This window comes from Streptomyces lusitanus, from assembly GCF_042647945.1.
GTDB classification, from domain to species: domain Bacteria; phylum Actinomycetota; class Actinomycetes; order Streptomycetales; family Streptomycetaceae; genus Streptomyces; species Streptomyces pseudogriseolus.
The window spans coordinates 428,150-483,439 of sequence record NZ_JBHRWL010000002.1 but is presented as its reverse complement, the minus strand read 5'-3'; the positions used below and the strand labels follow the sequence as shown (position 1 = coordinate 483,439).

53 protein-coding genes (1 of these 53 running past the window's edge) are annotated in these 55,290 nt (G+C 73.4%); 23 read left to right on the top strand and 30 right to left on the bottom strand.

The features are described from left to right. The 3 genes from ACFOSY_RS03640 to ACFOSY_RS03630 form a co-directional block, all read left to right on the top strand. Positions 1–2,141: the 3' portion of a lysylphosphatidylglycerol synthase transmembrane domain-containing protein gene (locus tag ACFOSY_RS03640; protein WP_394305241.1), read on the top strand. The gene continues 640 nt to the left of window position 1, outside the view; the window shows 2,141 of its 2,781 coding nt (coding positions 641–2,781); its start codon lies beyond the left edge, outside the window; its stop codon occupies positions 2,139–2,141. A 115-nt stretch (positions 2,142–2,256) separates the two neighbouring features. After that, the gene (locus ACFOSY_RS03635; RefSeq protein WP_394305240.1) at positions 2,257–3,807 is read left to right on the top strand and encodes an alpha/beta hydrolase; all 1,551 of its coding nucleotides are present in this window, start codon (positions 2,257–2,259) and stop codon (positions 3,805–3,807) included. Between the two features lie 164 nt (positions 3,808–3,971). Further along, the gene (locus tag ACFOSY_RS03630) at positions 3,972–5,483 is read left to right on the top strand and encodes an alpha/beta hydrolase (RefSeq protein ID WP_394305239.1); all 1,512 of its coding nucleotides are present in this window, start codon (positions 3,972–3,974) and stop codon (positions 5,481–5,483) included. A gap of 104 nt (positions 5,484–5,587) precedes the next feature. Here the strand turns inward: ACFOSY_RS03630 and moeZ are convergent, their stop codons facing one another. The 7 genes from moeZ to ACFOSY_RS03595 all read right to left on the bottom strand — a co-directional run bounded on the left by moeZ (position 5,588) and on the right by ACFOSY_RS03595 (position 14,691). Next, positions 5,588–6,766: an adenylyltransferase/sulfurtransferase MoeZ gene (gene moeZ / locus ACFOSY_RS03625; RefSeq protein ID WP_006134955.1), complete on the bottom strand. Its 1,179-nt coding sequence runs from the start codon at positions 6,764–6,766 to the stop codon at positions 5,588–5,590. 63 nt (positions 6,767–6,829) lie between these two features. Beyond that, complete coding sequence (locus ACFOSY_RS03620) at positions 6,830–7,591, bottom strand: spherulation-specific family 4 protein (protein ID WP_394305238.1); 762 nt, start codon at positions 7,589–7,591, stop codon at positions 6,830–6,832. After that, positions 7,579–8,583: an NAD-dependent epimerase/dehydratase gene (locus ACFOSY_RS03615; RefSeq protein ID WP_394305237.1), complete on the bottom strand. Its 1,005-nt coding sequence runs from the start codon at positions 8,581–8,583 to the stop codon at positions 7,579–7,581. The genes ACFOSY_RS03620 and ACFOSY_RS03615 overlap by 13 nt, the downstream gene beginning before the upstream one ends. Positions 8,584–8,697: 114 nt before the next feature. After that, a complete protein-coding gene (locus ACFOSY_RS03610; protein WP_394305236.1) occupies positions 8,698–9,843 on the bottom strand; it encodes a hypothetical protein in 1,146 nt (381 codons plus the stop codon). Further along, the gene (locus ACFOSY_RS03605) at positions 9,840–11,558 is read right to left on the bottom strand and encodes a DUF3492 domain-containing protein (protein ID WP_394305235.1); all 1,719 of its coding nucleotides are present in this window, start codon (positions 11,556–11,558) and stop codon (positions 9,840–9,842) included. Before ACFOSY_RS03605 ends, ACFOSY_RS03610 begins: the two co-directional genes overlap by 4 nt. 233 nt (positions 11,559–11,791) lie before the next feature. Further along, complete coding sequence (locus ACFOSY_RS03600; RefSeq protein ID WP_394305234.1) at positions 11,792–13,624, bottom strand: DUF3152 domain-containing protein; 1,833 nt, start codon at positions 13,622–13,624, stop codon at positions 11,792–11,794. Between the two features lie 8 nt (positions 13,625–13,632). Further along, entirely contained in the window at positions 13,633–14,691 is a 1,059-nt protein-coding gene (locus ACFOSY_RS03595) for an alpha/beta fold hydrolase (RefSeq protein WP_394305233.1), read from the bottom strand. A gap of 154 nt (positions 14,692–14,845) precedes the next feature. Here ACFOSY_RS03595 and ACFOSY_RS03590 point away from each other — a divergent pair, with 154 nt between their 5' ends. The 4 genes from ACFOSY_RS03590 to ACFOSY_RS03575 all read left to right on the top strand — a co-directional run bounded on the left by ACFOSY_RS03590 (position 14,846) and on the right by ACFOSY_RS03575 (position 16,785). Then, positions 14,846–15,076 (top strand): hypothetical protein, encoded by a 231-nt coding sequence (locus ACFOSY_RS03590; RefSeq protein ID WP_394305232.1) that lies wholly within the window; start codon positions 14,846–14,848, stop codon positions 15,074–15,076. 197 nt (positions 15,077–15,273) lie between these two features. Then, the gene (locus ACFOSY_RS03585) at positions 15,274–15,918 is read left to right on the top strand and encodes a TetR/AcrR family transcriptional regulator (RefSeq protein ID WP_006134947.1); all 645 of its coding nucleotides are present in this window, start codon (positions 15,274–15,276) and stop codon (positions 15,916–15,918) included. A gap of 146 nt (positions 15,919–16,064) precedes the next feature. Beyond that, entirely contained in the window at positions 16,065–16,292 is a 228-nt protein-coding gene (locus ACFOSY_RS03580) for a DUF3107 domain-containing protein (protein WP_006134946.1), read from the top strand. Between the two features lie 226 nt (positions 16,293–16,518). Next, positions 16,519–16,785, top strand: a complete 267-nt coding sequence (locus ACFOSY_RS03575; RefSeq protein WP_394305231.1) for a hypothetical protein — start codon at positions 16,519–16,521, stop codon at positions 16,783–16,785. A gap of 262 nt (positions 16,786–17,047) precedes the next feature. Here the strand turns inward: ACFOSY_RS03575 and ACFOSY_RS03570 are convergent, their stop codons facing one another. After that, the gene (locus tag ACFOSY_RS03570; RefSeq protein WP_394305230.1) at positions 17,048–17,803 is read right to left on the bottom strand and encodes a ferritin-like fold-containing protein; all 756 of its coding nucleotides are present in this window, start codon (positions 17,801–17,803) and stop codon (positions 17,048–17,050) included. Between the two features lie 489 nt (positions 17,804–18,292). Between ACFOSY_RS03570 and ACFOSY_RS03565 the strand changes: the two genes are divergently transcribed. Both ACFOSY_RS03565 and ACFOSY_RS03560 read left to right on the top strand, forming a co-directional pair. Further along, positions 18,293–20,695 (top strand): DEAD/DEAH box helicase, encoded by a 2,403-nt coding sequence (locus tag ACFOSY_RS03565; protein WP_394305229.1) that lies wholly within the window; start codon positions 18,293–18,295, stop codon positions 20,693–20,695. Positions 20,696–20,748: 53 nt separating this feature from the next. Then, entirely contained in the window at positions 20,749–21,645 is an 897-nt protein-coding gene (locus ACFOSY_RS03560; protein WP_394305228.1) for an alpha/beta fold hydrolase, read from the top strand. Positions 21,646–21,679: 34 nt separating this feature from the next. Here the strand turns inward: ACFOSY_RS03560 and ACFOSY_RS03555 are convergent, their stop codons facing one another. Continuing rightward, positions 21,680–22,573: an NYN domain-containing protein gene (locus ACFOSY_RS03555; protein ID WP_369158285.1), complete on the bottom strand. Its 894-nt coding sequence runs from the start codon at positions 22,571–22,573 to the stop codon at positions 21,680–21,682. Between the two features lie 228 nt (positions 22,574–22,801). On the opposite strand from ACFOSY_RS03555, the gene ACFOSY_RS03550 reads away from it, so the two are divergent. Next, positions 22,802–22,954, top strand: coding sequence for a hypothetical protein (locus ACFOSY_RS03550; protein WP_106982064.1), 153 nt, complete (start codon positions 22,802–22,804; stop codon positions 22,952–22,954). 116 nt (positions 22,955–23,070) lie between these two features. Here the strand turns inward: ACFOSY_RS03550 and ACFOSY_RS03545 are convergent, their stop codons facing one another. From ACFOSY_RS03545 to ACFOSY_RS03535, 3 genes are all read right to left on the bottom strand, one after another. Beyond that, positions 23,071–23,676, bottom strand: coding sequence for a MarC family protein (locus ACFOSY_RS03545; protein ID WP_394305227.1), 606 nt, complete (start codon positions 23,674–23,676; stop codon positions 23,071–23,073). Positions 23,677–23,760: 84 nt separating this feature from the next. Then, positions 23,761–24,621 (bottom strand): PHP domain-containing protein, encoded by an 861-nt coding sequence (locus ACFOSY_RS03540; protein ID WP_394305226.1) that lies wholly within the window; start codon positions 24,619–24,621, stop codon positions 23,761–23,763. Between the two features lie 126 nt (positions 24,622–24,747). After that, a complete protein-coding gene (locus ACFOSY_RS03535; RefSeq protein ID WP_394305225.1) occupies positions 24,748–25,389 on the bottom strand; it encodes a DUF6758 family protein in 642 nt (213 codons plus the stop codon). Between the two features lie 208 nt (positions 25,390–25,597). On the opposite strand from ACFOSY_RS03535, the gene ACFOSY_RS03530 reads away from it, so the two are divergent. Beyond that, the gene (locus ACFOSY_RS03530; protein WP_394305224.1) at positions 25,598–26,821 is read left to right on the top strand and encodes an MFS transporter; all 1,224 of its coding nucleotides are present in this window, start codon (positions 25,598–25,600) and stop codon (positions 26,819–26,821) included. Positions 26,822–26,875: 54 nt separating this feature from the next. On the opposite strand, the gene ACFOSY_RS03525 is transcribed toward ACFOSY_RS03530, so the two are convergent. After that, complete coding sequence (locus ACFOSY_RS03525; protein ID WP_394305223.1) at positions 26,876–27,460, bottom strand: suppressor of fused domain protein; 585 nt, start codon at positions 27,458–27,460, stop codon at positions 26,876–26,878. A 498-nt stretch (positions 27,461–27,958) separates the two neighbouring features. On the opposite strand from ACFOSY_RS03525, the gene ACFOSY_RS03520 reads away from it, so the two are divergent. After that, positions 27,959–29,077: a magnesium and cobalt transport protein CorA gene (locus ACFOSY_RS03520; protein ID WP_394305222.1), complete on the top strand. Its 1,119-nt coding sequence runs from the start codon at positions 27,959–27,961 to the stop codon at positions 29,075–29,077. A gap of 31 nt (positions 29,078–29,108) precedes the next feature. After that, a complete protein-coding gene (locus ACFOSY_RS03515) occupies positions 29,109–29,621 on the top strand; it encodes a hypothetical protein (RefSeq protein ID WP_394305221.1) in 513 nt (170 codons plus the stop codon). 18 nt (positions 29,622–29,639) lie between these two features. Here the strand turns inward: ACFOSY_RS03515 and ACFOSY_RS03510 are convergent, their stop codons facing one another. Then, on the bottom strand, positions 29,640–30,383 hold the full coding sequence (locus ACFOSY_RS03510; protein WP_394305220.1) for a hypothetical protein: 744 nt from the start codon (positions 30,381–30,383) through the stop codon (positions 29,640–29,642). A 220-nt stretch (positions 30,384–30,603) separates the two neighbouring features. Between ACFOSY_RS03510 and ACFOSY_RS03505 the strand changes: the two genes are divergently transcribed. From ACFOSY_RS03505 to ACFOSY_RS03495, 3 genes are read left to right on the top strand one after another with little or no spacing between them, the layout of a single operon-like run. Continuing rightward, on the top strand, positions 30,604–31,887 hold the full coding sequence (locus tag ACFOSY_RS03505) for a magnesium transporter MgtE N-terminal domain-containing protein (protein ID WP_394305219.1): 1,284 nt from the start codon (positions 30,604–30,606) through the stop codon (positions 31,885–31,887). Further along, positions 31,877–32,485 carry a DUF1003 domain-containing protein gene (locus ACFOSY_RS03500; protein WP_394305218.1) on the top strand — a complete coding sequence of 203 codons (609 nt, stop codon included), beginning with the start codon at positions 31,877–31,879 and terminating at the stop codon, positions 32,483–32,485. Before ACFOSY_RS03505 ends, ACFOSY_RS03500 begins: the two co-directional genes overlap by 11 nt. A 43-nt stretch (positions 32,486–32,528) precedes the next feature. After that, positions 32,529–33,662, top strand: coding sequence for an Mrp/NBP35 family ATP-binding protein (locus ACFOSY_RS03495; RefSeq protein ID WP_006134540.1), 1,134 nt, complete (start codon positions 32,529–32,531; stop codon positions 33,660–33,662). Between the two features lie 99 nt (positions 33,663–33,761). Here the strand turns inward: ACFOSY_RS03495 and ACFOSY_RS03490 are convergent, their stop codons facing one another. The 5 genes from ACFOSY_RS03490 to sigE form a co-directional block, all read right to left on the bottom strand. Continuing rightward, positions 33,762–34,436, bottom strand: a complete 675-nt coding sequence (locus ACFOSY_RS03490; RefSeq protein ID WP_006134539.1) for a hypothetical protein — start codon at positions 34,434–34,436, stop codon at positions 33,762–33,764. A gap of 224 nt (positions 34,437–34,660) precedes the next feature. Continuing rightward, positions 34,661–35,095, bottom strand: a complete 435-nt coding sequence (locus ACFOSY_RS03485; RefSeq protein ID WP_394305217.1) for a sec-independent translocase — start codon at positions 35,093–35,095, stop codon at positions 34,661–34,663. Between the two features lie 174 nt (positions 35,096–35,269). Continuing rightward, on the bottom strand, positions 35,270–36,937 hold the full coding sequence (locus ACFOSY_RS03480; RefSeq protein ID WP_394305439.1) for a trypsin-like peptidase domain-containing protein: 1,668 nt from the start codon (positions 36,935–36,937) through the stop codon (positions 35,270–35,272). Between the two features lie 1,056 nt (positions 36,938–37,993). Continuing rightward, positions 37,994–38,884, bottom strand: coding sequence for a zf-HC2 domain-containing protein (locus tag ACFOSY_RS03475; protein WP_394305216.1), 891 nt, complete (start codon positions 38,882–38,884; stop codon positions 37,994–37,996). Beyond that, complete coding sequence (gene sigE, locus ACFOSY_RS03470; RefSeq protein ID WP_394305215.1) at positions 38,881–39,540, bottom strand: RNA polymerase sigma factor SigE; 660 nt, start codon at positions 39,538–39,540, stop codon at positions 38,881–38,883. Before sigE ends, ACFOSY_RS03475 begins: the two co-directional genes overlap by 4 nt. Before the next feature lie 287 nt (positions 39,541–39,827). Here sigE and ACFOSY_RS03465 point away from each other — a divergent pair, with 287 nt between their 5' ends. Further along, complete coding sequence (locus ACFOSY_RS03465; RefSeq protein ID WP_394305438.1) at positions 39,828–40,526, top strand: O-methyltransferase; 699 nt, start codon at positions 39,828–39,830, stop codon at positions 40,524–40,526. Between the two features lie 144 nt (positions 40,527–40,670). Here the strand turns inward: ACFOSY_RS03465 and ACFOSY_RS03460 are convergent, their stop codons facing one another. Further along, on the bottom strand, positions 40,671–40,838 hold the full coding sequence (locus ACFOSY_RS03460) for a DUF3117 domain-containing protein (protein WP_003966491.1): 168 nt from the start codon (positions 40,836–40,838) through the stop codon (positions 40,671–40,673). A gap of 379 nt (positions 40,839–41,217) precedes the next feature. On the opposite strand from ACFOSY_RS03460, the gene chcB reads away from it, so the two are divergent. Continuing rightward, positions 41,218–42,021, top strand: a complete 804-nt coding sequence (gene chcB / locus ACFOSY_RS03455) for a 2-cyclohexenylcarbonyl CoA isomerase (RefSeq protein ID WP_394305214.1) — start codon at positions 41,218–41,220, stop codon at positions 42,019–42,021. Between the two features lie 224 nt (positions 42,022–42,245). Here chcB and ACFOSY_RS03450 read toward each other — a convergent pair whose 3' ends face one another. Both ACFOSY_RS03450 and ACFOSY_RS03445 read right to left on the bottom strand, forming a co-directional pair. Continuing rightward, the gene (locus ACFOSY_RS03450) at positions 42,246–42,839 is read right to left on the bottom strand and encodes a DNA-3-methyladenine glycosylase I (RefSeq protein WP_394305213.1); all 594 of its coding nucleotides are present in this window, start codon (positions 42,837–42,839) and stop codon (positions 42,246–42,248) included. Further along, positions 42,836–43,198, bottom strand: coding sequence for a DivIVA domain-containing protein (locus ACFOSY_RS03445; RefSeq protein ID WP_394305212.1), 363 nt, complete (start codon positions 43,196–43,198; stop codon positions 42,836–42,838). Before ACFOSY_RS03445 ends, ACFOSY_RS03450 begins: the two co-directional genes overlap by 4 nt. 132 nt (positions 43,199–43,330) lie before the next feature. On the opposite strand from ACFOSY_RS03445, the gene folP reads away from it, so the two are divergent. Then, complete coding sequence (gene folP / locus ACFOSY_RS03440) at positions 43,331–44,191, top strand: dihydropteroate synthase (protein WP_394305211.1); 861 nt, start codon at positions 43,331–43,333, stop codon at positions 44,189–44,191. A gap of 70 nt (positions 44,192–44,261) precedes the next feature. Here folP and ACFOSY_RS03435 read toward each other — a convergent pair whose 3' ends face one another. Together ACFOSY_RS03435 and dapE are read right to left on the bottom strand one after the other, a co-directional pair. Then, positions 44,262–45,020 carry an LOG family protein gene (locus tag ACFOSY_RS03435; protein ID WP_394305210.1) on the bottom strand — a complete coding sequence of 253 codons (759 nt, stop codon included), beginning with the start codon at positions 45,018–45,020 and terminating at the stop codon, positions 44,262–44,264. Positions 45,021–45,140: 120 nt separating this feature from the next. Further along, positions 45,141–46,220: a succinyl-diaminopimelate desuccinylase gene (gene dapE / locus ACFOSY_RS03430; RefSeq protein ID WP_394305209.1), complete on the bottom strand. Its 1,080-nt coding sequence runs from the start codon at positions 46,218–46,220 to the stop codon at positions 45,141–45,143. An 84-nt stretch (positions 46,221–46,304) separates the two neighbouring features. Here dapE and ACFOSY_RS03425 point away from each other — a divergent pair, with 84 nt between their 5' ends. Together ACFOSY_RS03425 and ACFOSY_RS03420 are read left to right on the top strand one after the other, a co-directional pair. After that, the gene (locus ACFOSY_RS03425) at positions 46,305–47,321 is read left to right on the top strand and encodes a heavy metal transporter (protein ID WP_394305208.1); all 1,017 of its coding nucleotides are present in this window, start codon (positions 46,305–46,307) and stop codon (positions 47,319–47,321) included. A 206-nt stretch (positions 47,322–47,527) separates the two neighbouring features. After that, positions 47,528–47,866 (top strand): ATP-binding protein, encoded by a 339-nt coding sequence (locus ACFOSY_RS03420; RefSeq protein WP_394305207.1) that lies wholly within the window; start codon positions 47,528–47,530, stop codon positions 47,864–47,866. 141 nt (positions 47,867–48,007) lie between these two features. On the opposite strand, the gene ACFOSY_RS03415 is transcribed toward ACFOSY_RS03420, so the two are convergent. Then, a complete protein-coding gene (locus ACFOSY_RS03415; RefSeq protein WP_394305206.1) occupies positions 48,008–49,105 on the bottom strand; it encodes a bifunctional succinyldiaminopimelate transaminase/glutamate-prephenate aminotransferase in 1,098 nt (365 codons plus the stop codon). 105 nt (positions 49,106–49,210) lie between these two features. Further along, positions 49,211–49,528 (bottom strand): ferredoxin, encoded by a 318-nt coding sequence (gene fdxA / locus ACFOSY_RS03410; protein ID WP_004926152.1) that lies wholly within the window; start codon positions 49,526–49,528, stop codon positions 49,211–49,213. 140 nt (positions 49,529–49,668) lie between these two features. Between fdxA and ACFOSY_RS03405 the strand changes: the two genes are divergently transcribed. Both ACFOSY_RS03405 and ACFOSY_RS03400 read left to right on the top strand, forming a co-directional pair. Continuing rightward, positions 49,669–50,769 (top strand): GNAT family N-acetyltransferase, encoded by a 1,101-nt coding sequence (locus tag ACFOSY_RS03405; protein ID WP_394305205.1) that lies wholly within the window; start codon positions 49,669–49,671, stop codon positions 50,767–50,769. A 17-nt stretch (positions 50,770–50,786) separates the two neighbouring features. Beyond that, a complete protein-coding gene (locus tag ACFOSY_RS03400; RefSeq protein ID WP_394305204.1) occupies positions 50,787–51,650 on the top strand; it encodes a transglutaminase-like domain-containing protein in 864 nt (287 codons plus the stop codon). Between the two features lie 49 nt (positions 51,651–51,699). On the opposite strand, the gene ACFOSY_RS03395 is transcribed toward ACFOSY_RS03400, so the two are convergent. The 4 genes from ACFOSY_RS03395 to ACFOSY_RS03380 are packed head-to-tail and all read right to left on the bottom strand — an operon-like array spanning position 51,700 to position 55,179. Then, positions 51,700–52,305: a response regulator transcription factor gene (locus ACFOSY_RS03395; protein WP_394305203.1), complete on the bottom strand. Its 606-nt coding sequence runs from the start codon at positions 52,303–52,305 to the stop codon at positions 51,700–51,702. Beyond that, positions 52,302–53,477 (bottom strand): sensor histidine kinase, encoded by a 1,176-nt coding sequence (locus ACFOSY_RS03390; protein ID WP_394305202.1) that lies wholly within the window; start codon positions 53,475–53,477, stop codon positions 52,302–52,304. Before ACFOSY_RS03390 ends, ACFOSY_RS03395 begins: the two co-directional genes overlap by 4 nt. Next, on the bottom strand, positions 53,474–54,214 hold the full coding sequence (locus tag ACFOSY_RS03385) for an ABC transporter permease (protein ID WP_394305201.1): 741 nt from the start codon (positions 54,212–54,214) through the stop codon (positions 53,474–53,476). The genes ACFOSY_RS03390 and ACFOSY_RS03385 overlap by 4 nt, the downstream gene beginning before the upstream one ends. After that, complete coding sequence (locus tag ACFOSY_RS03380; protein WP_394305200.1) at positions 54,211–55,179, bottom strand: ABC transporter ATP-binding protein; 969 nt, start codon at positions 55,177–55,179, stop codon at positions 54,211–54,213. Before ACFOSY_RS03380 ends, ACFOSY_RS03385 begins: the two co-directional genes overlap by 4 nt. Between the last annotated feature and the right edge of the window lie 111 nt (positions 55,180–55,290).

Sequence of the window (55,290 nt, the reverse complement as noted above, 5' to 3'; positions counted from 1 at the left end):
TGACCGCCGTCGGCATGTCCCGCAGACCACGGTGGCGGGCGGTGCTGTGGGTGGTGCTGCTGCTCGACGCCTTCTCGATGCTGGTCACCGGGTACACCACCCCGTTCTCGATCATCCTCACGGTGCTGATCGGCTGGACCGTCGCCTACGGCACGCTCTACGCGGTCGGCTCGCCCAACGTCCGGCCCACCGGCCGCACGCTGATGGCGGGGCTCCGGACGGTCGGCTTCCGCCCGGTGACCGCGTCCCGCGAGGAGGCCGCCGACACCGCCGAGGGCGGCGACCGGGGGCGGCGCTACTTCGTCACCCTGGAGGACGGCGCGCCGCTGGACGTCACCGTGGTCGACCGCGAGCAGCAGGCGCAGGGGTTCTTCTACCGCGCGTGGCGCAACCTGGCGCTGCGCGGCTTCGCCACCCGCAGAAGCCTCCAGTCGCTGCGCCAGGCGCTGGAGCAGGAGGCGCTGCTGGCCTACGCCGCCATCGCGGCCGGCGCCAACGCGCCCAAGCTGATCGCCACGTCGGAGCTGGGCCCCGACGCGGTGATGCTCGTCTACGAGCACACCGGCGGGCGCTCGCTGGACTCGCTGGCCGACGACGAGATCACCGACGAGCTGCTGCGGGACACCTGGCGTCAGGTGAAGGCGCTCCAGTCCCGCCGTATCGCGCACCGCAGGCTGGTGGGCGACGCCATCCTGGTGGATCGTTCCGGCACGGTGATCCTCACCGACCTGCGCGGCGGGGAGATCGCGGCCGGCGACCTGCTGCTGCGCATGGACGTCTCCCAGCTGCTGGTGACGCTGGGACTGCGGGTGGGCGCCGAACGCGCGGTGACCTCCGCGCTGAACGTCCTCGGCCCCGACGCCGTGGCGGACTGCCTGCCGATGCTCCAGCCGATCGCGCTGAGCCGCTCCACGCGCGCGACGCTGCGCCGGCTCGCCCGGGAACGGGCCGAGCGGGAACGCGAGGCGGTCCTGGAGGCCTCCCGCCAGTCCCGCCCGGCACGCGCGCACGACGCCGACGACACCGGCCCCGTCACACTCGAGAAGGCCGACAAGACCGACAAGAAGGCCGTGCGGGCGGAGCAACGGGCCGAGAAGCGGGCCATCGACGAGGCGCTCGACGAGGCCCGTGAGGAGGATCTGCTCAGCCAGATCCGGCAGGAGGTGCTGCGGATCAGGCCGCAGGCCCCGGTCGAGCCGGCCCGGCTGGAGCGGGTGCGTCCGCGCACGCTGATCAGTCTGATCGCCGGCGCGATCGGCGCGTACTTCCTGCTGACGCAGCTCACCCACATCGAGTTCGGCCCGCTGATCTCCAACGCGGAGTGGGGCTGGGTGGCCGCGGCGGTGCTGTTCTCGGCGCTGAGCTATGTCGCGGCGGCGATGGCGCTGCTCGGGTTCGTGCCGGAGCGGGTGCCGTTCCCGCGCACCGTGGCGGCCCAGGTCGCCGGGTCCTTCGTGAAGATCGTCGCCCCGGCCGCGGTCGGCGGCGTCGCGCTGAACACCCGCTTCCTCCAGCGCGCGGGAGTGCGTCCGGGGCTCGCGGTGGCGAGCGTCGGCGCGTCGCAGCTGTTCGGGCTCGGCTGCCACATCCTGATGCTGCTGGCGTTCGGCTATCTGACGGGTACCGAGAAGACGCCCTCGCTGTCGCCGTCCCGCACGGTCATCGGCGGTCTGCTGACGGTCGCGGTGCTGGTGCTCGTGGTGACCTCGGTGCCGTTCCTGCGGAAGTTCGTCGTCACGCGCGTGCGGTCGCTGTTCGCGGGCGTCGTGCCGCGCATGCTCGACGTGCTCCAGCGCCCGCAGAAGCTGATCACCGGCATCGGCGGCATGCTGCTGCTGACCGCCTGCTTCGTGATGTGCCTGGACGCCTCGATCCGGGCGTTCGGCGACGAGTCGACCTCCGTCAGCCTCGCGAGCGTCGCCGTCGTCTTCCTCGCGGGCAACGCCCTCGGGTCCGCCGCGCCCACGCCGGGCGGTGTCGGCGCCGTGGAGGCCACGCTGACCGTCGGTCTGATCGCGGTCGGCCTGCCCAAGGAGGTCGCCGCGCCCGCCGTGCTGCTCTTCCGGCTGCTGACGCTGTGGCTTCCGGTGCTGCCGGGCTGGCTCGCCTTCAACCACCTCACGCGCAAAGCGGCCCTGTGACCGGCTGAGACGCCGGCCGAGCGCCCCCCTCCACACGGCCCGTGCCCCGGCGCGGCCTTCCCCCGGACGGCCCGTGCCTCGCGCGCCGCGCCGCGGGCGACCGCAGGATGGGGACATGTCCCGCCCCTTCCGGCTGCGCGCCGCCGCTCTGTCCGCCTGTGCCCTCCTGCTGCCCGCACTGCTGGCGGGCTGTGCCGAGGAGGACGGCGCGGGCCAGGACCTGACGCGGCAGAAGCTGGACTGGACGGCCTGCCCCGCCCCGGACGAGGCCCAGGGCGGAGGTGCGTCGCCGTCGCCGCTGCCGGGCGCCCGGGGCCAGTGGGAGTGCGCCACGCTGAAGGCGCCGCTCGACTGGGACGACCCGGACGGCGACACCATCGGCCTGGCCCTGATCCGCGTCCGGTCGAGCGGCCCGCGGAGCGAGCGGATCGGCTCGCTGATCTTCAACTTCGGCGGCCCCGGCGGGTCCGGCGTCACCACGCTGCCCGCGTTCGGCCAGGACTACGCCACCCTGCGCACCCGGTACGACCTGGTGAGCTTCGACCCCCGCGGGGTGGGCCGCAGCGCGCCCGTGACCTGCGAGGACGACCAGCAGCTCGACGAGCACTTCCAGCAGGACGGCACCCCCGACGACAGCGCCGAGCGCACGGAGCTGCTGGAGGGCACCGAGGAGTTCAACGCGGCCTGCGAGAACAACTCCGGGCGGATCCTGCCGCACGTGCGCACCACGGACGCGGCCCGCGACCTGGACCTGATGCGCCAGGTCCTCGGCGACGACAAGCTGTACTACTTCGGCATCTCCTACGGCACCGAACTCGGCGGCGTCTACGCCCACCTCTTCCCCGACACGGTGGGCCGCGCGGTGTTCGACGCGGTCGTCGACCCGGCGCAGAACTACGAGCAGGCCTCGCTCGGGCAGGCGCGGGGCTTCCAGCGCGCCCTCGACAACTACGCCGAGGACTGCGTCTCCCAGGTCGAGGAGTGCCCCGTCGGCGACAGCGCCCAGGACGTGAAGGACCGGATCGCCCGGCTGCTGCGGGACCTGGACCGCCGGCCCGTCCCCGGGATCCTCCCCCGCCAGCTCACCGAGACGATGGCGACCAGCGGCATCGCGCAGGCGCTGTACTCCAAGGACTTCTGGCCGTTCCTCACCGATGGCCTCGAGCAGGCGTACGACGGTGACGGCACGACCCTGATGGTGCTGGCCGACTCGATGAACGGCCGCGGCGAGAACGGCGAGTACAGCAACCTCGTGCCCGCCAACGTCGCCATCAACTGCGCCGACGCCAGGCCCCGTTACACCCCTGCGGACGTGGAGCGCCTGCTGCCCGAGTTCAGGAAGGCGTCCCCGGTCTTCGGGGACTTCATGGCCTGGGGCCTGATCACCTGCACCGACTGGGCGGTGCCGGGCGCCGCCGACCATCCGGACGTCAGCGCTCCGGGCGCGGCCCCGATCCTGGTGATCGGCAACACCGGCGACCCGGCCACCCCGTACGAGGGGGCGCGCAGCATGGCGAAGGCGCTCGGTGAGGGGGTCGGGGTGGAGCTCACGTACAACGGGCAGGGACACGGCGCCTACAACAGCGAGGACCGCTGCGTGCGGAACGCGGTCCACGGCTATCTGCTGGACGGCGAGGTACCGGAGGCCGGAACGGTCTGTCCCTGACGGCCCCAGCCGCGCGACGACGGCGGGGCACGGCAGACCTCCGCTCGAAAGCCCAGCTCAGAGGGTTTTCCACAGGCCTCCCCGGCCGACGCCGGACCTGCCTACGATGTCGGGACAGCCGTTCGCCGCACGACGCGGACGGCCCGCGAGGGGGGATGTGGCAGATGACCCGGTTCACACGGTGGGCGGCCCTGACGGCCGCCGCCGCACTGCTGACGGCCGGCTGTGGCGGCGGGGGCGGGGGACCGTCGAAGGACGACTCCGCCGGCAAGGACGACAAGAGGGGCGGTGACAGCGCGCTCGACTGGGGGCGCTGCGAGGCGACCGCGGACGGGCCGGCACCTGGCGACGAGTGGCAGTGCGCCACGCTCAAGGTGCCGCTGGACTGGTCGAAGCCTGACGGCGAGACGATCGGCCTGGCCCTCATCCGCGCCGAGGCGACGGGCGACGACCGCATCGGCTCCCTGCTGTTCAACTTCGGCGGGCCGGGCGGCTCGGGCGTTGCCACCCTGCCCGCCTACGCCGAGACGGCCGCCGACCTGCGTGAGCGGTACGACCTGGTGAGCTGGGACCCGCGCGGGACGGGCGGGAGCGGCGGCGTGCGCTGCCGGGACGACAAGGCCATCGAGGCCGCCGAGTCCTCCGTGGACGGGACCCCGGACACCCCGGCGGAGGAGCGGGTCTACCTCGCGGACGCGGCCGACTTCGGCAAGGGCTGCCAGAAGGCCGCCGGGAAGCTGATGGCGCACGTCTCGACCACCGACACCGCCCGTGACATGGACCGCATCCGGCAGGCCCTCGGCGACGAGAAGATGCACTACCTCGGCATCTCCTACGGCACCGAGCTCGGCGGGGTCTACGCCCACCTCTTCCCGGACACGGTGGGCCGGATGACGCTGGACGCGGTGGTCGACCCGACGGCCGACGCGATCGGCCACGCCAAGAACCAGACCCGCGGCTTCCAGACCGCCCTCGACAACTACCTGCGGTCCACCGGACAGGACCCGGAGGAGGGCTCGCGGGAGATCGCGGACCTGCTGGACCGGATCGACGCCGAGCCGCTGCCGACGTCCTCCTCCGGCCGGGAGCTGACGCAGTCCCTGGCGATCATCGGCATCGTGCTGCCCCTGTACAGCGAGGCCAGCTGGCCGGCGCTGACCAGCGCGCTGGAGGCGGCCCAGGACGGGGACGGCACGGAGCTGCTGGCCCTCGCCGACGGGTACAACGAGCGGGACGCCTCGGGCGGCTACGGCACCACGACCCACGCCCAGCGGGTCATATCGTGCCTGGACGACAAGCAGCGGCCGACGCTCGAGGAGACGAAGAGGCTGCTGCCCGAGTTCGAGAAGCTCTCCCCCGTCTTCGGTCCGTTCCTGGGCTGGGACACGGCGGGCTGGTGCCACGACTGGCCGGTGCCGGGCCAGTTCGAGACGCCGGAGGTGAGCGCTCCGGGCGCGGAGCCGATCCTGGTCGTGGGCAACACGGGCGACCCGGCCACCCCGTACGAAGGAGCGCGGCGGATGGCGGACGAGCTGGGCGAGGGCGTCGGGGTGATGCTCACCTGGAAGGGGGAGGGCCACGGCGCCTACGGCAGCGGCAGCGACTGCGTCGACTCGACGGTGAACGCCTATCTGCTGGACGGCACGGTGCCGCAGGACGGCAAGGTCTGCTCGTAACGGCGTCGGGGGCTCCGGGCGCCCGATGTGGCGCCCGGAGCCCCCGGCGGGGACCCGGTGACGGCCGGCGCGGTCCCGTGGACCGGTCCGGCCAGTGGTGCGGCCTAGTAGACCGGCTTCTCCGGCTCGATCTGGTTGACCCAGCCGATGACGCCGCCGCCGAGGTGGACGGCGTCGGCGAAGCCCGCGGACTTCAGCACCGCGAGGACTTCCGCACTGCGGACACCCGTCTTGCAGTTCAAGACGATCTTCTTGTCCTGCGGCAGGCCCTCGAGGGCGTTGCCCATGAGGAACTCGTTCTTGGGGATCAGCCGGGCGCCCGGGATGGAGACGATCTCGAACTCGTTCGGCTCGCGGACGTCGATGAGCTCGATGTTCTCGCCGTCGTCGATCCACTCCTTGAGCTGCTTCGGAGTGATCGTGGAGTCGGCGGCCGCCGCCTGGGCCTCCTCGGACACGACGCCGCAGAAGGCCTCGTAGTCGATGAGCTCGGTGACGGTCGGGTTCTCCCCGCAGACCGCGCAGTCGGGGTCCTTGCGGACCTTGACCTGGCGGTACTGCATCTCCAGGGCGTCGTAGATCATCAGACGGCCGACCAGCGGCTCACCGATGCCGGCCAGCAGCTTGATCGCCTCGTTGACCTGGATGGAGCCGACGGACGCGCACAGCACGCCCAGGACGCCGCCCTCGGCGCAGGAGGGGACCATGCCGGGGGGCGGGGGCTCCGGGTAGAGGCAGCGGTAGCAGGGGCCGTGCTCCGACCAGAACACCGAGGCCTGGCCGTCGAAACGGTAGATGGAACCCCACACGTACGGCTTGCCCAGCAGCACGCAGGCGTCGTTGACCAAGTAGCGGGTCGCGAAGTTGTCCGTGCCGTCGACGATCAGGTCGTACTGGCTGAAGATGTCCATCACGTTGTCGGCCTCGAGCCGCTCTTCGTGCAGGACGACGTTCACATAGGGGTTGATGCCCTTGACCGAGTCACGGGCGGACTCGGCCTTGGGGCGGCCGATGTCGGCCTGGCTGTGGATGATCTGGCGCTGCAGGTTCGACTCGTCGACCTCGTCGAACTCCACGATGCCGAGCGTGCCCACGCCCGCGGCGGCCAGGTACATCAGCGCCGGCGAGCCCAGGCCGCCGGCGCCCACACACAGCACCTTGGCGTTCTTCAGCCGCTTCTGCCCGTCCATGCCCACGTCGGGGATGATCAGGTGGCGGGAGTACCTGCGGACCTCGTCTACGGTGAGCTCGGGGGCCGGCTCGACCAGGGGTGGCAGCGACACAAGGACTCCGTTGGTCGGTCGATCACTACGGTTGTTCTCGCCTCAACACTGCCATGCCCTTTTTCATTCCGAGACACCTGTTCCGACCCGCGAGACGATGTCGTCCCAGTAGCCGGGCAGCGGCCCCCATGGGTCCACCGGTTCCGCGCGTCCGGGGACGCGGTCGGAGTGGTCGGTGAAGTAGATGGTTTCGGCGCCCTGCCAGCGGGCGATCCGCAGCGCCTCCTCCAGATGGGGCCGGGGCACGCCGTGCACGAAGTGGCAGAACCGCTCGGGCGGATGGTCGGCGGTCCACTCGGCCGCCTGGGACCAGCGGTAGTCGCTCCACGGGCCGGAGTAGGTGACGAGCTGGTCGCCGTGCTCGGCGTAGCCGGGGTACGGATGGGTGCCGTGCCCGAGGACGACGTGGGCGTCCTCGTGGATCACCCGGAGGGTGGCGACGGTACGCCGCACCTCGGGCAGGTCCTCGCGGCCTGCGGGGCAGCGGTCCAGGAGGAAGCCGTCGACCCGGTACCAGTCGAGGAAGCGGTGGGCGTCCGAGATGATCTCCCCGAAGCCGCGCAGCCCGTAGGCGGTGTCGATGTGGCCGAGGACGCGTACGCCCGCGTTGCGCAGCCGGCCCGCCGCTTCCAGGCAGTGCGGGTCGGGCTGGACGCCAGGTCCGTCGGCCACGTCGAGCACGACCCAGTGCAGAGGCGTGCCGGGGCGGTTGAGCCGGTTCCACTCGTCGGGGGCGAGGAGCGGGTGGGCGACGCCGGGGACGCCGAGGCCGGTGCCGAGCCCGGTGGCCGTGGGGCCCTGTCTGGTCCGGGTCAGATACGGCATGCCGCCTCCATCCAGATGTCCGCCAGTGACTCCTCGAGGTTGATGCGGGGGCGCCAGCCGAGGCGGTCGCGGGCGGTGCGCACGTCGGCCTGCTGCCAGGGCCCGCACCCGTCGGGGTACGGAAACGCGGCGGGCGAGGCGGCCGCGGCGGGGTGGTGGTCCGCCTCGGCGCGCGGGTGTCCGATGGTCGCCCGCAGGTGGGTCGCGTGGGCAGCGTGGACGGGGCCGGGGTGCGGCAGGCCGTCGAGTTCGTTGAGGGCGCCGCCGTATCCGGCCACGCGGGCGAGGATGCCGGCGGCGTCGCGGAGGCGGACGGCGCGGCCGGAACCGATGTTGATGACGCCCTGCGCGGCGGAGAGCGAGGCGGCGTGCACGGCGCGGGCCACGTCGCGGACGTCGACGAAGTCGCGCTGGGCGCCGAGCCCGCCGAGCTTCAGTTCGCCGTCGCCGGACTGCATGGCGCGGCGCATCGCCTCGGCGAGCCGGCCGAGCGGGGACCCGGCGGGGGTGCCGGGGCCGACGGGCGAGAAGACCCGCAGCACCACGGCGTCCAGGCCGGATCCGAGGACCAGTTCGGTGGCGGCGAGCTTGCTGACACCGTACGGCCCGCCGGGGCGGGGGACGGCGTCCTCCGCCGTGGAGGAGCCCGGCTGGCTGGGCCCGTACTCGGAGCCGCAGCCGATCTGGACGAGCCGCGCCCCGCAGCCGCTGCGGCGCAGCGCCTCGCAGATGGTGGCGACGGCGACCGTGTTGTGCCGGGTGAGCTCGCGGGCGCCGCCGCGGGTGGCGCCCGCGCAGTTGACGACGACGCCCGGGTGGACGGCGTCGAGAAAGCGGGTGAGGGCGCCGGGGCTGCCGGTGGCGAGGTCGAAGCGGACGTCGGCGTCGTCACCGCGGCCGAGGGCGGTGAGCTGGACGGCGGGGTCGGCGAGCAGGCGGTCGGCCACGAAGCGGCCGATGTAGCCGTTGGCTCCGATCAGCAGGACCCTCATCGGTCGGCTCCTTCGCGGCGGTCGGTGACGGAACGGCAGGTCATGCGAGGTTCTCCTTCAGGGGGGTCGGGTGCTCCGCGACCGCCGTCCGGGTCGCACGGCGGTCGCGGCCGGTCACCGCGGCTGCTCCGGCCGCAGGTGCGCCGAGGCGCGGGTGAGGGTGCGGGAGGCGTGGACCAGCAGGGTCAAGGCGCCCGCCCCGCAGGTCAGGACGGGTACGGCGGCGGAGCCCCAGGCGGTGGTGAGTGCCTCCACCGGGGCCCCCAGGGCGGCGCAGCCGGGCAGCCGGGCCGCGAAGACGGTGGCGGGCGCCAGCAGCTGGGCGACCGCGGTGAGCATGAGGATCACGCGCGGGGCGTGGGTGAAGCCGTGCACGGTGAGCAGGCGGGCGACGAAGAGCAGCGCGCCCAGGGCGAGGACCGCCGGGGAGACGGGCTCCGCGTCGAGGAACGGCGCGCACAGGGCGACCAGCGCGGCCAGCGCCCCGAGGAACAGGGCGACGGCGCCCAGCAGGACGGGCCGGACCGAGGCGGCGAAGTCCTCCAGGCCGCGGCTGGTGGCGAGCTTGCGGCGGGCGTGAGTGAGGTGGAGGCCGGCCGTCCAGGTGGCGGGCGCGACGGCGAGGGTGAGGGCCAGGAGCGGCGCGAGGGTCAGCGGCCAGTCGCCGCCCGCGGTGCCGTCGGGCAGTCCGTCGGGGCCGCCGGCGATCCCCGTGCGCAGCAGGCCGTCGCCCAGCACGGCGTAGGCGAGGAGCCAGCAGGTCCAGGAGCCGGTGGCCGGCCGGGGGGCGGGCCCGTCGGGGACGGCGAGCGGTCCGCGGCGCAGCGCGGCGCGCAGGGCGAGGGCGACGGCGAGCACGCCGGCGGCCGCCGCGTACAGCCGCATCTGGCCGTGGGTGCGGGTCAGGGCGGCCAGCGAGGCGGCGCACAGCGCGCCGGGCAGCAGCGGGAGCAGCAGCGCGGTCACGGACCACCGGCGGTCTCCCCCGCCGGCCGGGGCGTCCGGTGCGGCGGGGCCGTCCGTGGCGGCGTCGGCGTCGCGCGGGACGCGGGCGTAGAGCTCCTCCGCGAGGGAGAAGACGTCGCGGTGGCGGAAGCGGGCGGCGGTCCGGTCGGTGATGCCGTGGGCCTCCAGCCCGGCCGCGATCTCCAGCGGGTCCACGGCGCGCTCGCAGAGCTCGCGGTGGCGGTGCAGCAGCACCTTGACGGGGTCGGCCGCGCCGGGTGCGGCGCCGCGGTCGAGTTCGCTCAGGTCGGTCATCGGACGGTCTCCGTGACGGGCTCCGTGACGGGCTCCATGAGAGGCTCGGGCGTCTCCGCGGCCCAGGTGGTGACGGCACGCGGGGTGGGTTCGGTCCAGTGGCCGGGGACGTGGGCCTCGGCGGGCGCGGCGAAGGGCAGCGGGTCCCCGGCCCCGCCGAGGACGGGCCGGCGTACCGGGGTGCGCGCGACGGTCTCCAGGTAGAGGCCGTGGAACGCGGCGACGTTCTGTTCGACGGTGAACAGTTCCAGCGCCCGGGCGCGCGCGGCCGCTCCGAGGCGTGCACGGCGCTCGGGGTCGCGCAGCAGCGAGACGCACGCCTCGGCGAGGGCCCGCGGATTGCGCGGCGGTACGACGAGACCGGTGCCGCCGATCACCTCGACGACCGCGCCGACGTCCGTGGAGACCGTCGCGCGTCCGCAGAACATCGCCTCGATCAGCCCGGCCGGGAACCCTTCGACCACGCTGGAGAGCACGGTGACGGTCCCGCCGGCGTGGACGTCGGCGACGGTCTCCGCGCCGGGGCCGCCGAGCTGTTCGAAGGAGACCGGGTTCTGCCCGACGGCGTGGGGGCCGTCGGCCTCGTCCGGGAAGAGCTGCGCGGCGAGCGCCCGGCAGTGGCCGAGGTAGGCCTCGCCCTCCGGGCCGGAAGGACGGCCGACGATGCGCAGCCGGGTCCCGCGCTCGGCCGCGCGGACCTCGGCGAAGGCGTGCAGCAGGGAGACCAGGTCCTTGGCGGGCTCCACCCGGCCGATCCAGACGAGGGTGTGCGGGTCGGGCTGCTCGGGCTTGTCCCGGTCCGCCGGCCGGTCCTCCCCGACTCGCGCGAAGGGCGCTGCGTCCATGCCGGGGTAGATGGTGCGCAGTTTGGCCCGGTCGGCGCCGCAGCGCTCCTGCCAGCGACGGGCGTGGGCGTTGCCGGGGACGAGGGAGGAGGCGGCGCGGTAGGTCTCGGCGGTCAGCAGGCCGTGGAAGGCGGCGAGCAGGGACCGTACGGCGGGTGAGGCGTCGGGGCGCGTGAGGTAGTGCGTGCGCAGACGCACGCCGTACTCGGTGACCAGGAGCGGGACGCCGAAGAAGTGGTGGGCGAGCAGGCCGGGGAGGGCGGCGACGCCGCCGGACGCGGCGTGGCAGAGGTCCACGGCGCCGAGGCCGTCCTCCTCGTACCAGTCGAGCGAGAGGGGGCGCAGGGCGCGCTCCAGGTGGTCGGCGACGGTCAGCAGATCGGGGACGCGCGCCTCGCGCGCGGTCCGGCGGGCTCCGGGCGCACGACAGGCGCGTTCCAGGGCGCGCACGGCCCGCTCGGAGCGCAGCGCGGCGACCAGTCCGCCCTCGTCGCGGGCGAGCTCGGCGAGCCCGTGGAGCGCGGTGGTGAAACGGTCCGCCTCGGCGGTGGCGGACTCCGCGGCGGTACCGGGCTCCGGGGCGGTGCAGAGGGCGGCGGCCAGGTCGCCGTAGTGCTCGGTGAAACGCCGGCGTGCGCGGCGGCCGTGGACCACCCCGTCCTCCTCGGCGACCCACAGCGGCGCCGTGCGCACCCGCGCGACCTGGGGCGGCAGCTCCACCCAGCCGGCGTCCTCCTGGGCCTGGCCGGTGCTGAACGCGTAGACGTCGAACTCGTGTATGTCGAGCCCGCGCACCAGGCGGTCGCACCACACCCCGCCTTCACCGCCCACATACGGATAGCCACCCTCCGTAAGCAGTCCGATGCGCACGTGTGCACCCCCGTTCTCCCGTCGGGAGCCGCCGTTGGCCCGGCGGCTCGCAGCGGGACGAACGTATGCGGACAGGACGGTGGCGTGATGGACGGTTGTCCATCACGCCACCAAAAGGGGTGAACGGGCGTAACTTTCCCGCGCGGATCGCGTTCGCCGTGCTGAGACCGGCGCACGACGGGCGCGCGCCGGTCCGGGAACACCACCCGGCGCGCGCCCTGGCGGTCTGGGCTTCAGCCCTTGGGGTAGGGCCAGGGGTTGGGCCGGCAGCTGATCCCGTCGTACTCGAGGAACTTGGTCTGCTGCTGCATCACCGGGGCGAGGTCGCCGTCCTTGTCACAGGTGACGTGGTTGTGGCCGAGGCGGTGGCCGATCTCGTGGTTGATCAGCATCTGGCGGTAGGCGAACATCTTGTCGCCGTACGTCTCGGCGCCCTGCGCCCACCGGTAGGCGTTGATCAGCACCCGCTCGGTGGCGGCGGAGTCACAGGAGACGTTGTCCTCGGTGGTGTCGAGGCCGGACTTGGCGCACCAGTCGGCCGTCGTCTCCGGGCCGGCCAGGGTGATCACGAAGTCCGCCTTGCCGGACTCGATCCGCTCGAAGGTCATGCCGTCGTGCGCCCAGCTCCGCCGGTCGTTGAGCGTCCGGTGCACGGCCTCGGCGAACAGCGCGCCGTCCAGGTCGAGCCCGCGCTCCACGTCCACCCGGTAGGTGACCTTCCGGCCCTTGCCGGGCGCCCTGTCGATGCCCGTGACGGCGTAGAACTTCCCCGTGCCCCCGCGGGTGGCGGCCAACGGGAACTTCCGGTCCATCTGCTGCTCGTAGGTGAGCGGCCTCGCCGACGGAGCCTTGGGGGTCGCCCGGTCGTCCCCGCGCGAGGCGGAGTCGCGTACGTCACGCGCCTGCTCGCCGGCGGACTGCGCCTGGACGCCGGGGCTGTCGTGCTCGTCGGTGACCTGCCCGGCGACGACGACGGCCAGCACGGTGGTGACGGCGGCGGCCGCTATCCCGGTGAACGCGCGCCCCTTGCCGCCCCGGGTCTGCGCGGGGACGCCCGTCGGCGGCTCGTCGTCCGCAGCGTCGGTGTCGGTGTCCGAGGGGACGCCGGTGGCCGGCGTGCTGTCCCAGTCGGTGACGGTGCCGTAGGGGTCCGCCTGGCCGCGGGTCGCGGGCCTGCGCGGGGTGAAGAGGTCGTCGGCCTCGTCGAACGCCTCCACGTAGTCGCGACGCGGCCCGTCCAGGGGTGCCTGACGCTGCCTCGGCAGGGGCACGCCCTGCCCGGCGGCCGGCGCGCCGTACCCGGCCCCGGCAGCGGTACGTCCGTGCAGGGTCCCCCAGCCGCCCCCGGCCTCCGGCTGCTCGGGGTGCCCGCCCCGGACGCGGGGAGTGCCGTGCGCGGGGGTGCCGTCCGCGTACCGCGGGACACCGTGTGCGGGAGTTCCGTCCGCGTATCTCGGGACACCGTGTGCGGGAGTTCCGTCGCCGTGGCGAGGTACGCCCTGCGCCGGATCGCCGTACCGGGGGACGCCACGCGCCGGGGTGCCGTCGCCGTACCGGGGGACGCCACGCGCCGGGGTGCCGTCGCCGTACCGAGGCGTGCCCTGCGCGGGGGTTCCGTCCCCGTGGCGCGGGATGCCGTGGGCGGGGGTCCCCTCGCCGTACTGCGGCACACCGCGCGGAGGGGTGCCGTCGCCGTACCGAGGCGCGCCCTGCGCCGGCCCGCCGTACCGGGGGACGCCACGCGCCGGCGTCCCGTCCTGCTGCCGGCCGCCCGGCACGGGCGGTACGCCCTGAGGCGCCGGCCCGCCACGCCCCGGCACCCCGTATCCGTGCACCGGAGTGCCGTGCGGCGGGGCGCCCTGCGGCGGAGTGCCGCGCACCGGAGCGCCGTACGGCGGCGTGCCCTGCGTCTGCTGCTGTGGCGGCACCGCGCCCCGGCCGGTGTCCCGGCGGTCGCCGTACCGCGTCCGCGTCTCGGGCGCGTCGCGTGTGCCGCGTGCGGCGGCGCCGGCGGTGTCCGCGGTGTCGCCCTTGGGGGCCGGCCCACGACGGCTGTGGCGTCCCACGTCGCGCCTCAGCCCCTCGTCGTCTCGGTCGTGGCGGTCGGGCCGCCGGTGTCGGCGGACGGACCCGGATCGCCCTGTGCGTCCGGCTGCACAGTACCGCCCTCGTCCGAGGGATCTGTCGCATCCCTCAGGAGTTCACGGAACGCCGACGCCACGGTCTCCGGATACTCCATCATCGCCACGTGCCCCGCGTCCGGGAGTGTCACGAGGCGGGCGCCCCGGAAGGCGCGGGCGGCGCGCTGCGCCATGCGGAAGCCGACGAGCTGGTCCCGGCCGCCGTAGACGAGCAGGGTCGGCGCGAGCACCCGCTCGGCCTGACGCCACAGTCCGTGCTGGCCACCGAGCATGTAGGCGCTGACGAGCCCCCGCGCGGAACGCGCCATCGCGTCCCAGAAGTACGGCAGCCGCTGCCGCCGCTCCATCTCCTGCACGGCGTGCCGGAAGCCCTCCGGCGACACCCGCGAGGGGTCGCCGTAGCAGAGGTGCAGGACGCCGCGGACCCGCTGCTCGGCGCTCCACTCACGGGTGAGGCGGGTGAACAGCGGTGCGACGCCGGGCACCGCGAGCAGTCCGGTGGGCACGGCGCTGCGCTGCACGCGCAGTTCCGGCAGGGCCGGGGAGACGAGCGTGAGGGTGCGGACGAGGTCGGGGCGCACGGCGGCGACCCGGGTGACGACCGCGCCGCCGAGGGAGTTGCCGAAGAGGTGCACCGGTCCGCGTCCTGACGCCTCCAGACAGCGGATCACCGCGCGGGCGTGCGCGGTGATCGAGTAGTCGCCGTCGTCCGGCGGCGGGGAGTCGCCGAACCCGGGGAGGTCCACGGCCTCGCTGTCGAGGGCGTCGTCCAGCAGGGCCATCAGGGGCGACCAGTTGAGTGACGAGCCGCCGAGTCCGTGGACGAAGAAGGCGGGCGGGAGTCCTTCGCGGGCCGGCGGCCGGGATCTGACCGTGAGCGTGGCGCCGGGCACCCGCACCGACCTCAGCCGCTCCCCCTCGGCCACCCTGACCGCCGCCGGCTCGGGCAGCACGCTGGTCGGCGGCACGGACGGCAGCTCGGTCGAAGACATGCGGCAATGTTACGAGGTGATCACGCCCTGGTTCATGTGTTCGGCGTCACAGGATGGCATGGCGTCGAAATCGGGTGTCTCCTAGGCTCGTACAGAGGGCACCCGTACGTGGCCCCTGCGTGCGTCAGGGGCGTGACCTGGAAGGGGGCCCGAGATGGCCGTGGATCCGACCGACCCCGGGACGTTCGAGGAGGACGAGGACGTGCAGGAGGAGGGCGTGGAGTACGACGTCGAGGCGCCGGAAGTCGACGCGGCCGAGCAGAAGACGGACGTACGGCCCGAGGAGGACGACCCGCTGGAGGAGGTCGATCCCGGCCGCGCGAACGAGGCGGACCTGGTGGAACAGGCGCGTGTCGTCTCGCTGGACGAGGACGACTACCGGTGAGAGGCGCTCCGGCCGGGGCGTCAGCCATCCGGAAGGGGACAGATTTTGCCCGCTCTGACAGCTTTTGAAACCGTCCGTCCTGCTTCTTCCGCTGTCCGGTCCGTGAAATTCTGCACGTGCGGCGCGCACATCAGGATTACCGAAAAGTACGATGGCCGCGCGGCTGATCCCGCATGTGGACGACAATGGGAGGCGGCGTGACAGCCATCGAGCAGACGGACGCGGTACGCCCGAGGGGTACACGCCTTCCGCGCCGTGCCCGGCGGAACCAGTTGCTGGGCGCCGCCCAGGAGGTCTTCGTCGCGCAGGGTTACCACGCGGCGGCGATGGACGACATCGCCGAGCGCGCGGGTGTCAGCAAGCCGGTGCTGTACCAGCACTTCCCCGGCAAGCTCGACCTGTACCTGGCGCTGCTGGACCAGCACTGCGAGGCGCTGATCCAGTCGGTGCGGCACGCGCTGGCGTCGACGTCGGACAACAAGCAGCGCGTGCGGGCGACCATGGACGCCTATTTCGCGTACGTCGAGGACGACGGCGGCGCGTTCCGTCTGGTCTTCGAGTCGGACCTGACGAACGAACCCGCCGTGCGCGAGCGCGTCGACAAGGTCACCAACGAGTGCGCGGAGGCCATCTGCGACGTCATCGCCGAGGACACCGGCCTGTCGCGGGCGGAGTCGATGCTGCTGGCGTCCGGGCTCGGCGGGCTCGCCCAGGTGGTGGCGCGGTCCTGGCTGCACAGCGACCGCAGCGTGCCGCGCGACCAGGCGGTGCAGCTGCTGGCCTCGCTGGCCTGGCGGGGCATCGCCGGGTTCCCGCTGCACGGCACCGACCAGCAGCACTGACGGGCGGGGCCGGCGGCCGTTTGTTCCCGTCGGCTGTTCGCTGTTGGCGTTGCCGGGTGCGGCGTGCGGGTCCCCTCACCGGGCTAATGTGTGCAGGTACGGCGCGGAAGGTCGCGCACTTCACCGACCGTCGGAGGGACATAGCCGTGGAGGTCAAGATCGGCGTGCAGCACGCGCCCCGCGAGATCGTTCTGGAGAGCGGTCAGAGCGCCGAGGAGGTCGAGCGCCTGGTGGGCGAGGCACTGGCCGGGAAGTCGCAGCTGCTGAGCCTCGTGGACGAGCACGGCCGCAAGATCCTGGTCCCGGCCGACCGTCTCGCCTACGTCGAGATCGGCGAGCCGGCCCCGCGCAAGGTGGGCTTCGGCGCGCTGTAGGGCTCTCGCCGAGAGCGGTACGCGTACGAGAGGGGCCCGGCGGTTCTCACCGCCGGGCCCCTCTCCGTGTCCGGGGCGGCGTCCGGGGCGTCGGGGCGCGCGGAAAACCCCCGGACGGACTACAGGGGACTCCGCGTGGGGAGGATTGGATTCCGCAGGTCAGGGGTAAACCGGGACAGGACCAAGACATGGACGAGCAGGCCGGCCGTGTGGGAGGGACCCCGACATGCTTCTGGAAGCGCTCAGCTCCGCGATCCTCGGCCTGGCCCTGGCCTGGGGGGCGCACCACCGCCTGTCCCACCGGCTCCCCCGGCGCGCCCTCGTGCTGGCGACCGGTGTGGCCGGGGCGCTGTTCGGCGCCTTCGTCATGAACACCGCGCTGGACGCGGGCAACCTGCTGACGATGCTGGTCGGCGCGGCGATCGTCTCGATCGCCTCCCTGTCCCTGCTGCTGCGCCCGGCGGGCAGACTCCACCACTCGGCAACGGCCTGACCGCCCCGGAGGGCGGTCGTTCCGCATCTTCGAGGTGGCACCGGGCCACTACGACCGCCCGGTCCCGTCCGTGCCGCCTCACGCCGCGGCCCGGCCCGCGTTCCGGAACCCACGGACGGCAGTCCGTCCTTGCCGCACCGCCGCCGGGCGCCGCCCGGAGCCCACGAACGACATCCACGCCGCGCCGCGCCCGCATCGTGCGCCGCCCGCGCTGCCCTCCCCACGGGAGGTCCGGCCGAGGCGGCCTGGAGAAGTGGCGCCGTCAGGCGGCCAGGCCGAGCGCGGCCATCCGCTTCGTGTGCGCCTCCGTGATGCGGGAGAACATGCGGCCCACCTCGGCCAGGTCGAAGCCGTCCGCGACGCCGCCCACGAGCATCGTCGACAGCGCGTCCCGGTCGGCGACCACCCGCTGGGACTGGGACAGCGCCTCACCCATCAGCCGGCGGGCCCACAGCGCGAGCCGTCCGCCGACGCGCGGGTCGGCGTCGATGGCCGCGCGCACCTTCTCCACGGCGAAGCCGCCGTGCCCCGTGTCGTCCAGGACGGCCAGGACCAGCGCGCGGGTGTCGGAGTCCAGGCGCGCCGCGACCTCGCGGTAGAAGTCGCTGGCGATGGAGTCGCCCACGTACGCCTTGACCAGGCCCTCCAGCCAGTCGGACGGCGCCGTCTGCTTGTGGAAGCCGTCGTAGGCGGCCACGAACGGCTCCATGGCCTGCGCCGGCTCCTCGCCGATCTCGGCCAGCCGGTCCCGCAGCCGCTCGAAGTGGTGGAACTCGGCCGAGGCCATCTTCGCCAGCTCCGCCTTGTCCGCCATCGTGGGCGCCAGCTTGGCGTCCTCCGCGAGCCGCTCGAACGCCGCCAGCTCCCCGTACGCGAGCGCGCCGAGCAGGTCCACGACAGCGGCACGGTACTGGGGGTCGGCGGAGGCGGCCGCCCAGTCCATGGCGGCGACGCCGGTCCGTGCGGCAGGGGTCTCGGGGGTTTCCGCGGCGTTGTCAGGGCTGTCAGAGCTCGTCATGCAGCGCACAATAGCCCGCTCGGCCTGCCCCGGAAGGTCCTGCCCGATCAGTGTGACGACGACTACGTGACCAAATCGGCCATGGCGTGTGCGCGAATCCGGGGTATGGTGGTAATGCGCCTGCTGGGCTGTCCGACGTATTCGGACGTGTTCGACGGGCCGCATGTATGAGGATGCCCGGTCGGTGGCCCGATCGGCTCCGACCCGACAGCCCTCTGTTCGTACGGCACATCGCGTACGGAACCGCGGAGGGACACCTCAGCGGTACGAGCGCTCGAGCGTCGGCAGTGGTCCCGTGTCCTACGGCATCGACCGTATGGCAGCCGTCGTCCCCGGCACGGTCCCTACACGACCCCCGCGCTCGCCTCGCACCGCGCACACAGAAGAGGCAGCACCCTGACTACGACGTTCCGAGAGCTCGGGATCCTTCCCGAGACAGCCGAAGCCCTTGAAGCCGTCGGCATCACCACCCCCTTCCCCATCCAGGAGATGACGCTCCCCGTGGCCCTCACGGGCACGGACGTCATCGGCCAGGCCAAGACCGGCACCGGCAAGACGCTCGGCTTCGGCCTTCCGCTCCTCGAGCGGGTCACCGTCCCCGCCGACGTGGAGGCGGGCCGCGCGAAGCCCGAGGACCTCACCGACACGCCGCAGGCGCTGGTCGTCGTCCCCACCCGCGAGCTGTGCACGCAGGTCACCAACGACCTGCTGACCGCCGGCAAGGTGCGCAACGTGCGCGTCACCGCCATCTACGGCGGCCGGGCCTACGAGCCCCAGGTCGAGGCGCTGAAGAAGGGCGTCGACGTGATCGTCGGCACCCCGGGCCGGCTGCTCGACCTCGCCGGGCAGAAGAAGCTCAACCTGTCCCACGTCAAGGCCCTCGTCCTGGACGAGGCCGACGAGATGCTCGACCTGGGCTTCCTGCCCGACGTCGAGAAGATCATCAACCTGCTTCCGGTGAAGCGGCAGACCATGCTGTTCTCGGCCACCATGCCGGGCGCGGTCATCGGTCTGGCCCGCCGCTACATGTCGCAGCCCACGCACATCCGCGCCACCGCGCCGGACGACGAGGGCGCCACGGTCGCGAACACCAAGCAGTTCGTCTACCGCGCGCACAACATGGACAAGCCCGAGATGGTCGCGCGGATACTGCAGGCCGACGGCCGTGGCCTGGTCATGGTCTTCTGCCGCACCAAGCGCACCGCGGCCGACCTGGCCGACCAGCTCAAGCAGCGCGGCTTCGCCTCCGGCGCGGTCCACGGCGACCTCGGCCAGGGCGCCCGTGAGCAGGCGCTGCGCGCCTTCCGCAACGGCAAGGTGGACGTGCTCGTCTGCACCGACGTGGCCGCGCGCGGCATCGACGTCGAGGGCGTCACGCACGTCATCAACTACCAGACGCCCGAGGACGAGAAGACGTACCTGCACCGCATCGGCCGCACCGGCCGCGCAGGCGCGAAGGGTACGGCGATCACGCTGGTCGACTGGGACGACATCCCGCGCTGGCAGCTGATCAACAAGGCGCTCGACCTGAACCTCGGCGACCCGGCCGAGACCTACTCCACCTCCCCGCACCTGTACACGGACCTCGGCATCCCCGAGGGCACCAAGGGCGTCCTGCCCCGCTCGGAGCGGACCCGGGCCGGTCTGGACGCGGAGGAGATCGAGGACCTGGGCGAGGTCGGCGGGCGCGGACCGCGCGGACGCGGCGGCCGGGACGGCCGTGACGGACGCCGTGGTTCCCGTCCCGAGGAGCGGGAGGCCTCGACGCGTACGCCGCGCCGGCGTCGCCGTACCCGTTCCGGCACGCCGCTCGACGAGGCGGGCTCCCGGTCCGCCGAGCCGGCCGCGGTGGACGCCGGGGAGGCGGAGGCCGGCGAGGCCGCGCGCACCCCGCGCCGTCGCCGCCGCACCCGCGGCGGGGTCACCGCCGCGGGCGTGAGCACGGTGGAGCAGGACGCCGCGGAGGCCGCGGTCGACACGGCCAAGGGCCCGTCGATCGAGGCCAGCGGGAACGACGAGGCTTCCGCGACCGCCGAGGCTTCCGCGACCGCCGAGAAGCCGCGCCGCCGCCGCACCCGCCGGTCGGCCGAGCAGGCCCCGGCCGTGACCGAGCAGCCGTCGGTTCCGGCGCCCGCCGCCGAGCCCGTCGTGGCCGAGCCTGTCGTCGCCGAGTCCGTCGTGGCGGAGTCCGCTCCGGCGGAGGACGCCGCGCCGCGCCGTCGCCGCACCCGCAAGGCCGCCCCGGCCGCCGAGTCGGCGGTCGACACCGCCGAGGGCACGACCGAGGCCGTCGAGAGCACGACCGAGGCCGCGCCGAAGCGCACGCGCAAGGCCGCCGCGAAGGCGGAGACCGCCGTCGACACCGCCGAAGGCGCCGTCGGGACGGCCGCCGAGGCCAAGCCCCGCCGCACCCGCAAGAAGGCGGTCGCGGTCGAGGCGGACGCGGCCACCGAGGCCGTCGTCGCCGAGGAGAAGCCGAAGCGCACGCGCAAGGCCGCCGCCAAGAAGGCGGAAGCGGCCGTTGACACGGCCGAGGGCGCCGAGGCCAAGCCGCGCCGCCGGACCCGCAAGGCCGCCGAGGCCGTGGAGATCCCGGCGCAGTCCGCGCCGGAGTCCGCCCCGGAGGCCGAGGAGAAGCCGAAGCGCGTGCGGAAGACCGCCGCCAAGAAGGCCGAGGCCGCCGTGGACACGGCCGAGGGCGCCGAGGCCAAGCCGCGTCGCACCCGGAAGACCGTGCCGGCGCAGACCGCCCCGGAAGGGGAGGCCGCCGCCGCGCCGCGCCGCCGGACCCGTAAGGCCGCCGCGTCCGCGCCGGAGGCCACGGAGACGGCGGAGCCGAAGGTGCGCCGCACCCGTAAGGCCACGGCCCCCGCGGAGTCCGTGGAGAGCTGACACCGCATGGACGCCGACGGCCCGGTCCCCGCTCGTGGGGCCGGGCCGTCGGCATGTCCGCACCCGCTACCCTCACCCGGGTGATCACCACCTCCTCCCCCGCTCACCTCCCCGAACTCCGCCCTCGCCGACTCCCCACCGCCCGGGGCGAGTTCGCCGTCCTGGACGTGTCACCGGCCGCCGGCGTCCCGGTGCGGGGAACCGTGCTGCTGCTGCCCGGCTACACCGGCAGCAAGGAGGACTTCACGCTGGTCCTCGAACCGCTCGCCGCGCGCGGCTACCGTGCCGTCGCGGTGGACGGCCGCGGCCAGCACGGGTCGGACGGTCCCGCCGACGACGAATCCGCCTACGCGCAGGACGAGTTGGCGAAGGACGTGCTGGCGCAGGCGCGCGCGTGCGACGCGCCCGTGCATCTCGTCGGGCATTCGATGGGCGGCCAGATCGCCCGCGCGGCCGTGCTGCTGGACCACTCCCCGTTCCGCTCGCTGACACTGCTCTCCTCGGGCGCCGCGCGCGTGTCCGCCTCGCAGGAGCAGCGGATCACGCTGCTGCGGGACGCGCTGGCGGTGATGTCGATGCGGGAGTGCTGGGAGGCGATCCTGGCGATGGGCCCGCCGGAGGAAGTGGGCGGCCCCGCACGGGGGATCGGGGGTCCGGAGCAGCTCCGTGCGCGCTGGCTGAGTACCAGGCCCGCCCAACTTCTCGCCACTGGGCGGCAGTTGTGCGTGGAAGCGGACCGGGTCGCGGAACTGGCCGCCGTCCCGCTGCCGTTCCACGTGCTGTCCGGGTCGCACGACGACACCTGGCCGGTCCCCGGCCTGGACGCGATGGCCCGCCGTCTGTCGGCCCGTCGCACGGTGATCGACGGCGCCGGTCACAGCCCCGCCGCGGATTGCCCCGCCCCCACGGCCCGGGCCCTCGCCGACTTCTTCGACACCGTGCCGGCGTGACGGACCTGCTCGTCCAGGGGCGGTCCTGCGCCGCCTAGTACTGCGCCTGAAGGTGGTCCCAGAAGCCGTCGCGCAGGGCGCGGCGCAGGTCGGCCTGGCCGCGCAGGGAGTACTGGAGGAGGCCCTCGGCCTCGACCAGCAGGTCCTGGTCGACGGAGCCGGGCAGGTAGGGGTGGCCGGGAAGCAGCTCCATCATGGTGTCGCGTCCGCGCGAGACCAGCCACTTCGCGGCGATCTGCGCGCCGACGAAGCGGACGTCCTCGCGGCTGGGCCGGCCGCCCGCCGGTTCGTACGCGGACGCGGTGCGCCGGGAGACGTAGGGCTTGAAGAAGTCCAGGTCGAGGGTGCGCTGGCTGTCGACCTCCCAGAGCAGCGGCTCGGCCTGGTTGCGGCCCTCGGGCGCCTCGATGCCCCACAGGTGGACCCGGGCGCCGTAGCCCTGGGCGGCCTCGACGGCGGAGACCAGGTCCTCGTCGCCGCCGAGCAGCGCCGCGTCGCTGATGGCACGGTGCCGGGCCAGTGACTCCAGGTCGGAGCGGATCAGGGAGTCGACCCCCTTCTGCTGGTTGTTGGCGTTGAGGTTGCCGAGGCGGACCTTGACGTCGGGCAGCTCGGCGATGGTCTGCTGCTCGGCGGTGTGGATGCGGCGCCGGGCGCCGTCGTACCAGTAGACGCGCAGCAGCCTGCTGTCGGCGAAAATGGTGCGGGCGCGGTCGATGAGGGCGTCGATCAGTCCCTCGGCGTCGAGGTCGAAGGCACGGCGGTCCTCCGTGCCCGCGACAAGCCGCCCGGCGGCCGCGTAGAGGTAGCCGGCGTCCACGAAGATCGCGTGCGTCGAGGGCGTCTTGGCCACCTCGGCGAGCATGCGCTGGAGCAGCTCGTTCGTGCGGTCGATACGGGTGTGCAGAGCCCCGAGGTCGTCGTTCATCACCTCTCATTGTTCCGCCGGTCACGCTACGAACACAACCGGTCCCGGTCGGTCCCGTTCGAAAACCTTACCCGTCAGTATTTAGTCGTTCGAAAAATTTCCTTAGCGTAGGGAATGTTTGCATCACACAGCTCGTTGGACACAGTGCTGCCCACGGACCCGTCCGGTCCGTGAGCCTCAACCCAGTAGTTCTCCTCCAGGAGGATGACCAGACGAAGGGAGAAGCCCTTGCGCTTCGAAATCATGCGACTCGACGACGTCGACGGCACGCCCGTGGACTCGACCGTCGTGGACGCCGCCTCCGTCAACCGCATCGTTCAGCAGGCCGCCGCCATAGGGCAGCGTCTGTGGATCCGCCCGGCCGACACTCCGGCCTCGTAACTCCCGCATCGCGGGCCGGCGGCCGTACGTGCCGCTTCCCGGTGCACTGCACGCATGCTTGAGGAGCCCCCGTACCACTCGGGTACGGGGGCTCCGGTGTGCCCGGGAGCGCCGGGTCAGGCGCCCTTGATCACCTGCGTGACGCCGTTGATGATCTGCTGCACGGCGATCGCGGAGAGCATCATGCCCGCGAGCCGTGTCACCAGGACCACGCCGCCGTCCTTGATGACCCGGATGGTCAGCAGCGAGTAGCGCATCACCAGCCACAGCACGACATGGATGGCGAGGATCGCCGTCCACACGGAGACCTGTCCCGCCACGCTGTCGGCCTTCTCCACGGCGAGGATGACCGACACGATCGCGCCCGGCCCGGCCAGCAGCGGCATGCCCAGCGGGACCAGCGCGACGTTGACGTCCTTGGTCTGCTTGGGCTCGTCGGTCTTGCCGGTGAGCAGGTCCAGCGCGATCAGCAGGAGCAGCAGACCGCCCGCGATCATCAGCGCCGGTATGGAGACGTGCAGGTAGTCCAGGATCTGGTGGCCGAGCAGACCGAAGACGACGATCACGCCGCCCGCCACGCAGACGGCCTGGAAGGCCATGCGCCGCTGCGCCTTGGCCGGGCGGCCCGCGGTCAGCGCGAGGAAGATCGGGGTGATCCCAGGGGGATCCATGATGACAAAAAGGGTGAGGAAGAGAGAGCCGAAGACGGCGACGTCGAACATGACTGCCTTGCGCGAGAACGAAAGTGAGAAGAGAAAGGGTGAAGAGGGGGGGCGGGGCTCAGGACGTGACGGTCCCCGCTGCGGTCAGGCCGCTCCGCCGGTGCCCGGCACCGGGAACGCCCCGGTCGCACGCCGCGTGATCTCGCCGTACACCTCGGGGTCCGTGGAGAACTCGCCGAGGACGCAGGTCTTCCGGCTGCCGTGGTAGTCGCTCGATCCGGTCACCAGCAGGCCCAGCTCGCCCGCCAGGCCGCGCAGTCGCGCCCGGGTGTCGGGGTCGTGGTCCATGTGGTCGACCTCGATGCCGTCGAGACCGGCCTCGGCCAGCTCCGCGATCGCGGACTCCGGCACGGTCCTGCCCCGCTTGACCGCGGCCGGGTGCGCGAAGACGGCGACGCCGCCCGCGTTCTTCACCAGCCGCACCGCCTCGAAGGGGTCGGTCTCGTGCTTGGGCACGTACGCCCGGCCGCCGTCGGCCAGCCATTCGGGCGTGAAGGCGTCGTTCACGCTGTCCACCACGCCGAGTTCGACCAGCGCGCTGGCCACGTGCGGGCGGCCCACCGAGCCGTCGCCGGCGATCCGCGCGACCTGGTCCCAGGTGACGGGCACGCCCAGCTCGTTCAGCTTGGCGATCATGCCCTGGGCGCGCGGCACCCGGTCGTCCCGGACCAGCTCGCGCTCGGCGAGCAGGGCGGGCTCCTCGGGGTCGAAGAGGTAGGCCAGCAGATGCATGCTGACGCCGTCGAGACGGCAGGAGAGCTCGGCGCCGGTGACCAGGGTGAGACCCTGCGGCAACGCCGCGAGCGCGTCGGCGTGGCCGCGCGTGGTGTCGTGATCCGTGAGGGCGACGACGTCGAGTCCGGCCGCGGCGGCCTTGCGGACCAGCTCGGCCGGGGTGTCCGTGCCGTCGGACGCGGTGGAGTGGGTGTGCAGGTCGATACGCACGACGCGGTACTCCAAGCGGGACGGACGGATGAGGACGCTCCAGGATAACCGGATTTTCGGCCGCCACTGTCACAGCCGAACCCGGCCGGCGCCCCCTACATCACCGTCCGGGCCGGCTGCGTACGGCTACGTCTCCAGCAGGCGCGGCGACAGGGCGCCGCACGGGACCAGCTCCACCTCGGCGCCGGCGTCCCGCAGGTCGGCGAGCACCAGCTCGTCGTACATCAGCAGTCCCGACTGCTCGGGCCACACCACCGCCCACAGCCACAGGCCGAGCGCCTCGCCCGCGAACACGGCGCGGTCGTCGGGCGTGCGGGCGACATGCCAGAGCGGGGTGGGGCGGCCGGCGGCCAGCACCTTGACCTGGGGCGGCTTCTCGACGTTCATGTAGGGCCCGGGGTCGGGGCCGTCGATGCCCGCGTAGCGCGCGCCGAGTCCGACTCCGAGCTCCTCGGCGACCAGGATGAGCTCGCCCATCCCGCCGAGCGGCCCGGGGCCGGTGCACGCGACGGCCGTCGCCCGGCCCCCGCTGCGGTCGTCGCCCGCGGACGCGACGCCGGTGAAGAGCCAGCCCACCGGCAGCGGCCACGGCATCCACACCGGCACCTTGGTGCGGTGCACGACGACTTCGAGGGCCTCGACGCTCGGCGGTATCACGGGCTGGAGCGGGTGCACGGTGCCGTGCACATCGCACTGCCAGGCATCCGAGAAGAGGCCGGGAGCCCTGACCCGGCCACCGCACTTCGGGCAACTGGGTTCGCCCCTCATAGGGCCCCACGGTCCTAGGTCCGCAGCGCCACGTCAAGGACGATCACCCGACCGGGCGGAACGCGCAGCTCACGGACCGAAATAGATGTAGCTTGCATTAATTAGCTTGGCTAATCTATTGTGTGCACCTCGCATCTTTCTCCGTGGCCGTCCGGCGCCTCCCGCCCGGCGGCCCGCACTCCCTCCACGTCCCGGGATTGGAGCACCCATGGACCCCATCGACACGGGATCGGGCAGCATCCTCAAGCAGCCGAAAGCCGTGTGGGCGACCGCCGGCGCGTCCGTCGTCGCCTTCATGGGCATCGGGCTCGTCGACCCGATCCTGCCGTCCATCGCCCAGGGCCTCGACGCGACCGCCGGGCAGGTCTCCCTGCTCTTCACCTCGTACTTCCTGATCACGGCGCTGGCCATGCTGGTGACCGGCTACGTCTCCAGCCGCATCGGCGGGCGCCGGACGCTGCTGCTCGGGCTCGCGCTCGTCGTGGTCTTCGCCGGGCTCTCGGGCACCTCGGGGTCGGTCGGCGAACTGGTCGGCTTCCGCGCCGGCTGGGGACTGGGCAACGCGCTGTTCGTCTCCACCGCCCTCGCCGTCATCGTCGGCGCCGCGGCCGGCGGCAGCGCGGCCGCCATCCTGCTGTACGAGTCCGCCCTGGGCCTCGGCATGGCCTGCGGCCCGCTGCTGGGCGCGCTGCTCGGCGACGCGAGCTGGCGCTACCCCTTCTTCGGCACGGCCGCCCTGATGGCGGTCGGCTTCCTGTGCATCACCGCGTTCCTGAAGGAACAGCCCCGGCCGGCCCGCAAGACCTCCCTGTTGGACCCGCTCAAGGCGCTCGGGCACGGCGGACTGGCCTCCACGGCGATCTCGGCGTTCTTCTACAACTACACGTTCTTCACCGTGCTGGCCTTCACGCCGTTCGTGCTGGACATGTCGCCCTACCGCTCCGGCGCGGTGTTCTTCGCCTGGGGCGTGCTGCTCGCCGTCTTCTCGGTGATCGTGGCCCCGCGCCTGCAGAGGCGGCTCGGGTCGCTGACGGTGCTGGGCGGCTCGCTGGTGCTGCTGGCGGCCGACGTGCTGGTGCTCGGCCACGGCGGCCACACCACGGCGGTCGTGTGCACCGTGCTGTCCGGCGCGCTGATCGGCGTGAACAACACGGTCTACACGGAGCTGGCGCTCGGGGTGTCGGACGCGCCGCGTCCGGTGGCCAGCGCCGGGTACAACTTCGTGCGCTGGTTCGCGGCCGCCGCCGCCCCGTACTTCGCGCCGAAGATCGCGGAGTGGAGCGACGCCCGCATGCCGTTCACGGTCGCCGCGGTGACGGCCGTGCTGGGCGCGCTGGTGGTACTGGTGCGGCGCCGGGCGCTCACCGCCGAGGCGGAGGAGCTCCGGCCGCGGCACGCCACCGAGGACGGCGTGGGCGTCTTCGCCAACTGAGCTTCCCGGTCGGGGCGTTGGTGAGGTTCCTCACTCCGGCGACCACTCCGGCGTTCAGTCCAGCGGCACGGACTTCCGGGACGGGTCCCTGAGGTCCGTGCCGTGGTTCAGCCACCGCTCCTGGAGCGCCTGGGCGCCGTGCACGCGCTTCCAGGCGGCCTCGTTCGGCGTCATCGGCAGCAGCGGCAGGAAGCGGACGGCCTCCAGCGGCGCGTCGAGTTCGAGGTCCTCCACCAGGCCGCCCGGCTCGGCCACCAGCACCGAGGTGAACGGGGCGCCGGGCCACAGCGGCTCCCCCACGTCGAGCGAGGCGCCGGGGGCCACGACCAGCCCCTCCACCTGGGGGGACGCGGCGAGCACGGCGAGCGGGCGGAGCGCCTTGTCGGTGTCGGCGACGCCGCCGCGGACGGACAGCACCAGCTCGGCGCGGGGTCCCGCGACCGGGTCCGCGATCACGGCCGTGGGGTCCGTCATGGGCTGCGCGGACATGCCGAGCGTCGCGTAGCGGACGACGTCCCCCTCGTGGAACCGCAGCACCTCGATGCGGTCCGTGCCCAGAAAGGTGACCGCCGCGCGCGCGTCCGGTTCGCCCAGCGCGGTACGCAGCCGGGCCTCGACCAGAGGAAGAACATCAGCCATGCCGCGAGCATAGAACTCGTCAGTACCGGGCAAAGCAGAGCCTTGACACAGCAGTCGGCTGATACGCTTGGCCGGTGGTTCGGGCAGCACGCGTCAAGCGTTCCGACACTGCCTGAACGCCTTGTGACACTCCCCGCTCAGAGGGGAATCCCCCAGGGGATCGCGATCGTCCCTCACGAGGGACCGGCCGGAGGAGGTGGGGCTGGCATGGACCGAAGTCGACCGTGCAGTATCACCCGCTCTTCCGCCCGCTGAGGTAGCTGTTCTTCTTTTCGGCTCCCGTCTTTCGCTTCGCGCGTCTTCATCGGAAGAGCACTCGTTTCGTTCCGACTGATCTGCCCCAGTAGCTGTATCAGCGACGAAGCTCGCCACCGCGACGGTGCGGTGCTCCCCGCTTTGTGGACGTGCCAAACATGCGCAGTCCAGGACGTCCTCATTCCGGGTTGTTCCACCCGCCGCCCCGGCGCCTTTCGTTGCCCGTCCGCGAAGGAGCCCGCCATGTCGATGATCCGCGACCTGCGCGCCGTGGTCCGTCCCTCCCGTGTCTCGCTGCGCAAGGCGAGCGGCCCGTACGAGTCCACGCGTGAGCGCGCGGCGGCCACCGCCGTCGTCGACTGCGCCGTCTACCGGGACGGCCGACGCCTGGACACCGAGGGCGGCCCGCTCACCCCCCAGGAGGCCATGCGCCGCGTGCGCCGCGACGGCGGCTTCGTCTGGATCGGCCTGCACGAGCCCACGGAGGCCGAATTCGCGGGGATCGCCGCCGAGTTCGGGCTGCACCCGCTGGCCGTGGAGGACGCCGTCCAGGCCCACCAGCGGCCCAAGCTGGAGCGCTACGACGACTCCCTGTTCACGGTCTTCAAGACCGTCCACTACCTCGAGCACGACCGCGTCTCCTCCAGCAGCGAGATCGTGGAGACCGGCGAGGTGATGTGCTTCACCGGGCGGGACTTCTTCATCACCGTCCGGCACGGCGGCAAGGGCTCCCTGCGCGCCCTGCGCCACCGCCTCCAGGACGACCCCGAGCTGCTGGCCAAGGGCCCCTCGGCCGTGCTGCACGCGATCGCCGACCACGTGGTGGACGGCTACATCGCGGTCGCGGACGCCATGCAGGACGACATCGACGAGGTCGAGACCAAGGTCTTCTCCCCCGGCCGCAAAGGCGCCCCGCGCGGCACGGACGCCGGTGAGATCTACCAGCTCAAGCGCGAGGTGCTGGAGTTCAAGCGGGCCGTGGCGCCGCTGCTGCGGCCGATGCAGCTGCTCAGCGAGCGGCCGATGCGGCTGATCGACCCGGAGATCCAGAAGTACTTCCGGGACGTCGCCGACCACGTGGCCCGGGTGCAGGAGCAGGTCGTCGGCTTCGACGAGCTGCTGAACTCCATCCTCCAGGCCAACCTCGCGCAGGCGTCCGTCGCGCAGAACGAGGACATGCGCAAGATCACCTCGTGGGCCGCGATCATCGCCGTCCCGACCATGGTCTGCGGGGTGTACGGCATGAACTTCGACTACATGCCGGAGACCCACTGGAAGTTCGGCTACCCGGTGGTCCTCGGCGTCACGGTCGCCCTCTGTCTCGGCATCCACCGCACGCTGAAGCGCAACGGCTGGCTCTGAGACACGACACCGGCCTGGATAGGCTGGGCGCATGACTGGCGAGCTGCTCGACCGGGCCCTCATCGAGGAGGCCTCGAAGAAGTCCGGCCTCATCTGGGTCGAGGGACCCGGCGTCCCGGCCCGTCCGCTGTGGCACGTGTGGCACGAGGGCGCCGCCTGCGTGATCGGCGACGGCCCCGGCGAACAGCCCCTGACGGGACTCGCCGACGGGGCGCGCGCCGAGGTGACGGTGCGCAGCAAGGACAAGGGCGGCCGGCTGGTCACCTGGACCGCGGCGGTCCGTGAACTGGCCTCCGGCTCCGAGGAGTGGACGGCGGCCGTCGCCGACCTGAAGGGCAAACGGCTCAACGCGCCCGACGGCGAGGCGATGCCGGAGCGCTGGGCCCGCGAGTGCCGGGTGCTGCGCCTGGAGCCGACCGGCGCGACGGGTGCGCTGCCCGACGGCGACCTCTCCGCCGCCCCGCTGCCCACCCCGGCGACGACCCGCACGCCGATGCCGGCCGGACTGCCGCGCCTGCTGGCGAAGCGCAAGCGGCGCGGCTGACCGGACCGTCCGGCGACGTCAGGACGTCGGGAGCTCCTTGCCGTAGTCGAGGGTGTCGTCCTTGGCCGGCTTCTCCAGCGGGAAGTCGGCGCCCCAGGCGGAGAAGGTGAGGGTGCCCGCCTCCCCGGCGCGCACCAGCCGCAGCGGGTACGGCGTGCCCTCGAGGGAGACGTCCAGGGTGCCGCCGGCCCCGTCGTCGCCGGTGACCCGGACGGTGCGGACGCCGTCCTGCTCGTGGTGGCCGTCCGTGCTCAGCTTGCCGTGCAGTGTCAGCAACCCGCTGAGCAGCACGTTCTTGTCGGTGAAACCGATGAACTTGGTGTACGAGGGGTCGCCCTTGGGCACCTTGACGTACTTCGAGGCGAGCTTGTCCGCCGCCTTGGAGTCGCCCTCCCCGTCGCCGCCCTTCCCCCAGAAGGCCGCGTCGGCCCTCAGGAAGAGCTCCTGGCCGACCCGCAGCAGCCGGAAGGTCTGCCCCTCGGTGCTGACCGAGCCGATGCCGCCCTGCTCCTTCAGCCGCATGTCGAGGGTGTAGGTGCGGCCGCTGGTCTGCACCGAGCCGTGCAGCCGCACGGTGGCCACGGACGCGGCGGCCTTCTGCGCCTTCGTCTGGATCTGGTCGGCGGGGAGTCTGCCGACGCCGTTCGTTCCCTCGTCCGGATCCTCGGAGCATCCCGTGAGCGCCGTTCCCGCCACGAGCAGTGCGCACACGGCGCCGGCCAGCGTGGCCCTGCGGGAACGGCCCTGGGAGATCGGAATCACAGGTGGGCTGCCTCTCTGACGGGGGACCTGAACGGCGTACCGCAGAGTACCGGGGCCTGTGGGGCCGGACGGAGTCAGTCCGTCCGGACCGGCCACCAGCGCGGCACCGATCGGGACGGGCTAGCCTGAAGCCCGTCCGAGCGGGCAATCCGGAACACAGACGCACCAGGCAGTACACGGCAGGAAGACTTCCGCACGCACGCAAAGGAGCCGCCGGAAAATGGCATCGGGCGCACCCCGGTTCTTCGTCTCGCACATCTCCGGTGTCGCCGTCTTCGACCCGGCGGGCGACCAGGTGGGCCGCGTGCGCGATCTCGTCGTCATCCTGCGCCCCGGCCGGCGTCCGCCCCGGCTGCTCGGCCTGGTGGTGGAACTGTCCACCCGGCGCCGCATCTTCCTGCCCATGACCCGGGTGACCGCCGTGCAGTCCGGCCAGGTCATCACCACCGGGGTGCTGAACGTGCGCCGCTTCGAGCAGCGGCCCACCGAGCGGCTGGTCTTCGGCGAACTGCTCGACCGGCGGGTCACGCTGGTGGACAGCGGCGAGGCGGTCACCGTCCTGGACCTGTCGGTGCATCAGCTCCAGGCGCGACGGGAGTGGGAGATCGACCGGGTCTTCGTGCGCAAGGGGAAGAAGGGCGGCACGTTCCGGCGCGGCAAGGGCGAGACGCTGACCGTGGAGTGGTCCGCCGTCACCGGCTTCACGCTGGAGGAGGCCGGGCAGGGCGCGGAGAACCTGCTCGCCACCTTCGAGCAGCTCCGCCCCGCCGACCTGGCCAACGTGCTGCACCACCTGTCCCCCAAGCGGCGCGCCGAGGTGGCCGCCGCCCTGGACGACGACCGGCTCGCGGACGTGCTGGAGGAGCTGCCGGAGGACGACCAGATCGAGATCCTGGGCGTGCTGGCGGAGGAGCGGGCCGCCGACGTGCTGGAGGCGATGGACCCCGACGACGCGGCCGACCTGCTGGGCGAGCTGCCGGAGGCGGACAAGGAACGGCTGCTGAGCCTCATGCGGCCCGCGGACGCGGCCGACATGCGCCGCCTGATGTCGTACGAGGAGCACACGGCGGGCGGGCTGATGACCACGGAGCCGATCATCCTGCGGCCGGACGCGACCGTCGCGGACGCCCTCGCCCGGATCCGCGAGCCCGACCTGTCGCCGGCGCACGCGGCGCAGGTGTACGTGTGCCGGCCGCCCGAGGAGACCCCGACGGGCAAGTACCTGGGCACCGTGCACTTCCAGCGGCTGCTGCGCGATCCCCCGTACACGCTGGTCGGCTCGATGCTGGACGACGACCTGCGGCCGCTGGACCCGGACGCGGCGCTGCCCGTGGTCGCCGGGTTCTTCGCCACGTACGACATGGTGGCCGCGCCGGTGGTCGACGAGGCCGGGTCGCTGCTGGGCGCGGTGACCGTGGACGACGTGCTCGACCACATGCTGCCGGACGACTGGCGGGAGACCGAGTTCCATCTGGAGGAGGGGGAGGTGCCCGATGGCGGGTGAGCGCGACGCGGTGCGCGAACGGCTGCCGGTGGGGGCCACGGCCGCGGGACGGCCGCGTGCGCCGCGGCTGGACCAGCCGCGCCCTCCCCGGCGGCGGATCCTGCCCGAGTGGGACCCGGACGCCTTCGGACGGCTCTCGGAGCGCATCGCGCGGTTCCTGGGCACCGGGCGGTTCATCGTCTGGATGACGATCGTCATCATCCTGTGGGTGCTGTGGAACGTCTCCGCGCCCGAGGCGCTGCGGTTCGACGAGTACCCGTTCATCTTCCTGACCCTGGCGCTGTCGCTCCAGGCCTCCTACGCGGCCCCGCTGATCCTGCTCGCGCAGAACCGGCAGGACGACCGCGACCGGGTCAACCTGGAGCAGGACCGCAAGCAGAACGAGCGGTCGATCGCCGACACCGAATATCTGACCCGTGAGGTCGCGGCCTTGCGGATCGGGCTCGGCGAGGTGGCCACCCGGGACTGGATCCGCTCGGAGCTCCAGGACCTCGTCAAGGAGCTGGAGCTCCGGCAGAACGGTCACAAGGAGCAGCACGGCCCGTATGCCGCGATGCGGGCGGAACGGCCGCCGGGACGTGACGCAGACGACCGCTGACGTCCTTACCGGCGGGTGTACCCGGAGCCGTACCATCGTCCTTATGGCTACGGAAGACGCGGTGCGCGAAGCACTGGCGACGGTGAACGACCCCGAGATCAACCGGCCCATCACCGAGCTCGGGATGGTCAAATCGGTGGAGATCGGTGCGGACGGTGCGGTCGCGGTCACCGTGTACCTGACGGTCTCCGGCTGCCCCATGCGGGACACGATCACGCAGCGCGTGACGGACGCGGTCTCCCGCGTCGAGGGCGTGACCCGGGTCGACGTGACGCTGGACGTGATGAGCGACGAGCAGCGCAAGGAGCTGGCGAGCGCCCTGCGCGGCGGCCAGACCGAGCGCGAGGTGCCCTTCGCCAAGCCGGGCAGCCTCACCCGGGTGTACGCGGTGGCGTCCGGCAAGGGCGGTGTCGGCAAGTCCTCGGTGACGGTGAACCTGGCGGCGGCGATGGCGGCCGACGGTCTGAAGGTCGGTGTCGTGGACGCCGACATCTACGGCCACTCGGTGCCGCGCATGCTGGGCGCCGACGGGCGTCCCACCCAGGTCGAGAACATGATCATGCCGCCGTCGGCGCACGGCGTGAAGGTGATCTCCATCGGCATGTTCACCCCGGGCAACGCGCCCGTGGTGTGGCGCGGCCCGATGCTGCACCGCGCGCTCCAGCAGTTCCTGGCGGACGTGTACTGGGGCGACCTGGACGTGCTGCTGCTCGACCTGCCGCCCGGCACCGGCGACATCGCGATCTCGGTCGCGCAGCTCGTGCCGAACGCGGAGATCCTGGTCGTCACGACCCCGCAGCAGGCCGCGGCCGAGGTGGCCGAGCGGGCGGGCTCCATCGCCGTGCAGACCCACCAGAAGATCGTCGGCGTCGTCGAGAACATGTCGGGGCTGCCCTGCCCGCACTGCGGCGAGATGGTCGACGTGTTCGGCACGGGCGGCGGCCAGACGGTCGCGGACGGCCTGACCCGCACGACCGGCGCGACCGTGCCGGTGCTCGGCGCCATCCCGATCGACGTGCGGCTGCGCGAGGGCGGCGACGAGGGCAAGCCCGTGGTGCTGTCCGACCCGGACTCCCCGGCGGGCTCGGCGCTGCGCTCCATCGCGGGCAAGCTGGGCGGCCGGCAGCGCGGCCTGTCGGGCATGTCGCTGGGGATCACCCCGCGCAACAAGTTCTGAGGGCCCGTACACGCCGAGGCCCGTACGCCTGGGCCCGTGTGTACGCCGAAGGGCGCCGTCCGCGTGGACGGCGCCCTTCGGCGTTCTCGGCGGGCTCGCTCAGCCCTCGTACGCGGCGATGTCCTTCACCACGGCGAAGCCCAGCCCGTACGCGCTCATCCCCCGGCCGTACGCGCCGACGTGGACGCCGGCCTGGGTGGAGCCGGCGAGCACCCAGCCGTACTCGGACTCCCGGTAGTGGAACGGCGTCGGCACGCCGTCCACGGGCAGGGACAGCGTCGACCAGTCCTCGCCCTCCAGGTCGTCCGCGAGCACCCAGGCGGTCTCCGTCTGCTGCTCCAGCCAGTCGTCGCGCAGGGAGTGGTCCATCTGGCCGGGCCAGGTGAAGGACAGCAGCCCCACCCCGGCGAGCCAGGCGGCGGAGGAGACCGAGGTGGCCTCCAGCAGACCCGTGCCGTCGGCGCTGCGGCGGACCGGGTTGGCCGCCACGGTCACCACGACCGCGAACTTCTCCTTGGCGTCCTGGTCGCCCCCGGCCGCGAACTCGTTGCGGACGGACGGCTCGTCGCCGTGTCCGACCGATCCGTGCTCCACGGCCCCGTCGGCCGAGAGGCCGACCTGCATCAGCCAGCGCGGCCCCGTGAAGGCCTCGTCGAGGCCGTACCACGGGAAGGGCGCACGCAGGTAGCCGTCGACCGCACGCCGGGCGGAGGGGACCGGTTGTCCGTCCTCCGCGGCCGGCGCCTGCGCGACTGCCGAACTCGTCGTCTCCATGTGCCCGGACGCCTCCTCGCTCTCGTCGGACCGGGCGGCCCGCCCCCCTTTCGGGCGTACTCGTCCGTTCCGCACAACAACTCGGCAGCATAACCACCCTGCCGCCACAGGCAGGGAAACCGCCCGGCGCTTAGGGCGTTCGGGCGCCCGGTTCAGGCCGTCCGCAGCTCGGGTGGAGTATGAAACGCGTCACGTACGCGCCGGCGCACGCCCCGGGGAGGAGGTCAGGTGGCGTCCATGTCGAAGGGCGGGCGGTCGTCGGCGGCCGGCTTCTCGGGCTTCTTCGTCATGTCCACCCGGCCGCCGGAGGCGGCGGGCGAGGGCGACGGGTCCGTGTCGCGCCCGTGGACGGAGTCCGCGACCTCGGCCATCTCCTTCTTCAGGTCGAAGCCGTTGCGGATCTCCTTCAGCCCCAGGTCGTCGTTGTCCAGCTGCTTGCGGATGAACGTCTTGGGGTTGAGGTCCTCGAACTCGAAGTCCTTGAACTCCGGGCCCAGTTCCTGCCGGATGTCCTGCTTGGCGCTCTCCGAGAAGTCCCTGATCTTCCGGATCGTGCGGGTCACGTCCTGGATGACCTTGGGGAGCTTCTCCGGACCGAAGATGAGCACGGCGAGGACGATGAGCGTCACCAGCTCGAGCGGTCCTATGTCATTGAACACCTGAAGCTCCTCGCGATGCCTTCGGTCCTCGGCCCTCGGTGCCGGTCGTTCGCCCTCCGTGGTCCGGGCCGGGTCCACGGTACCCGGACCTCCCGTACGTCCGGTACCGTCCCGGCGTCCCGGCGGCGTCGGACGGGCGGCGTGCGGGCGGCGTGCGGGCGGACGGGCGGCGTCTCAGTCCCCGTCGGACGATCCGAGCACCAGGGACACGGTGCGTTCCTTCCCGTCCCGCTCCAGGGTCAGCTCCAGCTTGTCGCCGGGGCGGTGGGCGCGGGTCTTGACGATCAGTTCCTCGCCGGAGTGCACGGGGCGGCCGTCGACCTTCGTGATGACGTCGCCGGAGCGGATGCCCGCCTTGGCGCCGGGGCCGCCGGTGCTGACCGCGGGTCCGCCGTCGCCGCCCTCGGCCGCGACGCGGGCGCCGTCGCCGCTGTACTGCATGTCGAGGGTGATGCCGATCACCGGGTGCGTGGCCTTCCCGGACTCGATCAGCTCCTCGGCGACCCGCTTGCCCTGGTTGATCGGGATGGCGAAGCCGAGCCCTATGGAGCCGGACTGGCCGCCCTCCGGGTCCAGGCCGCCGTCGGCCGAGCGGATGGCCGAGTTGATGCCGATCACCCGGCCCCTGCCGTCGAGCAGCGGCCCGCCGGAGTTGCCGGGGTTGATCGGCGCGTCGGTCTGGAGGGCGTCGACGTACGACACGTCGCTGCCGTCGCCCTTCTCGCCGCCGGCGGTGATGGGCCGCTCGCGGGCGCTGATGATGCCGGAGGTGACGGTGCCGGCCAGGTCGAAGGGGGCGCCGATGGCGACGACGGGGTCGCCGACCTGCACGTTGTCCGAGTTGCCGAGCGGCAGGGGGGAGAGCCCGCGGACGCCCCTGACCCGTACGACGGCGAGGTCGTAGCCGCTGTCCCGGCCGACGACGGTCGCCTCGGCGGTGTCGCCGCTGTGGAAGGTGACGGTGATCTCGCCGTCCTCCCCGGCGGGCTCCACGACGTGGTCGTTGGTGAGGATGTGGCCCCGGTCGTCCAGCACGAAGCCGGTGCCGGTGCCGGCGCTGCCGCCGCCGCTGACGTGCAGGGTGACGACGCTGGGCAGCGCCTGCGCGGCGATCCCGGCGACGCTGCCGGGGTCCCGGTCGGGCGCCTCCACGCCGGCCTGGGGCAGTTCCACGGCGCCGATGCCGCCGTTCCGCTCCAGCTGCACGCCGACGACGCCGCCGGCGACACCGGAGACGAGGGCGATGACGAGGGCGCCGACGAGCAGCGAGCGCCTGCGTCGGCCGCGCCGCCGCCTCACGTCCTCCTCGACCGGGTCCGCCTGCTGAAGCGGAGCACTCGCCGGGGCCGCCCAGGGGTCGTAGCGCGCCCAGGGATCGGCCACGGGGGCGTCCGGGGCAACGGGAGCGGCGGGAGCGGCGGGAGCCGCCTCAGGGGCGCCCACGGCCACACCGTGCGCCGGGGTGGCCCCCGGATGCTGCACAGGCGGCGCAGGCGCCCACGGCCCGGGCTCCCCGTAGGGCGGGGTGCTGTAGGGGTCGGGGTCGTGGAGGGGGGTGGGGTGGGGCTGCGACTGCGGCTGCGCGGGGGCGTCCGCCCTCGGGGCGGGCGGGGTGCCGGTGGGGCTGGGCGCGGCCCCAGGCGCGGGTGGGGTGCCGGTCGGGCCGGAGGCGGACGCTTCAGCTCCCGGCGCGGGTACGGCGCCGGCGGGACCGGAGGCAGACGCCTCGGCTCCCGGCGCGGACAGGGCGCCGGCGGGACCGGAGGCAGACGCCTCGGCTCCCGGCGCGGACAGGGCGCCGGTGGGACCGGAGGCGGAAGCCTCGCCTGCCGGCGCGGGCACGCTGCCGGTCGGGCCGGGCGCGGCCCCAGGCGCGGGCGGGGCGCCGGTCGGGCCGGAGGCGGACGCCTCAGCTCCCGGCGCGGACAGGGTGCCGGTGGGGCCGGAGGCGGAAGCCTCGCCTGCCGGCGCGGGCACGCTGCCGGTCGGGCCGGGCGCGGCCCCAGGCGCGGGCGGGGCGCCGGTCGGGCCGGAGGCGGACGCCTCAGCTCCCGGCGCGGACAGGGTGCCGGTGGGGCCGGAGGCGGGAGCCTCGCCTGCCGACGGGGGCACGCTGCCGGTCGGGCCGGGCGCGGCCCCAGGCGCGGGCGGGGCGCCGGTCGGGCCGGAGGCGGACGCCTCAGCTCCCGGCGCGGGCGGGGCGCCGGTCGGGCCGGAGGCGGGAGCCTCGCCTGCCGGCGCGGGCACGCTGCCGGTCGGGCCAGGCGCGGCCCCCGGCGCGGGCACAGCGCCAGTACGGCTGAAGGCGGACGCCTCGGCTCCCGGTTGTGCAGGCACAGTGTCCGTACGGTCGGAGGCGGGCGCCTCAGGACCCGGCGCGGGCGCGGCGTCGGTGGGGCCCGGCGCGGCCCCCTGCGCGGGAACCGAGGTGCCTGCGCTCGGGGCGGCGGCCTCGGCGCGCGGGGGCGTCGTAGCGGCGGACACGGCGGTGTCGCCCGCGGGTGGGGCGTCGGGAGCCGCGTATTCGACGCCCGAGCCCGTCGAGGCGTCGTAGGCACCGGCGGTGGCGGGGCCCGGGGCCGTTTCCCAGTGGCCCGAGTCGGCGGGTCCGCCGGCGAGGGGCCTGCTCAGTTCGTAGTCGCCGTCAGGGCCCGTGCCGGGGGACGGCCTGCCGTTCGGGCGGGCGAGTTCGAAGTCGCCGTCGGGTCCTTCGGACGCCCCCGGTGTGCCCGGCTTCCCCTCGTTCATGCTCTCCCCACGGCTGGACCGGCACGGATCGTCGGCACCGTGCTCCGGTCCGCCCGTGCGGTGGAGCCCGGCTCGGCGCGCGGCCGTAGAGGGCCTGGGCGCGCCACCCGGAATCTAATCAGGTTCACGCGCCCCCGCGCAGGGGCCCGGTCAGCGGGCCGTCCGCGCGGTGTGCGTGGGCGAAGGGGCCGGGGACGGCGCGGCGGTGGCCAGGCCGGGGCTCTTCAGCCCGGCCGCCGACGCCCACGCGCTCAGTCCGAACGGCGGGGCCGAGTTCAGTGGCCGTATGTGCGGGGACACCGCCGTGGCGCCGCCCTGCGGGGACGCCGGGATGCCCGGCAGCAGCGGGGCCGCGACGCCGGTGGGGACGACGGGTCCCGCGCCCAGCGCGCTCTGGCCGCCGGCCGCCTGTCCGAGCAGCGGGCCGACGCTCCGGCGCCGGGAGTCCGGCGTGGTGGCGGCGCCCGCGCCCTGTGTGCGCGCCGGGGTCACGTTGCTCCCCTTGCCCTGACCGCGCGCCTCCGCGTCGGCCGGGGTGACGGTGGAGACGCCGCCGAGGGCGATCGCGGCGAGCGACACCGCGCCGGCGGCGACGAACGCCAGCCGCAGACCGCGCGAGGACGACCGCCCGGCGAGGCCCGCCGCGGCGGCGGCCGCGGGCTGGTGGCGCCGCACGGGCGCGTACGCGAACTCGAAGCGCTCGCCGCGCCGCGTCCCGAAGACGCCGGCGGTGGATCCGCCCGGCAGCGCGGAGCCGCCCAGCGGGGAGCCGCCGTCGCCGAATCCGCCCCCGGCGGGCAGCCCTTGAAGGCGCGCCAGAAGGCTCTCGGAGGGCGGCGGCGGCGCGGCGGCCGCGAACACGTTCTTCAGGCGGCGCTGCTCGTCCACCTCCGCCTTGCACTTGGCGCAGGTGGCGACGTGCGCCAGTACGCGCTCACGCGCGTCATGACCGAGCTCTCCGTCCACAAGGGCGGCGAGCCGGTCTCCCAGGTGATGCTCCGCGAGGTGACCCTCGGGGGACTTCGGCAGTGAACTGCTCACGCGCTCGCGCCCCCTCCCCCCAGTGCGGGGACACGCGGCACGAAGGAGGGCCGGTCCGCGCGCGCCTTGGGCGAGCGGTGCGCGAGGGCCTTGCGCAGCTGGGAACGGCCGCGGTGGATGCGGGACCGGACCGTGCCGAGCTTGACGCCCAGGGTGGCCGCGATCTCCTCGTACGACAGTCCTTCGATGTCGCACAGGACGACGGCGGCGCGGAACTCCGGGGCGAGCGTGTCGAGCGCCTGCTGGACGTCCGCGTCGAAGTGCGCGTCGTTGAAGACCTGCTGCGGCGTGGGCTCCTTGGAGGCCAGCCGCTCGGCCGCGTCCTCGCCGAGCGCGTCGAAGCGGATGCGCTGCTTGCGGCGGACCATGTCCAGGAAGAGGTTCGTGGTGATGCGGTGCAGCCAGCCCTCGAAGGTGCCCGGCGTGTACGTCGACAGGGAGCGGAAGACACGGACGAAGACCTCCTGCGTGAGGTCCTCGGCGTCGTGCTGGTTGCCCGTGAGCCGGTAGGCGAGCCGGTACACCCGGCCGCTGTGCATGCTGACGATCTCCTCCCAGGTGGGCGGAGTCCACGCCTGCCCGTCCGCGTCGGTGGAGAAAGTCGCGGTCTGGGCCGGGTCGCCGGCGCGGTGATGGTCAGCAGCGGTGTTGTTCACGGATTTCGGCCTGCCCGCCGATCCGAGGAAGCGCCTCAGCACTCCCGCACGATCCACAGGCGCAGCCGCACCTCCCCTGTCGGCTCTGGTGGTGTCCAGTGGAGCCCCTACCATAGCCACCTCGCCCGTTAGCTCCGGATAAGCGGTTTTACGAGAATTTGATTCGGGCTGCCACGGCTCGTACGACTGCGTCTGCTGTTGCGTCTGCTCCCGCTCGGCGTCCGCGTCCACTCCTCGCCCCCCTTCCCGGCACGCGCCTCTCTCTTCTCCTTTGAACGACTGGTCCCATCAGCGGGTTCCCGACGCCAACGGATACAGTCACGCCCAGGCAACCACGGGGACAGGAGAGGGTCATTACCGCCAACCGGCAGACGAGCTGGGCGTTCGCCGACGCCTATGTCGCCGAGGACGAGGCGCTGCACTGGGCCCGCGACCGGGCCCGCGAGGCAGGCCTGCGCTCGGTGTCACCCGGCACGGGCGCGGCCCTGCGGTTGCTCGCCGCCAGCGTGGACGCCAAGGCGGTCGCGGAGATCGGCACCGGCTGCGGCGTGTCGGGGATCCATCTGCTGCACGGCATGCGCCCGGACGGGGTGCTGACCACGGTCGACCAGGAGCCGGAGCACCAGCAGTCGGCCCGGCAGGCCTTCCGTGACGCCGGTTTCGCCGGCAACCGGGCCCGTTTCATCCCCGGCCCCGCGCTGGACGTGCTGCCGCGTCTCGCGGACTCGGGCTACGACCTCGTCTTCTGCGACGGCGACCGGCGGGAGTACCAGGACTACCTCGCTGAATCGTTGCGCCTGCTGCGCCCTGGAGGCCTGGTCGCCTTCGAAGGCGTCTTCGCGAACGGGCGCACCATGGACTCCGGCCCCCAGCCGACGGAGGTGCTGCGGCTGCGGGAGCTGGTGCGGGCCGTTCGCGAGAGCCAGGAGCTGGTGTCGTCGCTCCTGCCCGTGGGGGACGGGCTGCTGTGCGCGGTGAAGCGGTGAGCGGCCGTGGCACGGCATCCGCGTTCCGCTGAGGCCACGCGCCCCCTGGTTCCGCCCGGCTTCCCCCGTACGTGTGCGCAAACAGCCGCCCCGGCACCGCGTGCGGCACCGGGGCGGCTGAAAGGGTATGGTCGCTTGCGCGCGTCAGCCGACGACCTTCTTGAGGGCGTCGCCGAGCGCGTCGGCCTCGTCCGGGGTCAGCTCGACGACGAGCCGACCGCCGCCTTCGAGCGGAACGCGCATGACGATGCCCCGCCCCTCCTTGGTCACCTCGAGCGGGCCATCACCCGTCCGCGGCTTCATGGCCGCCATGCTCGTTCCCCTTCCTGAAACCCAGCTCAACCGTCTAAGCCGACGGCCCACTGAAGGGCACCTGCGGTCCTCGAAGCAGGACACACGCCACCGGCATCGAACACATTGCTTCCAGGCCATTATCCCGCATGGCAGGACCCGATGACCAACATCAGTAGGCATCGCTTGGGCAACGCGCGCGAGCAAAACCACTCAATTCGGCGATGTGACTGCGATACTGCGCGCCCGCACAGACATCCGGACACCGGAATGCCGACGCGATTGTTAGACGCAGGTCACACCGGGGCCGCCCGCCTGGACCCGTGAACTGGGTCATGCTGTCCTCCGAAGAGGACGTACTCACCAGTACGTCCCGAGCCGCACACGGAGGGATACGACCATGGCCGACACCGTGCTCTACGAGGTGAGCGACGGACTCGCGACGATCACGCTGAACCGCCCCGAGGCGATGAACGCGCTGAACGTCGCGGCGAAGGTCGCGCTTCGGGACGCGGTCCGGGCCGCCGCGGACGACGACGCCGTGCGGGCCGTGCTGCTGACCGCGGCCGGGGACCGGGCGTTCTGCGTCGGGCAGGACCTCAAGGAGCACATCGGGCTGCTGGCCGCCGACCGGGAGAACGGCTCGGGGCAGACCATGTCCACGGTGCGCGAGCACTACAACCCGATCGTGCGGGCGATCGCCGGTGCGGCGAAGCCGGTGGTGGCCGCCGTGAACGGCGTGGCGGCGGGTGCCGGGTTCGGGTTCGCGCTGGCCGCGGACTACCGGATCGTCGCGGACACGGCGGCGTTCAACACGTCGTTCGCGGGGGTCGCGCTGACCGCCGACTCGGGGATCTCCTGGACGCTGCCGCGGGTGATCGGGCCCGGCCGGGCGATGGATCTGCTGCTGTTCCCGCGGAACATCTCCGCGGAGGAGGCGTACGAGCTGGGGCTTGTGAACCGGGTGGTGCCGGGGAGCGAGCTGCGGGCGGAGGCCGAGAAGGTGGCGCGGGGGCTGGCCCAGGGGCCGACGGTGGCTTACGCGGCGCTGAAGGAGTCCGTGGCGTACGGGATGAGCCACTCGCTGGAGGAGGCGCTGGAGAAGGAGGACGAGCTGCAGACGCGGGCGGGGTCGTCCGAGGATCACGCGATCGCGGTGCGGGCGTTCGTGAACAAGGAGAAGCCGAAGTATTCGGGGCGGTGAGGGGTGGCTGCCGCCTGGTTCTTAAGGTGCGGGTGCGTTGTGGCTGACGTTTGCGCAGTTCCCCGCGCCCCTTGGGTGTGGGGCTGGCGCCGGCCCAGAAGTGCGGGGGTGCTGGGACTGGGTTTTGCGCAGTTCCCCGCGCCCCTGGGCCCTCCGTGCGGGTGCGTTGTGGCTGAGCGCGCAGTTCCCCGCGCCCCTTTGGGGCGCGTCAGTGCCCGCGTGTCTCAGGGGGTTGTCCTTGCCGCGCACTCTCGCAGGTGGTCGTTGACCAGGCCGCAGGCCTGCATCAGGGCGTAGGCCGTGGTGGGGCCCACGAAGCGGAGGCCGCGCTTCTTGAGGGTCTTGGACAGGGCCGTGGACTCCGGGGTGACCGCGGGGACGTCCGCGAGGGTGCGGGGGGCAGGGCGGCCGGCCGGTTCGGGGGCGTGGGACCAGATCAGGGCGTCCAGCTCGCCCGGCTCCCAGCCGGCCAGCACGCGCGCGTTGGCGAGCGTGGCGTCGATCTTCGCGCGGTTGCGGATGATGCCGGCGTCGGCCAGCAGCCGCTCGCGGTCGGTGTCCGTGAACTCCGCGACCTTGGCGATCCGGAAGTCGGCGAAGGCGGCGCGGAAGCCGGGGCGGCGGCGCAGGATCGTGATCCACGACAGCCCGGACTGGAACGCCTCCAGGCTGAGGCGCTCGAAGAGGGCGTCGTCGCCGTGCACCGGGCGGCCCCACTCCTCGTCGTGGTAGGCGAGGTAGTCCGGGGCGGACAGCGCCCAGGGGCAGCGCGGCAGGCCGTCGGGGCCGAGCGGCGTCTCGCCGGGGGTGTCGCTCACCGCTGATCGTCCTCCGGGTGCGGGGCGGGCTTGTCCATCGCCACGTGCGCCGCGGCGGCGCGCGCGCCGGCCAGCGCGGACTCCAGGTCGGCGATCCGGGCGTCCCGCTCGGCGAGTTCGGCGGCGAGGCGGCCGAGGGCGTCGTCCACGTCCGCCATGCGGTAGCCGCGGGCGGCGAGCGGGAAGCGCAGGCGGTCGACGTCCGCGCGGCCGACCGGGCGGTCCGGCGGCAGGGAGTCCTGGAGCCGCTCCGGCGCCGCCTCCGGCAGCGGGCCGTTGTCGCCGCCGCCCACCACGGCGAGGGTCACCGCGCCCACCACGACGGCCAGCGCGACGACCAGGAACAGGAACATAACCATCGCCGGGGCCCCCACGGTCGGATGAGTCGGAGTCGGATGTGTGGCTCCGATCGTGCCATGCGAGTCTGACAGTCGGGACCGCCGGGCGGACGGAGGCGGCCCGGACGGCAGGACGAGGAGAGGTTCCAGGGGATGCTCAGGCTGGGCAGGCGGGAATTCGCACCGCACGAGCGGGTGATCATGGCGATCGTGAACCGGACCCCGGACTCCTTCTACGACCAGGGCGCCACCTTCCGCGACGAGCCGGCGCTCGCGCGGGTGGAGCAGGCGGTGGCCGAGGGCGCCGCGATCATCGACGTCGGCGGGGTGAAGGCGGGGCCCGGCGAGGAGGTCTCGGCCGAGGAGGAGGTGCGGCGGACCGTCGGTTTCGTCGCCGAGGTGCGCCGCCGCTTCCCCGACGTGATCATCAGCGTGGACACCTGGCGGCACGAGGTCGGCGAGGCCGTGTGCGAGGCGGGCGCGGACGTGCTGAACGACGCGTGGGGCGGGGTGGACCCGCGTCTCGCGGAGGTGGCCGCCCGCCACGGCGCGGGCCTGGTGTGCACGCACGCGGGCGGGGCCGAACCACGGACCCGGCCGCACCGGGCGGCGTACGACGACGTGATGGCGGACATCCTCGAGGTGACCCTGGGGCTGGCCGAGCGGGCGGTGTCCCTGGGGGTGCCGCGGGAGTCGGTGATGATCGACCCGGGGCACGACTTCGGGAAGAACACCCGGCACAGCCTGGAGGCGACCCGGCGGCTCGGCGAGATGGTGGCGACCGGGTGGCCGGTGCTGGTGTCGCTGTCCAACAAGGACTTCGTCGGCGAGACGCTGGACCGCCCGGTGAAGGAGCGGGTGGTGGGGACGCTCGCGACGACGGCGGTGTCGGCGTGGCTGGGCGCCCAGGTGTACCGGGTGCACGAGGTCGCCGAGACCCGTCAGGTGCTGGACATGGTGTCGTCGATCGCCGGGGACCGGGAGCCGGCGGTGGCGCGGCGCGGGCTGGCGTGACGGGGGCCGGCGTGACAGAGGCGGGGCGGCGGGGTCGTCGCCCCGGCCGCCCCTGAGGTGCCGCGGACGGTCAGCGGCCCGCTTCCTTGGAGACCAGGGCCACGGCCTCGTCCACGTCGTCCGTGACGTGGAACAGCAGCAGGTCCTTCTCCGCCGCCTTGCCCTGGGCGATCACCGTGGAGCGCAGCCAGTCGACGAGGCCGCCCCAGTACTCCGTGCCGAACAGCACGATGGGGAACTGGGTGACCTTCTGGGTCTGCACCAGGGTGAGCGCCTCGAAGAGCTCGTCGAGCGTGCCGAGGCCGCCGGGCAGGACCACGAAGCCCTGCGCGTACTTGACGAACATCATCTTCCGGACGAAGAAGTACCGGAAGTTGAGGCCGATGTCGACGTACGGGTTGAGGCCCTGTTCGAAGGGCAGCTCGATGCCGAGGCCGACGGAGACGCCGTCGGCCTCCAGGGCGCCCTTGTTGGCCGCCTCCATGGCGCCCGGGCCGCCGCCCGTGATGACGGCGAAGCCCGCCTCGACCAGGCCCCGGCCGAGCCGCACCCCGGCCTCGTACTCGGCCGAGCCGGCGGGGGTGCGGGCGGAGCCGAACACGCTGATCGCGGGCGGCAGCTCGGCCAGGGTGCCGAAGCCCTCGATGAACTCCGACTGGATGCGCAGCACCCGCCAGGGGTCGGTGTGCACCCAGTCGGTCGGCGCGCGCTCGTCGAGCAGCCGCTGGTCGGTGGTGCTGGACTGCACCTGACCGCGCCGGCGGAGGACCGGCCCCAGGCGCTTCTCGTCCGGCGGCTGCCGCTTCCCCTCGGGGTTGCCCGTAGCCATGTGCGCTCCCTCCGATTGCCAGGTCGTACCGCCTCAGCGTAGATCTACGCGGGTTACGTGCGGGGGACGTCAGCATGTCCGCGGGAGAGCGTTCCAAACGCGCTCCCGCCCGTACGGGGGTCAGGCGGTCAGCCAGGACCGCAGCCGCTCCTCCCCCGCGAGGATCTTGGCGGTGTCGACGCGCTCGTCCCGCTTGTGGGCGAGGTGGGGGTTGCCGGGGCCGTAGTTCACGGCGGGGATGCCCAGCGAGGAGAAGCGGGAGACGTCGGTCCAGCCGTACTTGGGCTGCGGGGTGCCGCCGACCGCCTCGATGAAGGCCGCCGCGGCCGGGTGGGACAGGCCGGGCAGGGCCGCGCCGCTGTGGTCGTCGACGACGAACTCGGTGACACCGCAGTCGGCGAAGACCTCCCGGACGTGCGCCAGGGCCTCCTCCTCGCTGCGGTCGGGGGCGTAGCGGAAGTTGACGGTGACGACGCACTCGTCGGGGATGACGTTGCCGGCGACGCCGCCGGAGATGCCGACCGCGTTGAGGCCCTCGCGGTACTCCAGGCCGTCGATCACCGGCCACCGGGGCTCGTACGCGGCGAGGCGACCGAGGATGGGCGCGGCGGCGTGGATGGCGTTGGAGCCCATCCAGCCGCGCGCGGAGTGGGCGCGCTCGCCCGTGGTCTTCAGCAGCACGCGCAGGGTGCCCTGGCAGCCGCCCTCGACCTGCCCGTCGGAGGGCTCGAGGAGCACCGCGAAGTCGCCCTCCAGCCAGTCGGGGTGCGCCTCGGCGACGTGCCCCAGGCCGTTGAGGTCGGCGGCGACCTCCTCGTTGTCGTAGAAGACGAAGGTGAGGTCGCGGTTGGGTTCGGGGACGGTGGCCGCGATGCGCAGCTGGACGGCGACCCCGGACTTCATGTCGCAGGTGCCGCAGCCCCACAGGACGCCGTCCTCGTCGAGACGTGAGGGCACGTTGTCCGCGATCGGGACCGTGTCGATGTGGCCGGCCAGGATCACCCGCTCCGGGCGGCCCAGCCGGGTGCGGGCCACGACGTTGTTGCCGTGCCGGTCGACCTCCAGGTGCGGCAGCGCGCGCAGCGCCGCCTCGATGGCGTCCGCGAGCGGCTTCTCCGTACCGCTCTCGGAGGGGAAGTCGACGAGCTGCGCGGTGAGACGCGCGGCGTCCAGCGTGAGGTCAAGCGGGGTGTCGGCCATGCCGTCGACCCTAGCGCGGGAGGTGAACGGCCCGGTGTCCACACCTGGCTCACATGTGAACGTACTCTCCAGTACCTTGTACGCGTGCCAGAGCCGTCCCCCACTCCTCAGCGCAAACGCCGTGGCCGTCTGTTCCGCTGCGGCGCGGCCTTCGCGGTGCTGTCAGCCGTCGCCGGTTACCTCGTGGTGCAGTACGTCACCGGAGGCTCGGGCGGACCGGGCTGCAAGGTCGTGTCCGGCAAGGGCGACGGGGCGACCTACGAGTTCACCCCCGAGCAGGCGGTGAACGCGGCGACGATCGCCGCCGTGGGCACCGCGCGCGACCTGCCCGAGCGGGCCGTGACGATCGCGCTGGCGACCGCCCTCCAGGAGTCGGCGCTGCGCAACATCGACTACGGCGACCGTGACTCGCTGGGCCTGTTCCAGCAGCGTCCCTCGATGGGCTGGGGCACACCGCGGCAGATCACGGACCCGGCGTACGCGTCGGAGAAGTTCTACGAGCACCTGGAGAAGGTGCCGGGCTACACGCGGCTGCCGCTGACCGTGGCCGCGCAGAAGGTGCAGCGCAGCGGCTACCCGCAGGCGTACGCCAAGCACGAGCCGGACGCGACGCTGCTCGCCGCCGCCCTCACCGGGCGCTCGGGGGCGACGCTGACCTGCGACGGCCGTCCGGCGGCGACCCGGGCGAAGGGCGCGGACGCGGTACGGGCCGCGCTGGCGCGGGACTTCGGGCGCGACGTGCTGGAGCCGGCGGGCGCGGAGGTGGACGACGCGAAGGGCCGGTCCTCCTCTTCCTCTTCCCCTTCCTCGGACGCGTCGCCCGGCACGGAAGCGGAATCCGGCGACGGCACCGTGACGCTGCCGGTCACCACGGTCTCCGGCGACCGGCGGGACGCCGGGGCGCGGGGTTGGCAGCTGGCCCACTGGGCCGTCGCCAACGCCTCCGAGCTGCACATACGGAGTGTCACCTACGCGGGCCGGGAGTGGGTCGCCGGGCACACCGACAGCCGGTGGCGGCCGCTGGACGGCAAGGGGCAGGCAGGCTCGGACGGGAAAGCGACCGGAGAAGCGGAAGCGGTCCGGATCACGACCGGTTCGTAGCCCCGGGCCGCCCGCGGGCGTGGCCGTGCAGGCGTACGGGTGATCACCCGGAGGCGTTGATCGGGTCCGACATTGCGCCGCATTGCCGACTCTTTGCCGGACACGCGCGCAACCTTCTTGGCGGTCGGGCGGTAATCAGTGCGTTCGGGCGGCCGGTCCTGACCGTCCGCCCGGACACCACTGTTGTCTGCCGTCGAAGGAGCACCATGTCCCTCCCCCTGACCCGTCGGATCGCCCGTGCCGCGCTGCTCGTCGCTGCGGGAGCGGCCGCCGGGGTCGGTGCGGCCGGTTCCGCGAGCGCGGCGCCGTCGCTGCCGTCCGCCCCGAACCTCGGGCTGAGCGCCCTGGACGGTGCGCCCGGCAAGACCGTGGGCAACGTGACGCGGGGCGTCGAGAAGACCGCGCCCGACGCGACCGAGGTGGCCCCGGCCGCGGGCACGACCGTGAAGAAGGCCGTGCCGGTGGTGAAGGAGCTGCCGACCGACTCCCTCGGCAAGAGCGGCCCGACCAAGAACCTGCCGGTCAAGGGCCTGCCCCTCGCCTGACGCCGCCGCCGAAGGCGACCGACCAGCGACCCGAAGGGCCCGGGACCCTCTCCCCCGGGCCCTTCGGCGTGTCCGGCAACAGCCCGCGGGCGCTGTCCTGGCGCCGGGACGGGCGGACCGCCCTCCTGGAGCGGGGCGGTGTCAGGCGGTGAGGCGGTTGACCGCCGCCCGTACGCGTTCGTCCGTCGCGGTCAGCGCCACGCGGACGAAGCGGTCGCCGGCGGGGCCGTAGAAGTCGCCGGGGGCCACCAGGATGCCGTGGCCGGCGAGGTGGGCGACGGTGTCCCAGCAGGACTCGTCGCGTGTGGCCCACAGGTAGAGGCTGGCCTCGCTGTGCTCGATGCGGAAGCCGTGGGCGAGCAGCGCGTCGCGCAGGGCCGTGCGGCGGGCCGCGTACCGCTCGCGCTGGACGCGGACGTGTTCGTCGTCGCCGAGGGCCGCCACCACGGCCGCCTGGGTCGGCGCCGGAGTCATCATCCCGCCGTGCTTGCGGATCTCCAGCAGCGGGCCCAGCACGGCCGGGTCGCCGGCCAGGAACGCGGCGCGGTAACCGGCCAGGTTGGACCGCTTGGACAGGGAGTGGACGGCGACGACGCCATCGTAGGAGCCGCCGTTGACGTCCGGGTGCAGCACCGAGACCGGGTCGGCCTCCCAGCCCAGCTCGAGGTAGCACTCGTCGGAGAAGACCAGGACCCCGTGCTCACGGGCCCAGGCGACGATCCTCGTCAGCTCCTCCTTGGGCAGCACCCGGCCCGTCGGGTTGGACGGCGAGTTGAGCCACAGCAGCCTCAGCCGCGCGGGGTCCAGCTCGGTCGGGTCGTCGTACGCCACGTGCTCCGCGCGGGCCAGCCGGGCGCCGACCTCGTACGTCGGGTAGGCCAGGCGCGGGTAGGCGACCTGGTCGCCGGGGCCGAGGCCGAGCTGGGTGGGGAGCCAGGCGACGAGTTCCTTGGAGCCGACGACCGGCAGGACGTGCCGGTGGGTCACCTCGCGGGCGCCGAGCCGGTGTTCCACCCAGCGGGTGAGCGCGTCCCGCAGCTCCGGGGTGCCCCACACCGTGGGGTAGCCCGGCGAGTCCGCCGCCGCGATCAGCGCCTTCTGAACGTGCTCGGGCACCGGGTCGACGGGCGTGCCGACCGAGAGGTCGACGATGCCGTCGGGGTGCGCGGCGGCCGTCTTCTTGTACGGCTCCAGCTTGTCCCAGGGGAAGGCGGGCAGCCGGTCGGAGACTGCGGACACGGGCGGGGGCTCACTTTCTGGTTCGGCGAACGCCTCGGTCCCGTACGGCGGGCGGGCCGTACGGGACCGAGGGCGACGCGTCGGTGCGGGGCCGATGCGGGACGGCTACGCCTGCGGCGGCAGCGCGGCGATGAACGGGTGGTCCCGCTCGATCAGACCGAGCTTGCTGGCGCCGCCGGGGGAGCCGAGCTCGTCGAAGAACTCGACGTTCGCCTTGTAGTAGTCCTTCCACTCCTCCGGAGTGTCGTCCTCGTAGAAGATGGCCTCGACCGGGCAGACCGGTTCACAGGCGCCGCAGTCGACGCATTCGTCCGGGTGGATGTACAAGGACCGCTGGCCCTCGTAGATGCAGTCGACCGGGCACTCCTCGATGCACGCCTTGTCCTTGACGTCGACACAAGGCTGCGCGATGACGTAGGTCACGCTGTCGTTCCTCCTCGATAGGGCGCTGGCGGGCCTCCTCAGGCTCCGCCGCCTGGCGCGCGGGAGCGCGGCGTCGTCGATGCCCGCCCCTAGTATCTCCGTTCCGGAGCATGATCCGAACAGGAGGGGTGAACTGACCTGTGGAAATCTCGGCCGCCGGACGCCTCGAGGTCCGTATCACCGCTGCTGACGTGGGGAAACGGGTCTCCGTGAGGAGCTTGATCGAACATGGTCCCTCGGGTGAGAAGTTCACCGACACGGTCGGGGTGCTCACATCATGGGACAACGGTGTGTTGCGAATCACAAGGAAGAGCGGCGAACGTGTCCGCGTCGCCGAGTCCGCGCTGGTCGCGGGCAAGGTCGTGCCGGGCGCCCCGGCGCGTCGGCGTGGCCCCGCGGCGTCGTACGAGGAGCTGGCGCGGGTGGCCGCGCGGGGCTGGCGGCCGGTGGAGAGCGAGCGGCTCGGCGGGTGGGAGCTGCGGGCGGCCGCGGGGTTCACGCGGCGGGCCAACTCGGTGCTGCCGATGGGCGACCCGGGCCTGCCGCTCGACGACGCGCTGACGGCCGTACGCCGCTGGTACGCGGCCCGCGGGCTGCCGGCGTACGTCCAGACCGCGACCGGCGCGGAGGGCACGCAGGAGCTGCTGTGCGCGGAGCTGGAGCGGCGCGGGTGGGTGCGCGAGGTGACCGCGGAGCTGTGGACGGGCGGACTGGCCCCGGTCGCCGACCTGGGCGACGACACCTCCGCGGTGCGGCTGTCCCGGGACGCGGACGAGGCGTGGCTGGCGCGGTACCGGCGCAAGGGCGTGAGCGAGGTGGCCCTGCGGGTGCTGGGCGGAGGGTCCCCGGGAGGCTCGCCGGGCGCCCCGGCCCCGGCTGAGCCGTCGGTGTGGTTCGCGACCGTGCCGGGTGAGCCGGGCGCGGCGGCGCCGGCCGCGATCGGGCGGTGTGTCGTGGACGGCCGGTGGGCCGGGTTCGCGGCGGTCGAGGTGGATCCGGCGCGGCGGCGGGAGGGTCTGGCCACGGCCGTGATGACGGCGCTGGCCGCCCGTGCCCTCGAGGAGGGCGCCTCGGCGGCCTGGCTCCAGGTCGAGACGGACAACGAGGGCGCGCGGGCGCTGTACGACCGTCTGGGCTTCGCCCCGCACCACGCGTACCACCACTACCGCGCGCCGGAGGGACGTACGCCGGAGGAGCCTGCTCCGGATTCGTCCGCCACGGCGGGTGACGGGGCGCCGTGAGCGGGCACGAACCGGGTATGCGTTCCCCCTGTCCCCCGCCGCCCGACCGCTCCGCCGAACTGCGCAAGCGGTTCGCCGAGGAGGCCCGCTCCGAGCGGCCGGGCCTGTCCGCGCTGTGCCTGCTGGTGGCCGCGGAGGGCGACGGCACGCTGGACGAGGCGGGCATGGACGCGGTGGAGATCGAGCTGGACCGGCTGGCGGGCGAGCTGCCGCACCGGCCGGGCTCGCCGCACGCGTGGGCGGTGGCGCTGCGGGACCTGCTGGGCGAGCGGTACGGCTTCCACGGCCTGCCGGACGACTACCGGCGGCTGGAGTCCTCCCTGCTGCACGCGGTGCTGCGGCGGCGGCGCGGGCTGCCGATCCTGCTGTCGGCGGTGTGGATCGAGGTGGCCCGGCGGGCGGGCGCGCCGGTGTACGGCGTGGCGCTGCCCGGGCACTTCGTCGTGGGCTTCGGAGACGCGGAGGGGCCGGGCCCCGGGCAGGTGCTGGCCGACCCGTTCGACGGGGGCCGGGTGCTGACCGGGCCGGACGCGGAGCTGCTGGTCGCCGGGGCGACCGGGGGGCCGCTGGAGCCGTCGATGCTCACCCCGGCGGGGACGCTGGAGGTGATCGCGCGCATCCTGAACAACGTCCGCGCCTGGGCGGCGACCCGCCCCGAACGCACCGACGTCGGCCTGTGGGCCCTGGACCTCGCCCTGCTCCTCCCCTCCCACCCGGCCCGCCTGCGCTACGAACGCGCCCAGCTCCTGGTGCAGCGCGGCGAGTTCACGGCGGGCGCGGCGGAACTGGAGGCGTACGCGGACATCGTCACGGCGGTCGACCCGGAGGCGGCGAACCGCATCCGAGGAGAGGCGTCGGCGGCCCGCGCCCTGCTCAACTGACGCCACGCGGCCGGCACCGGGCGGCTGTCGCCGAGCGCGCCGGCGTGGCTCACAGCCACCCCTTGTCCCGTGCGATCCGGACCGCCTCCGTGCGGTTGCGGGCGGCCAGTTTCTGGATGGCTGTGGAGAGGTAGTTGCGGACCGTGCCCGGGGAGAGGTGGAGGGTGGTGGCGAGGTCCGCGTTGGTGGAGCCGTCGGCGGCGGCGCGGAGGACCTCGCGTTCGCGGTCGGTGAGGGGGTTGGCGCCCTCGGCGAGGGCCGCGGCGGCCAGGGCCGGGTCGATGACGCGTTCGCCGGCCAGCACGCGGCGGATCGCGTCCGCCAGCTGCGCCGCCGGGGCGTCCTTGACGAGGAACGCGTCGGCCCCGGACTCCATCGCGCCGCGCAGATAGCCGGGTCGCCCGAAGGTGGTCAGCACCACCAGCCTCAGGTCCGGGAGTTCCCGGTGCAGCTGCGCCGCCGCCTCGATGCCGGTCGCGCCCGGCATCTCGATGTCGAGGAGCGCCACGTCCACGTCGTGGGCACGGGCGGCGGCCAGGACCTCGTCGCCGCGCGCGACCTGCGCGACCACGTCGATGTCGGCCTCCAGCCCCAGCAGCGCGGCGAGCGCCTCGCGGACCATCGCCTGGTCCTCGGCGAGCAGGACTCGGATCACGCGGCTCCCCCTTCCCGCCCCGGTTCCGCGGCGGTCTCCACAGGTACGCGGGCCGTCAGCCGGAATCCGTGCCGGACGGGCCCGGCGTCCAGTGTTCCGCCCACGGCGGCCAGCCGCTCACCCAGCCCCCGCAGACCGTTGCCGGGGACGTACGAGGAGCCGCCCGCACCGTCGTCCTCCACGGAGAGTTCGAGCACCGGGCCGTCGAGGGTCTGGCGGCGGACCACGTCCACGGCGCAGCGCCGGGCGCCGCTGTGCCGGACGACGTTGGTGACGGCCTCCCGCAGCGCCCAGGCGAGTGCGGACTCGGCGTCCTCGGGGGCGTCGCCGAAGCCGGCCGGGTCGGGCAGCTCGGGGACGACGCCCGCGGCCCGCAACGCCACCCGCGCGCCGTCCAGTTCGCCCGCGAGCCGCAGCCGCCGGTAGCCGGTGACGGCCTCCCGGACGTCGACCAGCGCCTGCCGGCTGACCTGCTCGATGTCGGCGACCTGCTGGGCCGCCCGGTCCGGGTGGTCGGGGAGCATCCGGCCGGCCAGCTCGCTCTTGAGGGTGATCACGGACAGGGAGTGGCCGAGCAGGTCGTGCAGGTCCCGGGCGAGCCGCAGCCGCTCCTCGTTGGCGGCGAGGTGGGCGACGGTGGCGCGGGCCTCGCGCAACGCGACCGTGGTGCGGATGAGTTCGCGTACGCCGGTCATGGCGAAGCCGCCGAGCGCCGCCGGGACGAGCAGCCCCCACAGCAGGTCGCGGCCGTCCGGCACGGCGAACGCGACGGCCGTCATCAGCGCGCACGCGCCGGGGACCGTCCAGCGGGACAGCCGCGGGGGCAGGGCCGCGCCGGACGCGATGGAGACGTACACGAACAGCACCAGCCACTCGCGGCCGAGCGTGAGCGCCAGCAGGGCGGACTGGGCGGCGAGCACCCCGAGGGAGCCGAGGACGGGCGCCGGGCGGTCGACGCGCCCGGCGCGGAAGACGAGCAGCATGTACCAGGTGACGAACACGGCGAGCCCGAGCCAGCCGAGGGCGCGCACGCCCGCGGGGTGTCCGCCGTGCAGCAGGTCGCTGACGGGTGCGCTCAGGTAGACCAGCCAGATGGCCGTCCACAGGGCCTTGACGGCCCGCTGCCTGAGGTTGGCGGGGCGCTGACCGATGTTGACGCCGATGCCGCTCACGCCTTCAGGGTGTCCTTCCGGTACAGCCAGGCCGCGCCGCCGGTGAAGAGGACGAAGAAGGCCAGCAGGACGGTGACGTCCTGGACGGCCGGCGCGTGGTGCTGTTCGATCGCCCGTCCCAGTGCGGCGTACGCGTGGGTCGGCAGCCAGGTTGCCACGTCCTGGAGCCACCCCGGGAAGGTGGTGGTGGGCATCCACAGACCGCCCAGCAGGGACAGTCCGAAGTAGACGATCATCGTGATCGGGCGCACGGCGTCGCCGGTGGCCGCGTAGCCGATGGCCACCCCGAGAGCGGCGAAGACGAGGCTGCCCGCCCAGATCGCCGCGGTGAGCGCGAGCCACTGCCAGGCGTCCAGCCGTACGTCCTTCACCACGGCGGCGACGACGAAGACCAGCACGATCGCCGGCAGGGCGCCCACGGCGGCGGCCGCGGTCTTGGCGAGGACGTAGCCGCGGCCGGGCAGGGGCGTGAGCCTCAGCTGCCGTACCCAGCCGTTCTCGCGTTCCTTGGCGATGCGTTCGCTGTTGCCCATCAGCACGGCCGTCAGGGCGCCGAAGGACGCCATGGAGACCATCAGGTAGGCGGGCAGGGTCAGACCCGTGCCGTCGAGGGGCTCGGCGGAGTCGGCCGTGCCCGCGATCAGCAGGAACAGCACGCTGGGGTAGAGCACGTTGAAGAACTGGAACTTGCGGTTGCGCAGGACGCGCAGGATCTCCAGCCGGATCAGTCCGTTCATGCGGGTACGGCCTCCTCTGTGCCGGTGCGGGCGTCCGTCTCGGTCGGGGCGTCCGTCTCGGTGAGGGCGACGAAGGCCTGTTCGAGCCCGAGTCCGGCGACCTCGAGGTTGCGGGGGTAGAGGCCCATCCCGTACAGGGCGTGGACGGTGGCGTCGGCGTCCGAGGACCGCATCCGCACCGTGCCGCCGGGCGACACGGTGACGGCCGTGACCGCGGGCAGCCGGCGCAGCGCGGCCTCGTCGGGCGTGCCGGACGTGCCGGGCGTGCCGTCGGTCAGGTCGAAGGAGACGCGCCGCATGCCGGTGCTCGCCTTGATCTCGGTGGCGGTGCCGTCGGCCAGCAGCCGCCCCCGGTGCAGGACCAGCACGCGGTCGGCGATCGCGTCGGCCTCCTCCAGGTAGTGCGTGGCGAACAGGACGGTGCGGCCCTGGTCGGCCTGGTCGCGCATGGTGGCCCAGAAGGCGCGCCGGGCGGTGACGTCCATGCCCGTGGTGGGCTCGTCCAGGACGATCAGGTCGCTGTCCCCGGCGGTGGCGAGGGCGAAGCGCACCCGCTGGGCCTGGCCGCCGGACAGCTTGTCGGCGCGGCGGCCGGCGATCGCGGTGAGACCGGCGCGGGCGAGCACCTCGGGGACGGGGTAGGGCCGCGGGTGCAGTCCGCAGGCGAGCCGCACCAGTTCGGCGACGGTCACCTCGCCCATCAGCCCGCCGCTCTGGAGCATCGCGCCGACCCGTCCGCCGACGATCGCCTCGCGGGGGCTCGTGCCGAGCAGCGTGACCGTGCCGCTGTCGGGCCGCTTCAGACCGAGCAGCAGGTCGAGCGTGGTGGACTTCCCGGCCCCGTTCGGGCCGAGGAGCGCCACGGTCTCCCCGGGCCGCAGGGTGAGACTCACCTCGTCCACGGCGCGCACGTCGCCGTACTTCTTGGTCACTCGGTCGAAGACGACCGTGTCCGTCGTTGTCATGCGGCCATCGTGTCGGCCGGGGGCGGGCGCCCGGCAGTGTCGGCGGTCGTGAGCCCGGCATGACAGATGTCATGCAGGTGCCGGACTCAAAGGCAGCGGCGCCGCACGGAG

Excerpts from the sequence above, each read along its gene's own strand:
- ACFOSY_RS03635 (WP_394305240.1), top strand. The coding sequence starts at position 2,257 with ATGTCCCGCCCCTTCCGGCTGCGCGCCGCCGCTCTGTCCGCCTGTGCC.
- ACFOSY_RS03630 (WP_394305239.1), top strand. The coding sequence starts at position 3,972 with ATGACCCGGTTCACACGGTGGGCGGCCCTGACGGCCGCCGCCGCACTG.
- ACFOSY_RS03620 (WP_394305238.1), bottom strand. The coding sequence starts at position 7,591 with ATGCCGTATCTGACCCGGACCAGACAGGGCCCCACGGCCACCGGGCTC.
- ACFOSY_RS03615 (WP_394305237.1), bottom strand. The coding sequence starts at position 8,583 with ATGAGGGTCCTGCTGATCGGAGCCAACGGCTACATCGGCCGCTTCGTG.
- ACFOSY_RS03610 (WP_394305236.1), bottom strand. The coding sequence starts at position 9,843 with ATGACCGACCTGAGCGAACTCGACCGCGGCGCCGCACCCGGCGCGGCC.
- ACFOSY_RS03595 (WP_394305233.1), bottom strand. The coding sequence starts at position 14,691 with ATGTCTTCGACCGAGCTGCCGTCCGTGCCGCCGACCAGCGTGCTGCCC.
- ACFOSY_RS03590 (WP_394305232.1), top strand. The coding sequence starts at position 14,846 with ATGGCCGTGGATCCGACCGACCCCGGGACGTTCGAGGAGGACGAGGAC.
- ACFOSY_RS03575 (WP_394305231.1), top strand. The coding sequence starts at position 16,519 with ATGCTTCTGGAAGCGCTCAGCTCCGCGATCCTCGGCCTGGCCCTGGCC.
- ACFOSY_RS03570 (WP_394305230.1), bottom strand. The coding sequence starts at position 17,803 with ATGACGAGCTCTGACAGCCCTGACAACGCCGCGGAAACCCCCGAGACC.
- ACFOSY_RS03565 (WP_394305229.1), top strand. The coding sequence starts at position 18,293 with ATGACGCTCCCCGTGGCCCTCACGGGCACGGACGTCATCGGCCAGGCC.
- ACFOSY_RS03560 (WP_394305228.1), top strand. The coding sequence starts at position 20,749 with ATGTCCGCACCCGCTACCCTCACCCGGGTGATCACCACCTCCTCCCCC.
- ACFOSY_RS03555 (WP_369158285.1), bottom strand. The coding sequence starts at position 22,573 with ATGAACGACGACCTCGGGGCTCTGCACACCCGTATCGACCGCACGAAC.
- ACFOSY_RS03545 (WP_394305227.1), bottom strand. The coding sequence starts at position 23,676 with ATGTTCGACGTCGCCGTCTTCGGCTCTCTCTTCCTCACCCTTTTTGTC.
- ACFOSY_RS03535 (WP_394305225.1), bottom strand. The coding sequence starts at position 25,389 with ATGAGGGGCGAACCCAGTTGCCCGAAGTGCGGTGGCCGGGTCAGGGCT.
- ACFOSY_RS03530 (WP_394305224.1), top strand. The coding sequence starts at position 25,598 with ATGGACCCCATCGACACGGGATCGGGCAGCATCCTCAAGCAGCCGAAA.
- ACFOSY_RS03525 (WP_394305223.1), bottom strand. The coding sequence starts at position 27,460 with ATGGCTGATGTTCTTCCTCTGGTCGAGGCCCGGCTGCGTACCGCGCTG.
- ACFOSY_RS03520 (WP_394305222.1), top strand. The coding sequence starts at position 27,959 with ATGTCGATGATCCGCGACCTGCGCGCCGTGGTCCGTCCCTCCCGTGTC.
- ACFOSY_RS03515 (WP_394305221.1), top strand. The coding sequence starts at position 29,109 with ATGACTGGCGAGCTGCTCGACCGGGCCCTCATCGAGGAGGCCTCGAAG.
- ACFOSY_RS03505 (WP_394305219.1), top strand. The coding sequence starts at position 30,604 with ATGGCATCGGGCGCACCCCGGTTCTTCGTCTCGCACATCTCCGGTGTC.
- ACFOSY_RS03500 (WP_394305218.1), top strand. The coding sequence starts at position 31,877 with ATGGCGGGTGAGCGCGACGCGGTGCGCGAACGGCTGCCGGTGGGGGCC.
- ACFOSY_RS03495 (WP_006134540.1), top strand. The coding sequence starts at position 32,529 with ATGGCTACGGAAGACGCGGTGCGCGAAGCACTGGCGACGGTGAACGAC.
- ACFOSY_RS03490 (WP_006134539.1), bottom strand. The coding sequence starts at position 34,436 with ATGGAGACGACGAGTTCGGCAGTCGCGCAGGCGCCGGCCGCGGAGGAC.
- ACFOSY_RS03460 (WP_003966491.1), bottom strand. The coding sequence starts at position 40,838 with ATGGCGGCCATGAAGCCGCGGACGGGTGATGGCCCGCTCGAGGTGACC.
- chcB (WP_394305214.1), top strand. The coding sequence starts at position 41,218 with ATGGCCGACACCGTGCTCTACGAGGTGAGCGACGGACTCGCGACGATC.
- ACFOSY_RS03445 (WP_394305212.1), bottom strand. The coding sequence starts at position 43,198 with ATGGTTATGTTCCTGTTCCTGGTCGTCGCGCTGGCCGTCGTGGTGGGC.
- folP (WP_394305211.1), top strand. The coding sequence starts at position 43,331 with ATGCTCAGGCTGGGCAGGCGGGAATTCGCACCGCACGAGCGGGTGATC.
- ACFOSY_RS03435 (WP_394305210.1), bottom strand. The coding sequence starts at position 45,020 with ATGGCTACGGGCAACCCCGAGGGGAAGCGGCAGCCGCCGGACGAGAAG.
- dapE (WP_394305209.1), bottom strand. The coding sequence starts at position 46,220 with ATGGCCGACACCCCGCTTGACCTCACGCTGGACGCCGCGCGTCTCACC.
- ACFOSY_RS03420 (WP_394305207.1), top strand. The coding sequence starts at position 47,528 with ATGTCCCTCCCCCTGACCCGTCGGATCGCCCGTGCCGCGCTGCTCGTC.
- ACFOSY_RS03400 (WP_394305204.1), top strand. The coding sequence starts at position 50,787 with ATGCGTTCCCCCTGTCCCCCGCCGCCCGACCGCTCCGCCGAACTGCGC.
- ACFOSY_RS03385 (WP_394305201.1), bottom strand. The coding sequence starts at position 54,214 with ATGAACGGACTGATCCGGCTGGAGATCCTGCGCGTCCTGCGCAACCGC.
- ACFOSY_RS03380 (WP_394305200.1), bottom strand. The coding sequence starts at position 55,179 with ATGACAACGACGGACACGGTCGTCTTCGACCGAGTGACCAAGAAGTAC.